The sequence below is a fragment of the Streptomyces sp. NPDC051822 genome, from assembly GCF_044452745.1.
Classification (GTDB): Bacteria; Actinomycetota; Actinomycetes; order Streptomycetales; family Streptomycetaceae; genus Streptomyces.
On sequence record NZ_JBITBZ010000004.1, the window covers coordinates 456,870 to 514,540 of the forward strand.

General features: G+C 71.2%; 39 protein-coding genes (2 of these 39 cut by a window edge). 11 read left to right on the plus strand and 28 right to left on the minus strand.

What is annotated here, in order from left to right:
* Nucleotides 1-1,652 carry the 3' portion of a sensor histidine kinase gene (locus tag ACIA8N_RS16855; RefSeq protein ID WP_365779420.1) on the plus strand. Its footprint begins 37 nt before the window's first position, so 1,652 of the gene's 1,689 nt are visible here — the last part of the coding sequence; its start codon lies beyond the left edge, outside the window; the stop codon is at nucleotides 1,650-1,652.
* Nucleotides 1,649-2,329: a response regulator gene (locus tag ACIA8N_RS16860; protein ID WP_365779418.1), complete on the plus strand. Its 681-nt coding sequence runs from the start codon at nucleotides 1,649-1,651 to the stop codon at nucleotides 2,327-2,329. The genes ACIA8N_RS16855 and ACIA8N_RS16860 overlap by 4 nt, the downstream gene beginning before the upstream one ends.
* A gap of 32 nt (nucleotides 2,330-2,361) precedes the next feature.
* On the opposite strand, the gene ACIA8N_RS16865 is transcribed toward ACIA8N_RS16860, so the two are convergent.
* The 5 genes from ACIA8N_RS16865 to ACIA8N_RS16885 form a co-directional block, all read right to left on the minus strand.
* Entirely contained in the window at nucleotides 2,362-3,954 is a 1,593-nt protein-coding gene (locus ACIA8N_RS16865) for a cation acetate symporter (RefSeq protein WP_365779416.1), read from the minus strand.
* Nucleotides 3,951-4,436, minus strand: coding sequence for a DUF485 domain-containing protein (locus ACIA8N_RS16870; RefSeq protein WP_399416550.1), 486 nt, complete (start codon nucleotides 4,434-4,436; stop codon nucleotides 3,951-3,953). Before ACIA8N_RS16870 ends, ACIA8N_RS16865 begins: the two co-directional genes overlap by 4 nt.
* A 96-nt stretch (nucleotides 4,437-4,532) precedes the next feature.
* Nucleotides 4,533-5,285 (minus strand): response regulator transcription factor, encoded by a 753-nt coding sequence (locus ACIA8N_RS16875; protein WP_365779414.1) that lies wholly within the window; start codon nucleotides 5,283-5,285, stop codon nucleotides 4,533-4,535.
* Between the two features lie 29 nt (nucleotides 5,286-5,314).
* Entirely contained in the window at nucleotides 5,315-6,535 is a 1,221-nt protein-coding gene (locus ACIA8N_RS16880; protein ID WP_365779412.1) for a histidine kinase, read from the minus strand.
* Nucleotides 6,536-6,632: 97 nt separating this feature from the next.
* Nucleotides 6,633-8,750: a DNA topoisomerase IV subunit B gene (locus ACIA8N_RS16885; RefSeq protein WP_030211730.1), complete on the minus strand. Its 2,118-nt coding sequence runs from the start codon at nucleotides 8,748-8,750 to the stop codon at nucleotides 6,633-6,635.
* A 433-nt stretch (nucleotides 8,751-9,183) separates the two neighbouring features.
* Here ACIA8N_RS16885 and ACIA8N_RS16890 point away from each other — a divergent pair, with 433 nt between their 5' ends.
* On the plus strand, nucleotides 9,184-9,414 hold the full coding sequence (locus ACIA8N_RS16890) for a hypothetical protein (RefSeq protein ID WP_030211728.1): 231 nt from the start codon (nucleotides 9,184-9,186) through the stop codon (nucleotides 9,412-9,414).
* Nucleotides 9,415-9,529: 115 nt separating this feature from the next.
* Here the strand turns inward: ACIA8N_RS16890 and ACIA8N_RS16895 are convergent, their stop codons facing one another.
* From ACIA8N_RS16895 to ACIA8N_RS16930, 8 genes are all read right to left on the minus strand, one after another.
* Nucleotides 9,530-10,348 carry a serine protease gene (locus tag ACIA8N_RS16895; protein WP_365779409.1) on the minus strand — a complete coding sequence of 273 codons (819 nt, stop codon included), beginning with the start codon at nucleotides 10,346-10,348 and terminating at the stop codon, nucleotides 9,530-9,532.
* 154 nt (nucleotides 10,349-10,502) lie between these two features.
* Nucleotides 10,503-12,050 (minus strand): RNA polymerase sigma factor, encoded by a 1,548-nt coding sequence (locus ACIA8N_RS16900; protein WP_365779407.1) that lies wholly within the window; start codon nucleotides 12,048-12,050, stop codon nucleotides 10,503-10,505.
* Nucleotides 12,051-12,420: 370 nt separating this feature from the next.
* A complete protein-coding gene (locus ACIA8N_RS16905; protein WP_365779405.1) occupies nucleotides 12,421-13,311 on the minus strand; it encodes a FadR/GntR family transcriptional regulator in 891 nt (296 codons plus the stop codon).
* 160 nt (nucleotides 13,312-13,471) lie between these two features.
* Nucleotides 13,472-15,271, minus strand: a complete 1,800-nt coding sequence (locus tag ACIA8N_RS16910) for an ABC transporter ATP-binding protein (RefSeq protein ID WP_365779403.1) — start codon at nucleotides 15,269-15,271, stop codon at nucleotides 13,472-13,474.
* A gap of 121 nt (nucleotides 15,272-15,392) precedes the next feature.
* Entirely contained in the window at nucleotides 15,393-16,277 is an 885-nt protein-coding gene (locus ACIA8N_RS16915; protein WP_365779401.1) for an NUDIX domain-containing protein, read from the minus strand.
* 109 nt (nucleotides 16,278-16,386) lie between these two features.
* On the minus strand, nucleotides 16,387-18,471 hold the full coding sequence (locus ACIA8N_RS16920) for a glycogen debranching N-terminal domain-containing protein (protein WP_365779399.1): 2,085 nt from the start codon (nucleotides 18,469-18,471) through the stop codon (nucleotides 16,387-16,389).
* Between the two features lie 124 nt (nucleotides 18,472-18,595).
* Nucleotides 18,596-20,002, minus strand: a complete 1,407-nt coding sequence (locus ACIA8N_RS16925) for a DUF4192 domain-containing protein (RefSeq protein WP_365779397.1) — start codon at nucleotides 20,000-20,002, stop codon at nucleotides 18,596-18,598.
* A 196-nt stretch (nucleotides 20,003-20,198) separates the two neighbouring features.
* Nucleotides 20,199-20,645 (minus strand): hypothetical protein, encoded by a 447-nt coding sequence (locus ACIA8N_RS16930; RefSeq protein WP_365779395.1) that lies wholly within the window; start codon nucleotides 20,643-20,645, stop codon nucleotides 20,199-20,201.
* A 1,416-nt stretch (nucleotides 20,646-22,061) separates the two neighbouring features.
* Between ACIA8N_RS16930 and ACIA8N_RS16935 the strand changes: the two genes are divergently transcribed.
* Both ACIA8N_RS16935 and ACIA8N_RS16940 read left to right on the plus strand, forming a co-directional pair.
* The gene (locus ACIA8N_RS16935) at nucleotides 22,062-29,708 is read left to right on the plus strand and encodes a DNRLRE domain-containing protein (protein WP_399416594.1); all 7,647 of its coding nucleotides are present in this window, start codon (nucleotides 22,062-22,064) and stop codon (nucleotides 29,706-29,708) included.
* Nucleotides 29,709-29,753: 45 nt separating this feature from the next.
* A complete protein-coding gene (locus tag ACIA8N_RS16940; protein ID WP_365779391.1) occupies nucleotides 29,754-30,296 on the plus strand; it encodes a hypothetical protein in 543 nt (180 codons plus the stop codon).
* A gap of 124 nt (nucleotides 30,297-30,420) precedes the next feature.
* Here the strand turns inward: ACIA8N_RS16940 and ACIA8N_RS16945 are convergent, their stop codons facing one another.
* Complete coding sequence (locus ACIA8N_RS16945) at nucleotides 30,421-32,580, minus strand: RecQ family ATP-dependent DNA helicase (RefSeq protein WP_365779389.1); 2,160 nt, start codon at nucleotides 32,578-32,580, stop codon at nucleotides 30,421-30,423.
* 368 nt (nucleotides 32,581-32,948) lie between these two features.
* Here ACIA8N_RS16945 and ACIA8N_RS16950 point away from each other — a divergent pair, with 368 nt between their 5' ends.
* Nucleotides 32,949-33,578 carry a hypothetical protein gene (locus tag ACIA8N_RS16950; protein ID WP_365779387.1) on the plus strand — a complete coding sequence of 210 codons (630 nt, stop codon included), beginning with the start codon at nucleotides 32,949-32,951 and terminating at the stop codon, nucleotides 33,576-33,578.
* Nucleotides 33,579-33,650: 72 nt separating this feature from the next.
* Here the strand turns inward: ACIA8N_RS16950 and ACIA8N_RS16955 are convergent, their stop codons facing one another.
* The 3 genes from ACIA8N_RS16955 to ACIA8N_RS16965 form a co-directional block, all read right to left on the minus strand.
* A complete protein-coding gene (locus ACIA8N_RS16955) occupies nucleotides 33,651-34,307 on the minus strand; it encodes a hypothetical protein (protein WP_365779385.1) in 657 nt (218 codons plus the stop codon).
* Between the two features lie 106 nt (nucleotides 34,308-34,413).
* Nucleotides 34,414-35,124, minus strand: coding sequence for a ribonuclease HII (locus tag ACIA8N_RS16960; RefSeq protein ID WP_365779383.1), 711 nt, complete (start codon nucleotides 35,122-35,124; stop codon nucleotides 34,414-34,416).
* A 126-nt stretch (nucleotides 35,125-35,250) separates the two neighbouring features.
* Nucleotides 35,251-35,868 (minus strand): TetR/AcrR family transcriptional regulator, encoded by a 618-nt coding sequence (locus ACIA8N_RS16965; RefSeq protein WP_365779381.1) that lies wholly within the window; start codon nucleotides 35,866-35,868, stop codon nucleotides 35,251-35,253.
* Between the two features lie 132 nt (nucleotides 35,869-36,000).
* On the opposite strand from ACIA8N_RS16965, the gene ACIA8N_RS16970 reads away from it, so the two are divergent.
* The gene (locus ACIA8N_RS16970; protein WP_365779379.1) at nucleotides 36,001-37,554 is read left to right on the plus strand and encodes an MFS transporter; all 1,554 of its coding nucleotides are present in this window, start codon (nucleotides 36,001-36,003) and stop codon (nucleotides 37,552-37,554) included.
* 126 nt (nucleotides 37,555-37,680) lie between these two features.
* Here ACIA8N_RS16970 and ACIA8N_RS16975 read toward each other — a convergent pair whose 3' ends face one another.
* The 4 genes from ACIA8N_RS16975 to ACIA8N_RS16990 all read right to left on the minus strand — a co-directional run bounded on the left by ACIA8N_RS16975 (nucleotide 37,681) and on the right by ACIA8N_RS16990 (nucleotide 40,864).
* Nucleotides 37,681-38,592: an ADP-ribosylglycohydrolase family protein gene (locus ACIA8N_RS16975; RefSeq protein ID WP_365779377.1), complete on the minus strand. Its 912-nt coding sequence runs from the start codon at nucleotides 38,590-38,592 to the stop codon at nucleotides 37,681-37,683.
* 12 nt (nucleotides 38,593-38,604) lie between these two features.
* Nucleotides 38,605-39,264, minus strand: coding sequence for a histidine phosphatase family protein (locus ACIA8N_RS16980; protein ID WP_365779375.1), 660 nt, complete (start codon nucleotides 39,262-39,264; stop codon nucleotides 38,605-38,607).
* 111 nt (nucleotides 39,265-39,375) lie between these two features.
* Nucleotides 39,376-39,981: a YdbC family protein gene (locus ACIA8N_RS16985; RefSeq protein ID WP_030211696.1), complete on the minus strand. Its 606-nt coding sequence runs from the start codon at nucleotides 39,979-39,981 to the stop codon at nucleotides 39,376-39,378.
* 52 nt (nucleotides 39,982-40,033) lie between these two features.
* On the minus strand, nucleotides 40,034-40,864 hold the full coding sequence (locus tag ACIA8N_RS16990; protein WP_365779372.1) for an arylamine N-acetyltransferase: 831 nt from the start codon (nucleotides 40,862-40,864) through the stop codon (nucleotides 40,034-40,036).
* 142 nt (nucleotides 40,865-41,006) lie between these two features.
* On the opposite strand from ACIA8N_RS16990, the gene ACIA8N_RS16995 reads away from it, so the two are divergent.
* A complete protein-coding gene (locus ACIA8N_RS16995) occupies nucleotides 41,007-41,537 on the plus strand; it encodes a TerD family protein (protein ID WP_365779370.1) in 531 nt (176 codons plus the stop codon).
* A 429-nt stretch (nucleotides 41,538-41,966) separates the two neighbouring features.
* Here the strand turns inward: ACIA8N_RS16995 and ACIA8N_RS17000 are convergent, their stop codons facing one another.
* Nucleotides 41,967-44,861, minus strand: coding sequence for a vitamin B12-dependent ribonucleotide reductase (locus ACIA8N_RS17000; RefSeq protein WP_365779368.1), 2,895 nt, complete (start codon nucleotides 44,859-44,861; stop codon nucleotides 41,967-41,969).
* 171 nt (nucleotides 44,862-45,032) lie between these two features.
* Nucleotides 45,033-45,542, minus strand: a complete 510-nt coding sequence (nrdR, locus tag ACIA8N_RS17005) for a transcriptional regulator NrdR (protein ID WP_030211688.1) — start codon at nucleotides 45,540-45,542, stop codon at nucleotides 45,033-45,035.
* A gap of 446 nt (nucleotides 45,543-45,988) precedes the next feature.
* Here nrdR and lexA point away from each other — a divergent pair, with 446 nt between their 5' ends.
* Nucleotides 45,989-46,777, plus strand: a complete 789-nt coding sequence (gene lexA / locus ACIA8N_RS17010; RefSeq protein ID WP_030211686.1) for a transcriptional repressor LexA — start codon at nucleotides 45,989-45,991, stop codon at nucleotides 46,775-46,777.
* 106 nt (nucleotides 46,778-46,883) lie between these two features.
* On the opposite strand, the gene ACIA8N_RS17015 is transcribed toward lexA, so the two are convergent.
* From ACIA8N_RS17015 to ACIA8N_RS17035, 5 genes are all read right to left on the minus strand, one after another.
* Nucleotides 46,884-48,857, minus strand: coding sequence for an ATP-dependent DNA helicase (locus ACIA8N_RS17015; protein ID WP_365779364.1), 1,974 nt, complete (start codon nucleotides 48,855-48,857; stop codon nucleotides 46,884-46,886).
* A 50-nt stretch (nucleotides 48,858-48,907) separates the two neighbouring features.
* Nucleotides 48,908-50,740: an IucA/IucC family protein gene (locus ACIA8N_RS17020; RefSeq protein ID WP_365779362.1), complete on the minus strand. Its 1,833-nt coding sequence runs from the start codon at nucleotides 50,738-50,740 to the stop codon at nucleotides 48,908-48,910.
* Nucleotides 50,741-50,807: 67 nt separating this feature from the next.
* Complete coding sequence (locus ACIA8N_RS17025; protein WP_399416561.1) at nucleotides 50,808-51,560, minus strand: GNAT family N-acetyltransferase; 753 nt, start codon at nucleotides 51,558-51,560, stop codon at nucleotides 50,808-50,810.
* Between the two features lie 19 nt (nucleotides 51,561-51,579).
* Nucleotides 51,580-53,667, minus strand: a complete 2,088-nt coding sequence (locus ACIA8N_RS17030; RefSeq protein ID WP_365779358.1) for an IucA/IucC family protein — start codon at nucleotides 53,665-53,667, stop codon at nucleotides 51,580-51,582.
* Nucleotides 53,668-53,704: 37 nt separating this feature from the next.
* Nucleotides 53,705-55,066: a diaminobutyrate--2-oxoglutarate transaminase family protein gene (locus ACIA8N_RS17035; protein WP_399416596.1), complete on the minus strand. Its 1,362-nt coding sequence runs from the start codon at nucleotides 55,064-55,066 to the stop codon at nucleotides 53,705-53,707.
* Nucleotides 55,067-55,552: 486 nt separating this feature from the next.
* Between ACIA8N_RS17035 and ACIA8N_RS17040 the strand changes: the two genes are divergently transcribed.
* Nucleotides 55,553-56,728, plus strand: coding sequence for a hypothetical protein (locus ACIA8N_RS17040; protein WP_365779354.1), 1,176 nt, complete (start codon nucleotides 55,553-55,555; stop codon nucleotides 56,726-56,728).
* Nucleotides 56,729-56,957: 229 nt separating this feature from the next.
* A protein-coding gene (locus ACIA8N_RS17045) for a hypothetical protein (RefSeq protein ID WP_365779352.1) crosses the window boundary here: on the plus strand, nucleotides 56,958-57,671 show its 5' portion. It continues 453 nt past the right edge of the window; 714 of the gene's 1,167 nt are visible here — the first part of the coding sequence; it begins with the start codon at nucleotides 56,958-56,960; its stop codon lies off the right edge, out of view.

Below are 57,671 nucleotides of genomic sequence, written 5' to 3' on the forward strand. Positions count from 1 at the left end.
CGCGCCGCCGGCGGTTCGGGTGGCCCCAGCGGGTGTTCTCGCAGGTCCTGCTGATGCAGCTGGCCATCGCGACCGGTGTGACCGTCCTCGCCACCGGGCTCTTCCTCGCCCCGCTCAGCGCCCAGCTCGACGACCAGGCCATGCGGCGGGCCCTGGCCATCGCCGGGACCACGGCGTCACCCCGGCTGGCCGCGGACCTCACCGGAACCCCGCCGTCCGCGAGCGGCCCGGTGCAGCGGGAGGCCGAGCGGATACGTACCTCCACGGGCGCCGAGTACGTGGTCGTCATGGACACCCGCGGAGTGCGCTGGTCGCACACCGACCCCGCCGAGATCGGCAGGCGCGTCTCCACGGACCCGAGCACCGCCCTCTCCGGGCGCGAGGTGATGGAGATCGACAGCGGCACCCTGGGCCGCTCGGCGCGCGGCAAGACGCCGCTGCGGGACGCGGACGGGCGGATCGTCGGCGCCGTCTCGGTCGGCATCGAGTACGACAGCGTCCGCGACCGTCTCCTCGGCGCGATCCCGGGCCTCCTCGCCTACGCGGGCGCCGCACTGGCGGCCGGCGCCCTGGCCGCGTACCTGATCTCCCGGCGCCTGCAACGCCAGACCCATGACCTGGCCTTCTCCGACATCTCCGCGCTGCTCGCCGAACGCGAGGCCATGCTCCACGGCATCCGCGAAGGCGTCGTGGCCCTGGACCGCAACGGCTCCGTGCGGCTGATGAACGACGAGGCGCAGCGACTCCTCGGCCTCGGCCCCGAGGCGGCCGGCCGGCCGCTCGACGAGGTCCTCGGCCGTGGCCGCACCGCCGACGTCCTCGCGGGCCGGGTGACCGGCGAGGATCTGCTCACCGTGCGCGGGCAGCGGGTCCTGATCGCCAACCGGATGCCGACCGACGACGGCGGCGCCGTGGCGACCCTCCGCGACCGCACCGAGCTGGAGCGGCTCGGGCGCGAGCTGGACTCGACCCGGGGCCTGATCGACGCGCTGCGCGCACAGGACCACGAACACGCCAACCGGATGCACACGCTCCTCGGGCTCCTGGAGCTGGAGATGCACGAGGAGGCGGTCGAGTTCGTCACCGAGGTGGTCGGCGTGCACCGGGCGACCGCCGAGCAGGTCACGGAGAAGGTCCACGACCCGCTGCTCGCCGCGCTCCTGGTCGGCAAGGCCACCGTCGCCGCCGAGCGGGGCGTCTCGCTGCGGATCGCCCCTGGCTCGCTGCTCCCCGACCGGCTCGTCGACCCGCGCGAGCTGGTCACCGTCGTCGGCAACCTGGTCGACAACGCCCTGGACGCCGTCGCAGGCACCCCCGGCGCCCGCATCGACGTCTCCTTCCGCACCGAGGGCCGTACGGTCGTGCTGCGGGTCACGGACAGCGGCACGGGGGTTCCGGAGGAGCACCGTGAGCTGATCTTCACCGAGGGATGGTCGACGAAGGCGCTTCCGTCCCACGGCAAGCGGGGGCTCGGTCTCGCGCTCGTACGACGCCTCGCCGAACGCCGCGGCGGCACCGCCCGCGTCGCCGACGGTCCCGAGGAAGGCGCCGAGTTCACCGTCGTCCTGCCGGACGCCCTGACGGAACCGGAACCGGAGCCGGAACCGGACACGGACACGCCCTCGCTGGAGCCCGCGGAGGAGGCCCGATGATCGACGTCCTCGTCGTGGACGACGACGTGCTGGTGGCACGGATCAACGCCGCCTACGTCGCCAAGGTCCCCGGCTTCCGGGTCGTCGCCACCGCCCACTCGACCGCCGAGGCCCTCGCCGCCCTGGACGAGCGGCCGGTGGACCTGATCCTCCTCGACCACTACCTGCCGGACGAGAACGGGCTCGCTGCCGTACGGGAGCTCCGCACGCGCGGCCACCAGTGCGACGTGATCATGGTGACGGCGGCCCGGGACGTGGTTACGGTGCAGGCGGCGATGCGGCACGGCGCCCTGCAGTACCTGGTCAAACCGTTCAACTTCGCCGGTCTGCGCTCCAAGCTGGAGGCGTACGCGACGCTCCGCAGCACCCTGGAGAGCGGGGGCGAGGCGGAGCAGGCCGAGGTGGACCGCATCTTCGGGGTCCTGTCGGCCGGCTCCGTCGCCCCCGACCTGCCCAAGGGACACTCCCCCACCACCGCCGAACTGGTCCGGCAGGTCCTGCTCGCCGCGGACGGTCCGCTGCCCACCCAGGAGATCGCCGAGCGGGCCGGTGTCAGCCGTCAGACGGCGCAGCGCTACCTCAAGCTCCTCGAACGCACCGGCCGGGTAAGTCTCTCGCTCCGGTACGGCGAGACGGGCCGCCCCGAACACCGCTACGCCTGGGCGACCTCACCGTGACATGACCGGCAAGGCGACGCCCGAGTTCTTCGTCAGACGGCTCCCGCGCCGGTCAGCGCCCTGACCTCGGCCTCCGCGTGCCGTGCTTCGTCGGGCGGTTCGGTCGAGGTGACGGTGCCGAACCAGCCCGCGAGGAAGCCGAGCGGAATGGAGACCACCCCCGGGTTCTGCAGCGGGAAGAGGTGGAAGTCGACGCCGGGGAACAGCGACTCGGGACTCCCCGAGACGACCGGCGAGACCAGCACCAGCAGCACCGCGGGGATCAGACCCCCGTACACCGACCAGACCGCCCCCCTGGTGGTGAACTTCCGCCAGAACAGGGAGTAGAGCAGCACCGGCAGGTTCGCGGAGGCCGCGACCGCGAAGGCCAGCCCGACGAGGAAGGCCACATTGAGGTCGCGGGCGAGCAGCCCCAGGCCGATCGCGGCCGCCCCGATGCCCGCCGCGGCGATCCGGGCCACGGTCACCTCGCTGTACTGCTTCGCGTGCCGGCGGCGCAGCGAGGCGTACAGGTCGTGGGCGACCGAGGCCGAGGACGCGAGGGTGATCCCCGCGACGACGGCGAGGATCGTCGCGAAGGCGACGGCGGCGACGATCGCGAAAAGCACGGTGCCGCCGGTGGAGCCCGCTCCCCCGCCGAGGTCGAGGGCGAGCAGCGGTACCGCGGTGTTGCCTGAGGCGTTGGACGCGCGGACCTCGTCCGGACCGATCAGGGCCGCCGCGCCGAACCCGAGCACGATGGTCATCAGGTAGAAGCTCCCGATGAGCCCGATGGACCAGACGACGGAGCGACGGGCGGCCCTGGCGGTCGGGACGGTGTAGAAGCGCGACAGGATGTGGGGCAGTCCCGCCGTGCCCAGGACCAGGGCGATCCCGAGGCTGATGAAGTCGAGGCGGGCCGTCCAGTCCCCGCCGTAGCGGAGCCCGGGGGCGAGGAAGTCCAGGCCGTGGCCGCTGCGCTCGGCCGCGGCGGAGAGCAGGTCGTTCACGTCGCCGTGGAACCGGAGCAGTACGAGAACGGTGAGCGTGACCGTCCCCGCCATGAGCAGGACCGCTTTGACGATCTGGATCCAGGTGGTGGCCCGCATGCCGCCGAGCGACACGTAGATCACCATCAGCGCGCCCACACCGATGACCGTCCACGAACGGGCCGCCTCGCTGGTGCCCCCGAGGAGCAACGCGACCAGGCTTCCGGCGCCGACCATCTGGGCCACGAGGTACAGCACGGAGACGGCCACCGAGGACGTGCCGGCGGCGATGCGCACGGGACGCTCCGCCATGCGCGCGGCGACGACGTCGGCGAGGGTGAACCGGCCGCAGTTGCGGACCAGTTCGGCCACGAGCAGCAGCACGACCAGCCAGGCGACGAGGAACCCGACGGAGTACAGCATGCCGTCGTAGCCGTAGAGCGCGATCAGTCCGGAGATGCCGAGGAAGGAAGCCGCGGACATGTAGTCGCCCGCGATGGCGAAACCGTTCTCCATGGGCGAGAACAGCCTGCCCCCGGCGTAGAACTCCTCCGCCGAGCCGCGCCGGTTGCGGCTCACCCAGGTGGTGATCCCCAGGGTGACGGCGACGAAGACGCTGAACAGCACCAGCGCCAGGGTCTGGTGGTCTTCTGTCACGGCTGCACCACCCCTCGGGTCATCTCCTGGGTGTCCCAGCGCAGTTCCAGCGCGGCACGGTCCCTGCGCAGCCGCGCGTGGCGTGCGTAGGCCCAGGTCAGCAGGAAGGTGGTGAGGAACTGCCCGAGTCCCGCGACCATCGCCACGTTCACCACTCCGGCGACGGGCCTGGCCATGAGTCCGGGCGCGGCGGTGGCCGCCACGACGTAGGCCAGGTACCAGAGGAGAAACGCGAGCGCGGCCGGGAAGACGAACCTTCGGTAGCGGCTGCGCACTTCCTGGAAGGCGGGGCTCCGCTGCACTTCCAGGTAGATGTCCGCCGCGCTGTGGACCCGCTGCCGCACCACCGCGTCGGAGCGGCCGTCGCCTGGCGCGCCGACCTCCGTCCGCTCTCCCCGACCGGAGTCCGTCGCCTCGTACCAGGGGTCGTCGACCGGCATCGCCGAAGCGTCGAGCCCCTCCTGCTTGTCCACCTTCTCCACCGGCCAACTCCTTGTCAGCGAACCGTTTCGGCCGCGTGCCCAAGGATGGACAGAGCGGGAAGATCCCGGACTCTTCTCCCCTCTCTGTTCACCCCATCAGGTGACGCTTCTCCCAGGAGCCCTGACCAGTCCGTGCTGATATGCGTACCGCACGGCCTGCGCGCGGTCCCGCACCCCCGTCTTGGCGAAGAGGTTGTTGATATGCGTCTTCACCGTGGCCGTGGAGATCCGCAGCCGGCCGGCGATCTCCTGGTTGGAGAGCCCGTCCGCGACGAGCACGAGCACCTCCGTCTCCCGCTCCGTGAGCCCGTCGGCCTGTGGTGCGGCGGGTGCACCGGGAGCGTCCGTGCCCTCCGGCCCCGCCCCCAGCAGCTGCTCCAGCAGTCGTCGCTGCACGGACGGCGACAGCCCCGCTCGTCCGTCCCTCACGTCCCGCAGGGCCCGTACGATCTCCTCCCCGCCGGCGTCCTTGGTCAGGTACCCCCGCGCTCCGGCCCGCAGCGCCGGGAACAGCGAGTCGTCGTCGGCATACGTGGTCAGTACGACGACCTCCGTCCCGGGATGCCGCTCGCGGATCCGGCGGGTGGCCTCGGCGCCGTCGCACCGGGGCATCCGCAGATCCATCAGGACCACGTCGGGCGCGAGTTCCGCGGTGAGCGCCACCGCCTCCTCCCCGTCCCGTGCCGCCCCGACGACCTCGACCCCGGGAAGGAGCCCGAGCAGCATCACGATCCCCTCGCGCACCGCGGCCTGGTCGTCGGCGACCACCACCCTCAGGTCCCGGACCCCCTCAGTCGCGCGACCACCCTCCTGACCGCCGGTCTCGCCCGTGCCGCTCACGCCACTCATGCCGTCGCTCACGCCACTCGCCCCGTCGCTCATGCCGGCACCCGCAGCCGCACCGCGAACCCCCGTCCCTCGGGCCCCGCCTCCAGGCTGCCGCCGAGCAGTTCGGCCCGTTCCTTCATGCCGAGCAGCCCGTACCCGGCGCCGGAGGAACCGAGCCCGTCCCCCTCTCGGGCGTCCTCGGCCGTCGGAGGCGGCCCGGCGTCGCGTATCTCCAGGGAGATCCCGTCCTTCTCGTAGGCGAAGTTGATCCGCGTCCGGGCACCCGGGGCGTGCTTGCGCACGTTCGTCAGGGCTTCCTGCGCGACCCGCCGCACCGCCTGGGAAGCTTCGGCGGGGAGCTGCCGACGCTCGCCGGTGACGTCGACCTCGGCGCGGCCCTCCCGCGCCAGGTCCTTCAGGTAGTCCTCGACCGGCACCATGTCACCGCGCAGCGCCGACAGCGCGTGACGGGTCTCGGCGAGTCCCTCCCGAGCCATGGAGCGGGCCGAGGTCACGAGCCTGAGGATCTCCGCCCGGTCCGCCCCCGCCTCGATCTGGAGCCGCGCGACCTCCAGGTGCACCATCTGGGCGGAGAGGCTGTGGGCGAGCACGTCGTGTATCTCCCGGGCGATCCTGGCCCGCTCGGCGAGCGCCGCCGACGCGGCCTCCGCCTCCCGGGCGAGCCGCTCCTGGGCGAGCAGCCGGAACCCCGCACCGCGCGCCTGGGCGTCCAGCCTGAGCGAGTAACCCGCGAGCAGCACGGCCGCCGTGGTCAGGGCGGCCCCGAGCATCCCGGTCTCATCGGCCTCCGCGAACCCCGGGACGAGTACCGCCACGGTGGCCAGGCCTGCGGAAAGCGGCAGCCGCTCCATCGCCATGATCGCGATGACTATCCACATCACCGTGGCGGGCGTGGGGGCTCCGGCCGCGTAGGCCCCGAGTCCACAGAGTGCCATCACGCCGAGCAGCCCGAGCGACGCCGCCGCCCGGTGGTCGAGCGTCGTGTGGTGGTAGCCGAGGGCCGCCGCCACACAGATCCCGAATCCGAGCGGGGGCAGCGCCGCGTACCACCCGGCGAACGCCCCCGAGGTGTAGCAGCCGGCCACCACCCAGACGCTCAGGGCGATGATCATGCTGTAGTCGATGACGACCCTGCCCCGCGGCACTCCCAGGCGGGTGAGCGCCTCCCGCGAGGGCCAGGCGCCCCAGGACGAACCCTCCTGGGGCGCCCACCTCCCCGTCGTACGCGCCCGGTCGCACTTCTCTCCCATGCCCGTCCCCCTCCGTCATCTCGATGCTACGGAGAGTCCGGGGCCGTGTGATCGGCCCGTGGGTGGAGCAGATGGCTCCACCCACGGGTGGAGCGCCTCAGGCGTCGATGCGCGAGCGGTCGAGAGTGGCGGCGGAGCCGGTGATGAACTCCTTGCGGGGAGCCACGTCGTTGCCCATGAGGAGGTCGAAGACCTGCTCGGCCGCGTCCAGGTCGCCGATGTTGATCCGGCGCAGGGTGCGGTGGCGCGGGTCCATCGTGGTCTCCGCGAGCTGGTCGGCGTCCATCTCGCCCAGGCCCTTGTACCGCTGGATGGCGTCCTTGTAGCGGACACCCTTGCGCTGGTACTCCAGCAGGGTCTGCCGCAGCTCGTTGTCCGAGTACGTGTAGACGTACTTGTCCTGGCCCTTCTTGGGCTGGACGAGCTCGATCCGGTGCAGCGGGGGCACGGCGGCGAAGACCCGCCCCGCCTCCACCATCGGCCTCATGTAGCGCTGGAACAGCGTCAGCAGCAGGCAGCGGATGTGGGCGCCGTCGACGTCGGCGTCGACCAGGAGGACGATCTTCCCGTAACGGGCCGCGTCGATGTCGAAGGTGCGGCCCGAGCCCGCTCCTATGACCTGGATGATCGCCCCGCACTCGGCGTTCTTCAGCATGTCCGAGACGGACGACTTCTGAACGTTGAGGATCTTGCCCCGGATGGGCAGCAGGGCCTGGAACTCGCTGTTGCGGGCGAGCTTGGCCGTGCCGAGGGCCGAGTCGCCCTCGACGATGAACAGCTCGCTGCGCTCCACGTCGTCGCTGCGGCAGTCGGCGAGCTTGGCCGGCAGCGAGGAGGACTCGAGGGCGGTCTTCCGCCGCTGGGCCTCCTTGTGCTGCCTGGCGGCGATCCGGGTACGGGCCGCGGCGACGGCCTTGTCCAGGACGGCTCGCGCCTGCGCCTTGGCGTCCCGCTTGGTGGACGTGAGGAAGGCCTTGAGCTCCTTGGCGACCACGGTCGCCACGATCCGGCGGGCCGCGGAGGTGCCGAGGACCTCCTTGGTCTGCCCCTCGAACTGCGGCTCGGCGAGGCGGACCGTCACGACGGCCGTGAGCCCTTCGAGGGCGTCGTCCTTGACGACGTCGTCCTCGGCGACGCGCAGCATCTTCGTGGAACGGAGGACCTCGTTCACCGTCTTGGTGATGGCCTGCTCGAAGCCCGAGACGTGAGTGCCGCCCTTCGGGGTGGCGATGATGTTGACGAAGGACTTGACCGTGGTGTCGTAGCCGGTGCCCCAGCGCAGGGCGACGTCGACGACGAGCTCGCGGGTGACCTCGGTCGGGGTCATGTGACCGCGCTCGTCGAGGACGGGGACGGTCTCCTTGAAGGTGCCCTGCCCGGTGAGGCGCTGGATGTCGCAGACGGCCTTGTCCTGGGCGAGGTACTCGCAGAACTCGCTGATGCCGCCGTCGAAGCGGAACGTCTCCTCGCTCTTGCCGATCCCCTCCAGGTCCCGCTCGTCGCGGACGACGATGGTGAGGCCGGGCACGAGGAAGGCTGTCTGCCGGGCGCGCTGGTGCAGCGTCTCCAGGGAGAGCTTGGCGTCCTTGAGGAAGATCTGGCGGTCCGCCCAGTAGCGGACGCGGGTGCCGGTGCGGTTCTTGGGGACGCGCTTGCCCTTGAGCAGGCCGTTGGCCGGATCGAAGGGGCTGTCGGGGCCCTGCTCGGTGAAGATGCCGGGGACGCCCCGGCGGAAGCTGATCGAGTGCGTGGCACTGTTCCGGTCGACCTCGACGTCGAGACGGGCCGACAGGGCGTTGACCACGGAGGCGCCGACGCCGTGCAGACCGCCGGAGGCCGCGTACGAGCCGCCGCCGAACTTTCCGCCGGCGTGCAGCTTCGTCATGACGACCTCGACTCCGGAGAGTCCGGTCTTCGGCTCGACGTCGACCGGGATGCCCCGGCCGTTGTCCCGCACTTCCACGGAACCGTCGTGGTGGAGGATGACCTCGATGTGGTCGCAGTAGCCACCGAGGGCCTCGTCGACCGAGTTGTCGATGATTTCCCAGATGCAGTGCATCAGGCCGCGGCTGTCGGTGGACCCGATGTACATACCGGGGCGCTTGCGGACCGCTTCGAGCCCTTCGAGTACGAGCAGGTGCCGCGCGGTGTAGTTGGAAGCGTCACGGTCTGCGGTCAGCAGCGCACTGGACGGCACGGACGTTTCGGCGGTCACGCGGTTCGCTCCTCGCTGAATTTGAAAACTGGCCCGGTGGGGTAAGGCCCGGCGTCGGTCACCGGTCAGAGGGTACCGATGCCTGGTAGAGCCGTTGTAACGCCACCCTCCCCGATTCCTCATGCTAGTCCAGGGTCGTATGGATGTTCGATCCCTCGATGGGGTGACGCGAACATCACGTTCCCTTCCAGGCATGAACCATTTAGGCTCCGGGCACGTCCTCATGAACAACCGGCAACCACGCCGGGAGGGCCGACCGAGACAAGCAACGCGAAATCCGTAGAGCGAAGCAATACGGCTCATTCGCCGCCAACCGGCAGCAGACAGCCACCTTGGGAAGAAGTTTCAAGGAAAAGCCACGAGCGGGAACGTTTTCGGCCTGGTTGGATGTTGACCCTGGTACGACAGCTCGTCGAGCTAGAGAAGAGGCGACGTGACTACTGTTCTGACCCCTGCGAGCCCCCTGACGGCCGCTGACCGCTGCGACCGCTGCGGCGCCCAGGCGTACCTGCGCGTCGTCCTGACCAGCGGAGGTGACTTGCTCTTCTGCGCCCACCACGGACGTAAGTTCGAGCCGGAACTCAAGAAGATCGCCGTTGAGATACAGGATGAGACGGACCGGCTGACGGACGTGCCGGCGCGCACGGTGGGCGACGAGCACTGACGCTTCGCATCCACGACGAGCCCAGATCCGGCCAATGACCGGACGGCGGGCGGTCACCCCCGCGTTCAAAGGGGGGTGACCGCCCGCACTCGTATCCGCAGCGACCGCGCCGGCTTCAGAAGCGGGCCGGCAGCACGGCCGAGACACGGGTGTAGACACCCGGGTTCTCGGCCTGCCCGCAGCCACTGCCCCAGGACACCAGCCCGACAAGAAGCCCCTTTGCCACGAGCGGTCCCCCGCTGTCGCCCTGGCACGCGTCCTTGCCGCCCTGCGGGTCTCCCGCGCACAGCATCGTGTCGCCCCGGTACGGGGCGCCGACGCCGCCGGGATAGGCCCGCTCGCACGTGCTGTCCGGCAGTACCTGCACGGGCGCCGTCCGCAGCGTGGACGCGTAGGTCCCGTTGCCGGTCGTGTCACCCCAGCCGTACACGTCCGCCTCCGTGCCCGGCGTGAGCGCCTCGTCGCCTTCCCGGACGACGCCGATCACGTACGACTGCGGCAGCGGGCTCACCAGCGTCAGCACCGCGAGATCGCCCGAGTTGGTCGTCGGGTCGTAGTCGGGGTTCACCCAGGTGTCCGAGATGCGCACCTCCTGCCCTCCCTGGCCGCGCAGCGCGGCGCGGCCCGCGATGACCAGGAAGTCGCGCACCTCCCACGGCTCGCCGCCCAGCACCTCCCGCCCCAGGCAGTGGGCCGCCGTGAGCACCTTGGTCGGCGCCACGACCACTCCCCCGCAGAACTGCCCCGCGCGCGTACCCCCGAACCGGTCACGGCTGGACAGCGCCACGACCCACGGCGCGTCCGCGATCTGGGCCGGACGCCCACCCACCACGACGCTGTCGGCGGCTACAGGAGCGGCGGTGACGGCCTGCCCCGCCGCTGCGGCGATCAAGCCCAGAGCACCCGTCAATGCTCGGGTGAGGGAACCACGCATGGAGCCTCCTGACTCTCCGGTGTTGTCGGTTCACCCAGCGTCCAGCACGCGCACGCGCCGTGCACCCGCGCACAGCCGGAGGGCCCGGCTCCCCTGGGGGGAACCGGGCCCTTCCGCGTACTGCTCCGGGCCGCGTCTCCGCGGCTCGTACGGATCAGTCGAGGTAGTCGCGCAGCACCTGGGAACGCGACGGGTGGCGCAGCTTCGACATCGTCTTCGACTCGATCTGGCGGATCCGCTCCCGGGTCACGCCGTAGACCTTGCCGATCTCGTCCAGCGTCTTCGGCTGGCCGTCGGTGAGACCGAAGCGCATCGAGACGACGCCGGCCTCACGCTCGGAGAGCGTGTCGAGCACCGAGTGCAGCTGCTCCTGGAGGAGCGTGAAGCTCACCGCGTCGGCCGGAACGACCGCCTCGGAGTCCTCGATCAGGTCGCCGAACTCGCTGTCGCCGTCCTCACCCAGCGGGGTGTGGAGGGAGATCGGCTCACGGCCGTACTTCTGGACCTCGATGACCTTCTCAGGGGTCATGTCGAGTTCCTTGGCCAGCTCCTCCGGGGTGGGCTCACGGCCCAGGTCCTGGAGCATCTGACGCTGCACACGCGCGAGCTTGTTGATGACCTCGACCATGTGCACCGGGATACGGATGGTGCGGGCCTGGTCGGCCATGGCGCGGGTGATCGCCTGACGGATCCACCAGGTGGCGTACGTGGAGAACTTGTAGCCCTTGGTGTAGTCGAACTTCTCGACGGCACGGATCAGACCCAGGTTGCCCTCCTGGATCAGGTCCAGGAAGAGCATGCCGCGGCCGGTGTAGCGCTTGGCCAGGGAGACCACCAGGCGGAGGTTGGCCTCCAGGAGGTGGTTCTTGGCCCGGCGGCCGTCCTCGGCGATGATCTCCAGCTCGCGCTTGAGCTTCGGCGCGAGCTTGTCCGAGTTCGCGAGCTTGTCCTCGGCGAACAGACCGGCCTCGATGCGCTTGGCGAGCTCGACCTCCTGCTCGGCGTTGAGGAGGGGGACCTTGCCGATCTGCTTCAGGTAGTCCTTGACCGGGTCGGCGGTGGCACCGGCGACGGCGACCTGCTGCGCCGGAGCGTCGTCCTCGTCCTCGTCCGACAGGACGAAGCCCTTGCTCTCGCCCTCGGTCTCTTCTTCCTCGCCCTTGCCGGGCGCGACGTCCTCGAGCAGCTCTTCGCCCTCGGCGAGGTCGTCGGCGTCCTTCTTGGACGTGGTCTTCTTGGCCGCCGTCTTCTTGGCGACGGTCTTCTTCGCCACCGCCTTCTTGGCGACGGTCTTCTTCGCAGCCGCCTTCTTGGCAGCGGATCCGGCCTCGTCGGCCGGGTCTGCGTCCTCGGCCGCGGAGGCCGTGGCAGCCGTGACACTGCTCTTCGTCACGGTCGACCTGGCGGTGACGGTCTTGGTGGCGGTGCGCTTGGCCGGGCTCTTCGCTGCGACGCTCTTGCGGGCGCGCTTCGGCGACTCCGCTGCACTGACCATCAGCGTCACACCCTCTTCCTCGAGGATCTGATTGAGGCTGCGCAGAACATTCTTCCACTGGGTTGGCGGAATCTGGTCAGCCTCGAAGGCCCGACGCACGTCATCGCCGGCGATCTGCCCATCAGCCTTTCCCCGCTCGATGAGCGCCATCACAGACTCGGACTCGGCGATCTCCGGCGGGAGCGTACGGGATGTGCTGGCCGACACGAACAACCTCTCGGAACGATGGAAACGGCTTCCGGCCCCGCCCTGGATCGGGCTGGAGCCGACGACCGTCGACGGGGAATGTGCCGACGGCGCGGGCTGGACCGGGGAACTGGACAGCGCCTCCATCGGCTGCTGTATTCCTTCCTCGGCGGTCACCTCTTAAGTCATCGCACGGCTCGGAGGAGTGTTACGCCCAATCTTCGTGGCCCGAGTCACACCTCATGTGCGACGAATCAACCCAGAGGGATAGGTAAGGGTACATTCGCGCCGCCGGAACCCTGGAGCCACCCGGGGAACCCAGCCCCGGGTGCCGCTCGGATCCGGCGGCGCGCGATGCCCGCGCCTCCGCGCTGCCGTCCACGCCCGCGGGTCAGTGTTCGCGCGGGGCGGGGACGACGCGCTCCACCTCGGGGTGGACCGTCAGCAGCTGCCGCATGGCGGTCTCGGCGCCGTGCGCGTCCCCCGCGGCGAGCGCGTCCGCGATCCGGGCGTGGTGACCGACGCAGGTCTCGCTCGGCCGGTCACAGTTCGTGACGGGGCCGCCGGACACCTGGAGCGCCGCGCCGACGATGCCGGAGAGGTGCTCCAGCATCCGGTTGCCGGCGAGCTGGATGAGGAGCGAGTGGAACTCGGTGTCGGCGCGGGAGAAGGTGATGCCGTCGCCCTGGGCGAACGCGTGTCCCATGATCTCGACCATGTCCGCGAGACGCTGCTGGACCTCCTCCCGACCGTGCCCCGCGGCGAGGCGGGCGGCCAGGGGCTCGATCGTCCAGCGCAGTTCGTTCAGTTCGCGGCGCTGGTCGTCGCGCTGCGGGCCGAAGGCGCGCCACTCGATGATGTCGGGATCGAGGAGGTTCCAGTCGCTGACGGGCCTGACGCGGGTGCCGACGTTCGGGCGGGCACTGACCAACCCCTTGGCCTCCAGCACGCGCAGCGACTCGCGAACGACGGTGCGCGAGACCTCGAACCGCTGGCCGATCTCCTCGGGGACGAGCGGGCGGTCTGCGCCGAGATCGCCGGAGACGATCATCTGGCCGAGCTGCTGGACGAGCTGCCCGTGCAGACCGCGCCCCCGGTTGCCGGTGCTCCGGCGGCCGACGCGGCCCAGGTCGGTCTCCACACCGTCCCAGGAGGGCGGCGGCCCCACGCGGCCGGCAGGGGGCGCCTCCGCGTAGGGGTAGCGGTCGAGATCGCCCGGGGTGCCGAGGCCGGAGTCGACGGAGCGGGCGGCGGTCATCATGGTGTGCGCAAGGGTACTCACGCATCATTTGTCGGCGTTGCTTCCGTGACCCTTGAGGTCTTTGGTGAAAAGCACACGAAAGGGTGATCGGCACCCCCTACACAATTGACGATTAATCGGACATTCTGGGCGGTTTTCAAGGAAGTTGGCGAGGAAACGGAAGGATCTTGTCCACAAGTGATCACCAACGGGCCTTACGACGAAGGCCGGTGAACACATAGGCGCAGAGCAACCCGGTCAACGTCAGCGAGAGAGCCACTCCCGCGGGCTGCCCGATCACCCGCAGCCCTCCTGTCAGCCAACGGTCCACCGCCGGGGACCACTGCGGGCCGGCGAACTCGCGCAGCCGCGCGGGAAGTCCGGCGGCCGAACGCACCGACGGTCCGGACAGCACCTTCTGCAGCAGCGGGACGAAGGCGACCGGCACCGCGAGGACCGCCGCCACCCCGGCCGCCGCGGCCCGGAAGACCCCGGCGCCGAGCACCCCGGCCCAGGCGCATCCGACGAGCAGGCCGAGCCAACTCCCGCATAGCGAGGGCCAGTTCTTCGGCAGGCTGATCAACTCGCTGCCGTACACGAACCGCAGGGCCTCCAGGTCGATCACGACGACGACCGCGCCGAGCAGCAGGGCGACGGCCGCGGCCACGACCAGCTTCGCGAGAAGCAGGCCGGGCCTGCGCGGCACGGCTCCCCGGCCGGTGGTGAGCGCGGGATAGCGGTACTCCTCACCGAAGGAGAAGGCCCCGAGCAGTCCCGCCCCGAGCGCCGCGGGCGGCAGCGGGGAGAGCGCCGGCCAGCCCGCCAGCACGGCGGGCAGCGCGGCCCGGCCGCCCCGGCCGAGCAGCAGGGCGAGCGTCACGGAACCGAGCAGGACGGCCGCCACGACGAGCGGGGTGGACGGCACCCCCAGGAGCCGATGGATCTCGTACCGCAGCGGCCGCAGGGGCGAGCGGGCCGGCCTCCGGGCACCACCCGTCGGCCCCACCGGGGCCTCACGCGCCCCGTCGGCGGACGGCAGCCCGTCGGCAGACGGCGGCACGCTGCCGGGAGGGGTCGAGTCGGACGGGCACTCCCCGAGTACCCCGTTCTCCGGAGTACGCGGCACGGGCCCGCTGTCCCCGGTCTCCGCCGCGAGCTTGTGGATCGGGACGCCGTGACGGAACGCCGTGTCACCGACGGCGGCGCAGTCGCTCCCGTAGACGGACAGCCGGTTCCCCTCCTCGGCGACCACCTCGACCGGGCGGCGGGCGGCCCTCGCCTCCTGGGTCACGGCCGCGGCGAGCCTCGCGGCCTGGGGCGTGCGGACGGCGACCCGGGGGCGCAGCCGGGTGCGGGCGAACTCGGTGACGTCCTGGTCGGCCACGAGCCGGCCGCCGTCGAGCGTGACGACCCGGTCCGCGTTGCGGGCCGCGTCCTTCGGGTCCTCCGTGGCGTAGAGCACGGTTCCCCCGTCGGCCGCGTGCGCGCGGAGGAGGTCGTACAGCCACGCGCTCCCGGGTACGGAGAGTCCGGCGCCCGGCTCGTCGAGGAGCAGGGTGTGGGGGGAGCCCAACAGGGCGGAGGCGACGCCGAGTCTGCGGTCCGCCCCGATCGGCAGGGTGCCGATGCGCCTACGCTCCAGGCCGGCGAGGCCCACGGCCCTCGTCAGCTCCTCGGCCCGTGAGGCGGGAACCCCGGTGGCGGCGCAGAGCATCCGCAGCTGCCCCCGGAGCGTACGGGAGGGATGTCCGGGGATGTCGCCGAGGAGCACGCCCACCTCGCGGGGAGGGTGGGCGATGCGGTGCAGCGGCCGGCCCCGGAAGTAGGTGATCCCGCGGCCCGGTTCGAGTTCGAGCATGAGCCGGAGTGCGGTGGTCTTGCCGGAGCCTCGGGAGCCGAGGAGCGCGGTCACGGCGCCCGGCGGGGCCTCGAAGGTCAGATCGTCCACGGCGGGCGGGCGATTACGACGGGGAGTGCTGGTCAGTCCGATTGCCTGGAGCATCGCTTCTCTCGCGGTAGGTGACACCGCTCCGCGGCAGGGCGGCGCTATCGCAGCAAGATAACGCTACATTTCGGACTTTCAGCGCAGGGTCGGCGTCCTGGAGGCCGGATGTACCGACCCGTCAGACCTCGGGGCGCAGCATCGGCGGGTTGAGGAGAGTGGCCCCACCTGCCCTGAAGAGCTGGGCCGGGCGGCCGCCCTGACGGGTCGTGGTCCCGCCGGCCGGGACGAGGAAGCCGGGCGTGCCGGTCACCTTCCGGTGGAAGTTGCGCGGGTCCAGGGTCACACCCCAGACGGCCTCGTAGACGCGCCGCAGTTCTCCGACCGTGAACTCCGGCGGGCAGAAGGCCGTGGCGAGCGAGGAGTACTCGATCTTCGAGCGGGCGCGCTCCACCCCGTCGGCGAGGATCCGGGCGTGGTCGAAGGCGAGCGCCCCCGGCCCCCCGTCCTTCTCCTCACCGCCGTCGTCATCGGCTGCTGCGGCGGCCAGGCCGGCTCCGGGCGTCTCCGCGGCCCCGACGGTCGACGCGGTCCCGACGGTCGACGCCGTCCCAGCGGTCGACGCCGCCCCGGCGATCGCGTCCTCCGCGAGCAGTTCCTCCACCGGGGCCCAGCGGGCGCTGTTCGCGTCGCCACCGGCCCTCGGCGCCGGAAGGTCCGGGGCCAGCGCCAGGTGCGCGACGCTGACCACCCGCATGCGCGGGTCCCGGTCGGGAGCACCGTAGGTCGCCAGCTGCTCCAGGTGTGCGCCGTTGCTGGGTACGGGCGACGGGGCGGCCGGATCGTGGGCACAGAGCCCGGTCTCCTCGACCAGCTCGCGCGCCGCCGCGGCACCGAGGTCCTCCTCGGCGCGCACGAAGCCACCGGGCAGCGCCCAGCGCCCCTGGTACGGCGCTTCTCCCCGCCGTACGACCAGGGTGCAGAGTGCGTGTCTGCGCACGGTGAGCACGACCAGATCGACGGTGACGGCGAAGGGCGGGAAGGCCGACGGGTCGTAGGGAGGCATGCCGCGATCATAGTCGTCTTCCTGACGATAAACACGCCCCTCCGGCGCATCCGCGACGACTTCCTCAGCTCGCCACGGCGCTTCCCCCGTGTTCGTGCCCGGCATCGCGTCACACCCCCAGTTGAAGGCCTTCCGCAGCCTCCTCGACCATACCGAGACCGAGCCTGCCGACCCGCACGGCGAACGGCTCGCCCGCGACCACGAGTCCCGAGAACCGGATCGCGCCGAGCGGTGCCGACCGCAGGGGGTGCGCCGACACGGAGCGGCCGGGTGCGTCGGGCCGGACTCCGGCGAGAGCGAGCAGTGCGTGCACGGCTCCGGCGGCGGCGACGGCCGCCGGCCGGCACGCGGCCGGGTGCGGCACCGGGCGTCCGCCGGCCGTGCGCTGTTCCCCCGCGTACATCTCGGGCAGCCGGTGGTGGAAGGCCTCCGCCGCGTCGAGCAGTCCGCGCAGCAGCGCCGAGGCCTCCTTCTCGTGCCCCGCGGCCGAGAGGCCGGCCACCGCGACCGCCGTCTCGTGCACGCGCACCGCGCCCGACCGGTGGCCGAAGGGGTTGTGCCCGGGCTCCTTGGCGCCGAGGCCGCGCAGCCCCCAGCCGGAGTCGAGGGCCGGGGCCCCGAGCAGCCTCGCCACCTGTTCGGTCTCCGCCCTCTCCAGCAGGCCCTGAGCGTGGCGGCCCCCACCCAGCAGCCCGGTGTCGAGCAGGTGCGCGGCCCAGCCGCCGAGGTGGGGCCAGGTCCGTCCGTCCTGTCCGCGAGCGACGGCGGGGCGGCCGCCCGCACGGTCGTCGAGCCAGAACTCCCGCCGGAAGCGCTCGCGCAGGGTCCGTGCGGTGTCCCGCAGCGCGTCTGACCCCGGCCGTCCGCAGGCGTCGAGCAGATCCGCTCCGAGCAGCGCCGCGCGATGCGCGTGTGCCTGTGTCTCGGCCCGCCAGGGTCCGGCGGGCCCCGGGTCCGGCACGAGGCCGTCCCCGTTCGCTGCGGCCGCCCGGCGGAGCCAGCCGAGGCTGCGTTCCGCCACGGGGAGCAGTCCCTCCAGGTCCGCCGCCGGCAGTCCCCAGCGGCGGGCCTCCGCGAGCACGACCGGAAAGGCGAGGGTGGCCTCGATACCGGTGCAGCGGGGCGGGAGGTGCGGGCCCGCGTCCCTGAGGGGCCCGGGGATGCGTCCGGACTCGGGCCCCGGCCCGGAGAGTTGGGTACGGCCGAGGGCGCGCAGGGTGGTGACGGCGAGGCGGGTGCCGAGGGGAAGGACCATGCGGGCCGCCCAGAGTGCCTCGGCGGTGACCGGTCCGCAGCGCCAGGGGACGCCTGCCGCGAGGTGTACGTCGGCGGCGTGCGCCGGGTCTCTTCGGAGCAGGGCCCGGAGGTCCTCGACGGACGTGCGGAGCAGTTCGCCCGGGCGCGGGTCGTCGCCCTCGGCGTGGGCGTCGGCGAGGAGATGGCCACCGGGGCGGCCTGTGCCCGTGCTGGAGACGGCGGTGGGACGGGCGGCCGGGCCGTCGTGGACCCGGAGCCGGACGGTGAAGGTGCCTCCGGGCGGGAGTTCCGCCTCCCAGCGCAGGACTCCGGCCGCAGCGAGGGAGTCCGTGGGCGGCGGGTCGGCCGTGACGGCGACGGACCGCCCGTCGCCGGTCCAGCGCAGGCCGGTGCCGTGGACGCTCGCGGTGAGTTCGGGTCCTGCCCGGCCGGACGCCACCGCGCCCAGGTCCGCGAGATCCGTGCCCAGAGCGATTTCCACGGGGAGCCGGAGGGGGCGGGCGACGGCGCTGCGCAGGGTGATCCGTTCGCTTCCGTCGGCGCTCCGCGTGCGTTCGACGGTGAGGCCGGGATCGGGCCCGGAGTCTCCCGGGACGCGGAGGGCGCCGAGGAACACCGCGCGGTCGGCGGCCGCCATGCGGCCCTGGAGGGGGACGGGCTCGCGCCCCGCCACCCGGAGGACGCAGCGGGACAGGAGGCGCCGCCCCGCCGCGTACACGCCCTCGGGTCCCTCGCCGGTGAGCTGGCCGTGGTCGGCGCAGACGGCGAGTGCGGGCAGGGCCACGCAGAGGAGCGCGCCGTGCACCGAGGGGAGTTCCGCGGGGCGGGCCGCGCGCGGCGGCGCGACGGCGGCGCCGGTGCCCGCCGCCCGCCCGGAGGAGGGACCGAGCGGATGTCCGGTGGGGCGGTCGGGGGCCGGGACGGGGCTGAGGGCCATGGTGGGTACGGGGTGCTCTCTGTGCGAACCGGGTGGCCGGCGATGTGTCGGCGGGACGGCTCCGACGACTCCGACGACTCCGCCAGAGAGCTGAACGCGTTCGCGGGCGGCCGGGTCACGGTCGTCATCGGCCACTCCTGGTGCCGCGCTGTCCACCGGGCCGCGGGGTCTTGCTCCCCGGCTTGGCGGCGGCGGGCCCTCCGGGCCGCACCCCGGCCGTCGGCCGGCTCGCCCCGCCGCGGGTCTGGCGGCCGGGCTTCCGGAGGGTCTGCCGGGTGCTCTGCGGGCGTGCGGTGCGCATGCGGACCCGGCGGGACGCGGAGGTGGCGGCCTGCTCCGAGGCGGTCCGGCCGTCCCGCTCCGTCCTCAGACAGGAGCGGAGCGACTCGGGGTCGAGTCCTTCGTTGCAGGCCTGGTGGAGCAGTCGCGCGAAGACGTACTCGGGGTCGGCGTCGAGGGCGAGACCGAGGGCGACCCGGGCGGTCGGCTCGTCGCCGGTGGACCAGGCCGTCCAGCCCGCGAGGGTGAGGGGTGCGGCGGCGTGCTCCTGGTAGGGGGTGACACAGCGCCGGGCGAGGACGCGCCAGAGCCGAAGGGCCGCGGTGCCCTCCCATCCCTCCATCCACTCGGCGGCGCGGTCCCTGGTGACCCGGTCCTGGAGACCGAGGATCAGCGCGGCCGCCTCGTCGATGCCGACCACGGCGTCGTCGGCCGCGTCGTCGGCGGCCGTCCCCACGGCGGTCCGTCCGGCATCCGGCGGGCCCTGCGGGCTCTTCCGGCTCGGCCGCTCCGGGGCGGCGAACCGGCGGAGCACCTCACGGGCGAGGCCCAGAGTCGTCTCCCGCACCTCCTCCCGCTCCTTGCCTTCGGCGTCTTCGAGGATCCGGGGGACGAGCTGGGCCGCCGTCGCGTCGAGTGCGGCGCGCTGCCGTTCCTCGTCGGGGCCACCGGACGGCTTGAACCTGCCTTCCATGTCCCGCAGTGAGCCCCGCACCCGGACGCCCGCGTACGCCGCGGTCGCCGCCATGACCGACGTACCGCTGAGGGCGAGGGGGGTGCCGTCGGGCGGGCAGCAGCGTGCGTCGGGGCAGCAGTAGGAGAAGTAGAGCCCGTCGGAGATGCACAGGGCCTCGTAGACGGGGATGTCGAGGGCTCCGCAGGCGGTACGAAGCCGCTGGGCGAAGGGCCGCAGCCGCTCCATGACCCTGCGGCCCGTCTCGCCCGCCTCAGGGTCCTGGCAGAGGAAGACGACGATGCCGTCCGGCCGGGTGCCGTTCCTGGCGCCGCCCTCGACGAGGCATTCGGCGAGGTGGTCGGCGGTGGAGGCCCATTCGCCCGGCGACCGGGGAATTCCGAGCCTGACCCGGCCTCCGAAGCGGCCGCGCTCGCCGTGGAGGGCGACCAGGACGACGGAGTCGGTGGGGTGGAAGCCCAGCATGAACGGGAGGGCGTCGGCCAGTTCCGCCGGGCCGCGCAGGGTGATCTGCTGGGTACGGGAGGGTCCGCTGGTTTCGTGGTGATTCGCGTTCATGGTCAGAACGGTCTCGTGATCCGCCCACATGCGAAACCCCTGTGGATAACCCCCGGAACGGGGCATCTCCGGCCCGCCGAGTTGTCCACAGATTCGGCGACTCGCTCGCACACCGGGCCGCCCAGGGCCGTAGAGTACGGCGCTCCGTCAGCGTGTGAGGCTCCGCCTGCGTGCGGCGCTCCGTCCCCGCCCGGGATCAGCGGCCGCGATCGTCAGCCGGCCCAATGGGCTCGCCTCCGCACGTGGTCCGCCCGAAGGCACCGGTGGCGGTGGCCCGTTGGACGTGCTTGCCGCGGACCGCCAGGGTGCAGCTGGCGGTGCCGCCCTTCTCCCCGAGGGTGACGTTGACGATCGGGGAGGCCCCGATCGGGACACTCACCGTCTTGCGCCACGGCAGGCCGACCTGCGTGGCGACGTCCGCCTTGTCGCCGCCGGTCCCCCGGTAGGAGATGTCGGCGGTGCCCTCGCCGAGCACCTCGTAGGTCACGTCGTAGGTCGCCACGGCGGTGGGCGTCGCCGTCGTGCCCTTGCCGGTGTCCTTGTCCCCACCGTCGAGGACTCCGTAGGCCACGAACGCGCCGCACGCGAGCAGCAGAGCCGCGGCGACGGCCACACCGCTGCGGTCGATGCGGCGATCCTTCACGGCCGGGGAATCCTCTGCGGTGTCCGGAATTTCGGTCTCATCCGGTTCCGCCGGCTGTTCGGTCATCGGCATGGCGGCGCTTTCTGTCGCAGGTGAAGGGGCCTGGGTTATACACCATTCGACGAGACCGGCGCCAGGCCACGGAAAAGTCGGACAAGGCGTCCTCAATCATCGTGGAGCTGTCAGCGAAATGCCCTGAATGGCCGACTGGTTGACGGCGCATCAATTCCATGGTGAAGAATCCCTCCGCCACGATCGGAGCACCTCCGGCAAGGCCGCTTCCGCACTCGGAAGTGGCCTGGTTCCGCGCGCCTTGAGGCACTCCGATCGAGGTCAGGTCCACCGCGACCGGCCACGGAGCAGCCCACGCCGGCGCGTCGGCGCACTTTTCCGCACAGCGCGGAAGGTGCCGGAGGAGGGAATGGCGTGAAAGCGAGATACGGGCGGGCAATAGCCTGCCTCGTGGTTTCGGCTGTCGTCGGAACCATGCTTCCACAAGTCGCTTACGCGGCTCCGGTTTCGAACGATAGCAGTGAGGGTATCTTCGATTCCCTTACCGGATGGCTCTCCGATGACGAGGGCCGGTCGGACAGGCCGGAGGAGCCGTCGACCGGCGGGACTCCGATGCTGCCGAGTCGGGAGAAACTGCCGCAAGGAAAGGCGGCCGCGAAACCGAAGCGTGTCGCGGAACTGACGGCCAGTCGTACGCCGAATGCCCGGTACTGGCAGCTGTCCGACGGGCGCGTGCAGGCCGAGGTCTCGACCGTCCCGACGGCGTACCGGTCGGGGACGTCGTGGAAGGACATCGACCCGAGGGTCACACCCGCCGGCTCCGGCGGCTTCGCCTTCACCAACACGACGAACATCAGCCGTAGTTCGTTCGGCTCGGACGCCGCGAGGCTGCTCCGGTTCGAGGCCGGTGGCGGTCACGCGGTGACCCTCGGCCTGGAAGGCGCGGGGAGGCTCGCCCCCGTCGCCAAGGGCGACACGGTCACGTACAAGGACGCCGTGGCCGGCTCGGACCTGACGTACCAAGTGGGTCCGGGGCAGGTCAAGGAGAACATCGTCCTGGACACGCGGCCGTCCGGTCCGGTGTCGTTCACGTTCACGCTCGACGCGGGCGGGCTGACGCCGAAGGCGGGCAGGGACGGCTCGGTCCGGTTCTACGACGAGGGTGCCGATCCGGTCCTCGTCATCCCGGCCGCGTTCATGACGGACGCGAAGAAGGACGCCGGGTCCCCGTACGGCACCGGTTACAGCTCCGCCGTCGAGCAGAAGCTCACCCGGGCGGGCAAGACCTGGAAGCTGACGGTCACGCCGGACGCGAAGTGGCTCGCGGCGCCCGAGCGGCAGTATCCGGTCACGATCGATCCGACGATCGCCATCGCTCCGACGCCGTCGACGGCGCAGGACGTGATGATCTCCTCGGACGGTCCGACGGCGAACTACAAGGACAACTGGCGGCTGTCGGTCGGCAACACGAGCACCGGCGCCTCTCGTGCCCTGCTGCGGTTCCCCGTCGGCAGCATTCCGGCCGGCACCAAGCTCGACTCGGCCGATCTGAAGCTGTACTACGACCAGACGCACACCACCGGCGACACCGAGGTGCAGCTGGAGGCGCACCGCGCCACCCAGGCGTGGACCGAGGAGACGGCCACCTGGAACAGCGCGAACACGTTCACCGGTGAGCTGTCGGGCACGGCGGTCGTCGTGGACGACGGCGACGCGGGACGGACGGCCGCTGTCGGCGCCTGGCCCGCGTCGGGGAACACGGCGTTCACGCAGTACGCGGTGAACCAGGACTACCTGTACAACAAGGACTCGGTGGCGGGTGACACGTACACCTGGCAGCCGAATCTTCCCGAGGACGGTACGTACCAGGTCGAGGCGCACTACGTGCCGGCCTCGGACCGCGCCACCAGTGCGCCGTACACCGTCACGTACGACGGCGGATCGAAGGCGTACACGGTCAACCAGCAGGCCGGCACGGCCGGGGTCTGGAAGACGCTGGGCTCCCACCCGTTCAAGGCCGGCACCCTGGGCAAGATCGCCCTCGGGGACGGTCCGGCCTCGACCAGCACCTCGGTGATCGCGGACGCGGTCCGGTTCACCAAGGGCGGTGTGGTCACCAAGCAGCCCGGCGAGCTGAACACCTGGCACAGCTTCCCTGTCACGAAGACGGTCCAGCAGTGGATCGACGGCACACACGCCAACAACGGCTTCGTCATCAAAGCCGGTGACGAGTCGGCCAACGGCCCCAAGGGCGGACCGCGCTACGAGGGCAGCGAGTACGCGTACAACGGCGAGACCGTCAACTACCCTCGGCTCGTCCTCACCTTCGGCCGTCAGGGCGTCGAGCTCGGGGCACCGACCACGATCCACGCCACCGGCGCGGAGCTCAACTGGTCCGCGTACCAGGACAAGGACCCGATCGGGACCGGCGACGACCTCGTCGAGTACCAGGTCCACCGCTCGATCAGCCAGACCTTCACCCCCTCGGCCGCCACGCTGGTGGCGCCGGTCGCGTCCACGGTGACCTCGTTCACGGACACGACGGCCGTACCGACGAGGGCGGACGACCCGGACCCGCTCGGCCGCGCCTACTACTACATGGTCGCGGTCAAGACGAAGGACGGCCAGGTCGTCGCCGCCCCCACCCAGCTCGTACGCCTGCCCAAGGCCGGCCGTACGACGAAGCTGTTCAACGCGACGCAGGACACCACCCTGTCGTCCGTCCGCACCACCTCCACGCACGACACGATCGACGAGATCGGCCCGAAGAACTGGCTCAGCGTCGGCAACAACTCCGCCACCTACGGCGACACCCGCGCGCTGCTGAAGTTCCCCGCCCTCGGCATCCCCGCCACGGCCCGGGTCCTGGACGCGAACGTGCGCCTGTGGTCGACGCAGACCGCGACGGACAACGCCGGCGCGCGCTACGAAATCCGGCCGCTGTCTCGTGACTTCGACGAGTCCACCGCCACCTGGGCCAAGGCGAACGCGACCACGGACTGGACGTCGGCGGGCGGCGACTTCGGCGCGGTCGCGGGTGACACCGCGGGCATGACGAACGACCCCGAGCGTCACGACTGGAACGTCACGTCCCTCGCGCAGTCCTGGGTGAGCGCCCCCGCCTCCCAGCAGGGCGTGCTCCTCAAGATGGCCGACGAGGCCGCCTCCCAGGAACGCACCCTGTTCCTGTCCTCCGAGGCCACCGAGCAGCGCCTCCGCCCCCGGATCGTGGTCACCTACATCGACTCCACCACCGAGTCGACGTACTACGCGCCGCAGACCCCGGCGCGGATCACCCCGAACAGCGACCACACCGTCGAGTTCACCCTCACCAACACCACCACGTCCGTCTGGAAGGCGGGCACCCACGCCCTGAGCTACCGGTGGGCGCTGCCGGACGGCACGGACGTCACGACCGGCGGCAACCAGCTCCAGACCGCCCTGGCCGCCGATCTGCTGCCCGGCGACTCGGTCACCGTCCAGGCGGCGCTGCGCGCCCCCATCAACTCCGGCTCCGGCAACAAGCGCACCGAGTACGTCCTGACCTGGGACGTCAGGGACACGGCCGCGGGCACCTGGCTGTCCGGCACGGGCGGCATCCCCGGGCTCCGGCAGAACGTCACCGTCGAGGACCCCACCTCGGACCAGCTCGGCCTGGAGAAGTACTACTCGTACAACGGCAAGAACACCGGCGCGGGTTCCTCGCTGATGAACAACACGGCGGCGGGCAACAGCGTCTGGCAGTACAACGCGCTCAGCAACCCGGGCCGGGGGCTGAACACCTTCGTCCGGTTCGCCTACAACACCCAGGACACCTCGGACACCGTCGCAGGTCACGGCTGGTCCGCGCAGGCCGCGGGGCCGATCCGGCTCGGCGCCCCGCTGGACTTCCACCCGAACCCGAACCCGCGTGAGATCCGGCTGCCCGACGGGGACGGCACCACCCACGTCTTCCGGCTGCAGGACGACGGCACGTGGAAGGCGCCGGCCGGCGTCCACTTCAGGCTGACGGCCAAGCCCGGCCTCGACTGCACCCCGCTGAAGGACCCGGTACCGGACGCCTGGACGCTGACCCGCCCGGACGGCACCAGGTTCGTGTTCGGCTGCGACGGCTACCAGACGTCCGTCGTCGACAAGAACGGCAACACCCAGACGTTCACCTACGAGGAACGCAAGTCCAACAACAAGCCGACGAAGTTCCTCTCGTACATCACCGACCCCACCGGGCGGCAGACGCTCACCGCCACGTACTACACCAAGGCGGACACCAGCAGCCCGAAGATCGTCGACCACCTCAAGTCGATGACCGACATCTCGGGCCGCAAGCTGACCTTCGAGTACTCCGACAAGGGGCTGCTCACCAGACTGACCGACGGCGCGGGCTCGTCCCAGCCGAAGGTCTTCGGCTTCACGTACGACGCCGAGCAGGGCAACAAGAACGTCAAGCTGGTCGCGATCACCGACCCGCGCGGCAACACCACCCGTCTCGACTACTACTACCCGAGCGAGGGCGACGACCCGAAGTACCACTGGTGGACCCAGACGATCACCGACCGCATCGGTGGCACGACCGGTTTCGCCTACGCCCCCGACACGGGTGACACGCGCTTCACGTCCACGGTGGTCACGGACGCCGAGGGCCACGGCACCACGTACGTCACCGACGACTTCGGGCGTCCCGTGCGGTCCGTCAACGCCAAGTCGCAGCAGACCGAGCTGGCGTGGGACGCGGACAACAACGTCACCTACATGGAGGAGAACAACGGCGCCGTCACCGCGTACTGCTACGACGCACTGACCGGCTACCCGCTGTGGAAGCGCACCGCCGAGCGCAACACCGGCGGAGTCCCGCCGCAGAGCGACTGCGCCCCCGGCAGGTACCCGGTCGACTCCCAGAAGTTCGAGTACGTCAAGCGGCTGGACGGCTACTCCTCCGACCTGTACCGCAAGACGTCGCCGGAGGGCCGCACCTGGCAGTTCGGGCATGACTCCTTCGGCAACCTCAAGACGGTCACCGACCCGAAGGGCGTCTCGACGCCCACCGAGGGCGACTACACGACCCGGTACGAGTACGACGCGCACGGTCAGCTGACCAGGGCCACCGACGCCAACGGCCGCTCCACGGTGAACAGCGAGTTCGCCCCGACCGGTTCCCCGGCGAGGATCACGGACGCGCTGAACAACAGCTCGACGTACGAGTACGACGTGCGCGGCAAGGTCACGAAGGCCACCGACCCGCTGGGCCACCGGACCACGCAGACGTACGACACGTACGGCCGGCCGCAGGTCAGGACGGTGCCGAGGGACCAGGCCGCGAACGACCTCATCACCGTTCCGGCACCGGACTACGACGCCAACGACAACGTCACCAGGGCGGTCGCGCCGACCGGGGCGGTCTCCACGGCGGTCTACGACCCGGCCGACCAGATCACCGAGGCCACCTCGCCGCAGGACTCGCCGACCGCGCCCCTGCGCCGGACCACCTACACCTACGACAAGACCGGCCACCTGCGGACGACGACCGAGCCGAAGGGCGTGGCCACGCCCGACGTCCCGGACGACTACACCACCACCCAGAACTACGACGAGATCTACCAGCTCGCCTCGGTGGTCAACGCCGCCGGCGAGAAGGTCTCGTACACGTACGACTCGGTGGGCAACAGCGTCAAGGTCGTCGACCCGAAGAAGAACCGGACGGCGGACCCCGACGACTTCTCGTCGAAGATGACCTACGACCTGGAGCACCGGGTCACCTCGGTCACCGACCCGCTGGGCAACACGACCCACCGTGCGTACGACAAGGACGCGCTGGTCGTCGTCGACACCGACCCCCACGGCAACAAGACCCTGTCGAGCTACGACGAGCGGGGCCGCAAGACCGAGGTCAAGGTCCCGCACTCCGGCTCCGGCGGCGACATCACGTACCGGACGACCCGGTACGAGTACGACCAGGTCGGCAACGCCACCCGGGTGATCACCCCGCGCGGCACGGAGACCGCGACCGCCGACGACTTCACCAAGCGCACCGAGTACGACGAGCTGAACCGGCCGGTCAAGCAGTACCTGCCGTACAGCCCGACGGACGCCCGCTACAACGACCCGAACGTCTACACGCAGACGTTCTACGACGCGGCCGGCCGCGTCTCCCGGACCTCGCTGCCGCCCTCGGAGGGCCAGACGGTCCGCAACGACACCGAGTTCACCTACTACGACAACGGATGGACCAAGAGCTCCACCGACCCGTGGGACATCCGGACCCGCTACGAGTACAACGACCTGGGGCTGCAGACCTCCAGGACGCTGAGCTCCGCGGGTGAGTCCGTCAGCCGGACGATGGGCTGGAGCTACTACCCGAACGGCAAGCTGAAGGAGAAGACCGACGACGGCGTGCCCGTCGGCACCGCGGTGCCGCTCGTCGACAACTCCGACGTCCAGCACACCGGCTCGACGGGGACCTGGACCACGGCCAGCCTCACCGGTCAGCAGGGCTTCGACCACCGCGTGCACGCCGCCGGCAGCGGGACGGACGCGTACTCCTGGACGCTGAACATCCCCAAGAACGGCAAGTACACCGCGTATGTGAAGTTCCCGCAGGTCGCGGGCGCCAGCAAGACCGCCAGGTACAAGGTCACCCACACCGGCGGAAGCGCCGAGAAGACCGTCGACCAGTCCACCGCGGCGGGCACCTGGGTCGGCCTCGGCACGTTCGACTTCACCCAGGGCAACACGGCGAAGCTGGAGCTGTTCCAGGCCGCCGACGGCAAGGTCGTGGCCGACGGCGTCAAGCTGGTGCGCGACCTGAGCGGCGACATCGACGCGGAGAAGCACCACTTCCGCTACGCGTACGACCTCAACGACAACCTCTCGCTGATCGACGACCTGTCGTCCGGCGCCGAGGTCGACACGTACACGATCTCGTACAACGGCCTGAACCGGGTGTCCCAGGTCACCGAGACCCTGGCCGGCCAGACGAAGACGAGCACGGCCTACACCTACGACCCCAACGACCAGCCCGAGACGATCACCCACCCCGACCAGTTCTCCAAGTACACCTACGACCTGAGGGAGAAGGTCAAGTCGGTCTCGGTGGGCAAGTCGCCCACGGACACCGATCCCAAGGTCACCGCCTACACCTACACCGACCGCGGTGAGGTTCTGCGGGAGACGAAGGACAACGGCAACACCGTCGACCACACCTACTTCCTCGACGGCACGGTGAACACCAGCGCCGAGAAGAAGGCCGACGGCACACTGGTCGCCTCGCACACCTACGCCTACGACGCCAACGGCAACAAGGCGAAGGACACGGCGAAGAAGATGAACGCCGACAACCACTCGGCGTACCTGGAGTCCACCACCGAGTACACCTACGACCCGGTCGACCGGATCGCCAAGTCGGTGAAGACCGGCAACGGCGCCGCCACGGAGACGTACGTCCACGACGACAACGCCAACGTCGTCCAGCAGTCCGTCGGCGGCACCGCCACGGACTTCCGCTACGACCGCAACCGGCTGCAGACGTCGACCACCGCCGGGTCCGTCACCTCCTTCGCCTACGACCCGCTGGGCCGTCAGGAGTCGACGTCCCGGGACGGGCAGGTCGTCTCGCGCAACGTCTACGACGGCTTCGACCACGTCGTCGAGTCCCAGCAGCGGGACGCGTCCGGCGCGATGAAGTCCACGACGTACGCCTTCGACCCGCTCGACCGTACGTCGTCCAAGACGGCCGACGGCAAGACCACCGACTACCGCTACCTCGGCCTCTCCAAGGAGGTGCTGACCGAGGAGGTGGCCGGCCGGCTCACCAAGTCCTACCAGTACAGCCCGTGGGGCCAGCGCCTGTCGCAGGTCAAGCACAACGAGAACGGGACGACCGAGGACGCGTACTACGGCTACAACAGCCACACCGACGTCGAGACCCTGACCGACGGCAGCGGCAACACCAAGGCCACCTACGGCTACACGGCGTACGGCAACGCGGACACCTCGGAGTTCACCGGCATCGACAAGCCGGACGCCGCCGATCCGACCAAGGAGGAGTACAACTCCTACCGCTACAACGCCAAGCGCTGGGACGCCGGTTCCGGCACGTACGACATGGGCTTCCGCGACTACGACCCGGGGCTGAACCGCTTCACCAGCCGCGACATGTACAACGGGGCCCTGGCCGACATGGGTCTGGGCAGCGACCCCTTCACCGGCAACCGCTACGCCTTCACCGGCGGCAACCCGATCAGCAACGTCGAGATCGACGGCCACTGGTTCGCGCTCGCGATCCCCGTGGTCGCCGTGGCCTTCGTCGCCGCCGTCGTGGTCACGGTCGCCATCATCGCCGTCGCCGCCGCCGTCGAGTACGTCGTCAACGAGGTACGGGACCGCATCGACGAGGCTTCCCGGGACGACGCCGACGACAGCCCCGCACCCGCACCCTCCCCGCGGCCCGTCCCGCGCCCCCAGCCGGATCCCGACAGCGACGACGACCGGTCCGGCTGCGGCGACGGCTGGATCAAGTACGGCGACCGGGACGCGTCCAACGGCAACCGGGCCACGGCCGCGGAGGCCTGCCTGACGAAGGAGTACCTGAGCAAGAACAAGGGCACCGCCGTGGGTTCGAACCCGCCGGGATACGAGTGGGCGCAGAACTTCGCCGACAGCAAGGGGCTGGACAAGCAGAAGAACGTCAACGCCTGTCACCTCATCGGCAACAAGCTGGCGGGCAAGGGCGTCCTGGCGAACCTCTCCCCGTGCGCCCGCGGCGCCAACGCCAAGCAGATCGGCTCCACGCAGGGCGACGAGCACATGCGGGCTTACGAGAGCATGGTCTACACGGCCGTGATGGCCGGCCAGGACGTCATGTACACCGTGTCGCCGCGCTACGAGGGCAGCAGGACGGTGCCGACCGGGTACGACATGTCGGCGTACGGCATCAACCCCGACGGCTCGGTCGGGATCGACTTCGACGTGTTCATACCGAACGAACTGAGCACCGGGGACAATCTCGGCACACAGAGCAGCGGCGGTGTGCCGGCGCCCACGGGGAGCACCCCATGACGCGGGCCGACGGACACCCCCGAACGGAGACGGAGCGAGATACCGATGAGTGAGCCGACCGGCCTGGACGACCTGCGACGGCTCATGCCGCCGCCGAAGGACGGGGGCGCGACGGTCGACTGGACCGCCCTCGCCGCGACGTGGGGCAAGCCGTTCCCGCCCGACTACCGGCGCTACATGGAGGTCTACGGCGCCGGCGCGCTGCAGAACTACCTGTCGATCGGCAGTCCGGAGCCCAAGGTGCCGCTGGATCAGGCACCGCGGGACGGCATGGTGATCGAGACGGCGAACGCCGAGGCCGACTGGGAGACGGAGGAGAAGACACCCGAACTGGAGGGCACTTCTCCGGTCCTGATCACCTGGGGCGTCGACGCCACCGCCGACATGCTGTGCTGGGACGCGTCGAACGACGATCCCGCCACGTGGCCGGTCGTCGTCTACCAGCGCAACGGCTCCCTGTGGAGCCGCTACGACTGCGGGATGGTGGAGTTCCTCGTCCGGAACTTCCGCGCCGAATGGCCGGAGAACCCGCTGGGCGGCGAGTTCCTCTGGGACGTGAGCGAGGTGACGTTCCAGGCCCGGGGCTGACGTCCCGGCAGTCCGCGGCGCGCCCGGCCGGGTCTTCCCGGCCGGGCGTGCCGCATGCGCGGCCGCGCTTCCGGCGGTCCGGCGGCGCCCGGCGGACCCGATCGCGCGGGCCCGCCCCGGACGCTCAGCCCGCCGCCGCGAGGACCAGCGGAAGAACCGGGCCGCTGCCTGCCCTGCGGAGCAGACGGGCAGCGACCGCGAGGGTCCAGCCGGAGTCGGTGCAGTCGTCCACGAGCAGCACGGGGCCTGAGGACTCGGCCAGGGCGGCGGCCAGCTCCTCCGAGACGGCGAAGGCACCGGACAGTGCTCTGAGGCGTTGTGCGGAGTTGCTGCGGCGTGCCGCGTGGGCCCCGTCCGGCCCGGTGTAGGTCAGAGTGCCCAGGTACGGGAGACGCCCGATGCTCGCGATCCCCTGGGCGAGGGAGCCGACCAGCTGCGGTCGGGACAGGGACGGTACGGCGACGATCCCGACCGGGCGGGCGGAGGCGTCAGCGGTGTCCCGCGCCCAGCCGCCCGGTGAGCGGGCCCAGTCCGCGAGGACGGCCACCGCCGCCTTCAGCACGTCGTCGGGGACCGGTCCGTCGGGAGCGGTGTCCGCGAGGAGGGGGCGCAGCCGGTTGCCCCAGCCGATGTCCGAGAGCCGCCCCAGGGCACGCCCGGTGGAGCACTGCTCGCCGGCCGGGATACGCCCCTTGAGGTCGATGCCCAGGGCGGGCATCCCCGTCGGCCACATGCGGCGCGGCTCGACCTCCACGCCGGGGCGGTCCAGTTCCTTCGCCGCCCCCGTCAGCGTCTCGGCCGACACGGACGTGTCGGCCCAGGCGCCCGCGCAGTTGTCGCAGCGACCGCATGGGGTCGCGCCCTCGTCGTCCAGCTGCTGCCGCAGGAACTCCATCCGGCACCGGGTCGTGCTCACGTAGTCGCGCATGGCCTGCTGCTCGGCGGCCCGCTGGCGGGCCACCCAGGCGTAGCGCTCGGAGTCGTACGCCCACGGCGCGCCGGTCGACGTCCAGCCGCCCTTGACCCGCTTCACCGCCCCGTCCACGTCGAGGACCTTGAGCATGGTCTCCAGCCGGGTGCGGCGGAGGTCCACCGCGGCCTCCAGGGCGGGCACGGACAGCGGCCGCCCCGCGTCGGCGAGGGCGGTGAGGGTCTGGCGGACCTGTGCCTCGGGCGGGAAGGCGGTGTCGGCGAAGTACCGCCAGATGGCCTCGTCCTCCTGCCCGGGCAGCAGCAGGACGTCGGCGTGCTCGACGCCGCGCCCGGCGCGCCCCACCTGCTGGTAGTACGCGATCGGCGAGGACGGGGAGCCGAGATGGATCACGAAGCCGAGGTCCGGCTTGTCGAATCCCATGCCCAGCGCGGAGGTCGCGACCAGCGCCTTGACCCGGTTCTGCTGGAGGTCGATCTCGGCCTGCAGCCGGTCGGCGTTCTCCGTACGGCCCGTGTACGAGGCCACGTTGAAGCCGCGCTGCCGCAGGAAGGCGGTGGCCTCCTCGGCCGCGGCGACGGTCAGGGCGTAGATGATCCCGGAGCCCTGCAGCTCGTCGAGGTGCTCGGCGAGCCAGGCCAGGCGGTGCGCCGCGTCCGGCAGCCGGACCACGCCCAGCCGGAGGCTCTCCCGCTCCAGGGAGCCGCGCAGCACCAGGGCCTCCCCCGCGCCGGTGCCGAGCTGCTCGGCCACGTCCGCCGTGACGCGCGCGTTGGCGGTCGCGGTGGTGGCGAGGACCGGCACGCCGGGTGCGAGCTCGGCGAGCATGGCCCGCAGGCGGCGGTAGTCGGGACGGAAGTCGTGTCCCCAGTCGGAGATGCAGTGCGCCTCGTCCACGACGAGGAGACCGGTCGTGACCGCGAGCTTGGGAAGCACCTGCTCACGGAAGTCCACCGAGTTGAGGCGCTCAGGACTGACGAGGAGGACGTCGGTCTCGCCGCGCTCGACCTCCTCGTAGATCGTGTCCCACTCCTCGGGGTTGGCCGAGTTGATGGTGCGTGCCCGGATGCCGGCCCGCTCCGCCGCCTCGACCTGGTTGCGCATCAGCGCGAGGAGCGGCGAGATGATCACCGTCGGCCCGGAGCCACGACGGCGCAGCAGGGCGGTGGCGACGAAGTAGACCGCCGACTTGCCCCAGCCGGTACGCTGCACCACCAGCGCACGGCGTCGCTCCTCCACCAGGGCGGCCACGGCCTGCCACTGGTCCTCCCGCAGCCGCGCCGAGCCCGCCGGGGCGCCGACGAGTTCAGCGAGGATGGCATCGGCTTCCGCACGGAGCTCCAGGTTGTCCATACCCCCATGCAACCCGATGGGACTGACAATCGGCGAATCCACCCGTCGTGCCGCCGTCCCCGCGGTGGGCGGTCGCCGCGCGCCGCCCCGGTGGCGGAGCGGAAGGGACGTTTCCGCTGGTGCTCCCCGTCCGGAGGTGAAACAGGAGGGGAAACGGGGAGTGAACAATGGGCAACTGGGCAGGGATATGAGTGGCATACCAACGCATTCCCGTCAGCGGACCCAATTGCTCGTTGCCGCCCGCGCACAGGCCCGCAAGAATTGGGAAACCGCCCCGCACGGCCCGTCAGCGGCCCTGAAGGACTGTGCCGTGGTGCGCCCTCGCCCGACCTTGCCCGCCTCGCGGGCGCGTATCCGAAGGGAGGACCGTGACCCTCGGATTCGCTCCGTCCACAGCCGCCTCGCTCAGATCGTCGTCCGAGTCCGCCAGCCGCCTCGCTCGGGTACTCGAACCGGCCGAGTGGTCCGCGGCGGGGGTCCCGCTGCTGCGCAATCCGCGTGAGGTCGTCAGCGGACTGCACTCGCGCCACACGCCCACGCCCTCGACGGCGGTTCTGGCGGTCCTGGACCACGAGGACCGCCTCGCCGCCAGCGCCTCGTTCGTGCGGCGGCCCGTCCCGGCGGACGGCTGGGAGTTCCGCAACGCGCTGCTCGCGCATCTGCGGCGGGTCATTCCGCACGACCTCCGCAGGCGTACGCCGGTGCGGACCGCTGTCCTGCTGTACTGCCGTGAGGGCGACGAGCGCTGGACGGAGGAGGACGGTGCGTGGATGTGGGGGCTGCGGGACGCCTGCACCCTGCACGGTCTTCGCTGCGGCGCGTACATCACGCTGACCCGTGGGGGCTGGCAGGTGCTCGGCGAGGGCCGGGGCGGGCGGCGCCCCAGCTCCGACTCGCTCCCGCTGCCGCTCGGCGACGGACCGGCCGAGCTCGGCCGGCTCACGCCGAGACCCGCGAGCGGCTCGGCGGAACCGCTGCGCCGGGCCGCCGCGCGCTGATCGCGCGGGCGACGCCGGCCTCCGCCGAGCCGGGTCCGGTCCGGCGGAGGGACGGCAGGTGGGCGCGGCCGGTCAGACGCCGGCGCCCGCTCCGAGGAGCGTCGTGACGCGCTGCTGGTCGCCGCAGACGATGAGCAGCGCGCCGGCGCGGGCCATCGCCGACGGCAGGGCCTTGGCGGTCGTCTCGTCGTCTCCGCCGTTGACGGCCACGATCACCACGGGCCGGGTGGCCGCCCGCTCGACGGAGGCGGCGGGCGCGAAGAACACGTCGTCCCCGGCGTCCTGCTGCGCCCAGTAGGCCGCCTCGCCGAAGGACAGCTCGTGCGTGGTCCACGGGTGCGGGTCGCCGGTGGTGAGGACGAGGATCTCGCCGGGCGCCCGGCCGCTCTCCAGGAGCATGTCCAGGGCCTCTTCGGCGGCGTCGAGCGCGCCGTCGACGGGGGCCGGGATCAGCTGGAGCTGCGGCGTGGACCGCTGGTCGGAACGATTCTCCGGCGTGTTCGCCGGAGTCGGGGTGTTCGCCGGGGTGGAGCCGGCGACGGGGGCCGGCCGCGGGGCCGGCGGCGCGGGCCTGGCAGGACCGGGGACGGGGCGTCCGGGCCGCGGAGCGGCCGCGGAACGCGGGCCGGGTACGGGACGGGGGGTCGACGCGGGGCGGCCGGTGGCCGCGGTGGCGCGGGGACCCTGGGCGCTCTCGTGAATCTGAGGCTCCTCGGGGATGAGAGGCATGAGTGGATGTCTATCAAACGCCGCTGCGGGAAGCACCGGCGGGTGGGCACGCATGTGCACCCCGGTCGTACGGGAGGCCCTTCGACAGGGTCCCGCGACCGGAAGATCAGAAGTCGAAGCCGAGTTGGCCCCCGCTTTCCAGCGCGACCGCCTCGGCCGAGAGGCGGACCTTTTTGAGGTGGCGCCACCTGGGCATGGCGTCCATGTACGACCAGGAGAGACGGTGGTGAGGGGTGGGCCCCAGCTCTTCGAGCGCCGCTTTGTGGACCGGCGAAGGGTAGCCCGCGTTGGCTCCGAAGGCGTACGCCGCGTACTCCTGTGACCCGGTGGCCAGCTCGGCCATGACGGCGTCCCGCCGGACCTTGGCGATCACGGAGGCGGCGGCCACGGCGATGCAGGACTGGTCGCCCTTGATCACCGTACGGACGTGCCAGGGGCTGCCGAGGTAGTCGTGCTTGCCGTCGAGGATCACCGCGTCGGGCCGTACGGGGAGCCCTTCGAGGGCCCGGACCGCGGCCAGGCGCAGGGCCGCGGTCATGCCGAGCTCGTCGATCTCCTGCGGGGTGGCGTCGCCGAGCGCGTACGCCGTGACCCAGCGTTCCAGTTCCACGGCGAGCGCGGTACGGCGCTTGAGGGTGAGCAGCTTGGAGTCGGTGAGCCCTTCGGGCGCCCGGCGCAGACCGGTGACGGCCGCGCACACCGTGACGGGGCCGGCCCAGGCGCCGCGTCCGACCTCGTCCACTCCGGCGACGATCCTGGCGCCGGTGGTGGCTCGGAGCGACCGCTCGACGGTGTGGGTGGGTGGTTCGTAGGGCATGGCGCCTGACAGGTTACGCCGCTCGGTGCCGCCCGCGATACCCGGATTCCCCCCAGGGGCCCGAGGGGCGTGCGCGCGGGGGCGCGAGGCCTCGGCGGGCCACCCCTCGGAGGCGCTCCTTCCGGGTCACACCCGTAGCAGCGGCAGCATGATCCGGTCGATCAGATCGGCGATCTCGGCGTCCGGCCATTCGCTCGCGCACACTTTCGAGCGGTACATCAGCATGGCCGGGATGACGTCGAGAACCAGGTCGTCGTTCGCGTCCGCACGCACCTCCCCCCTTGAGATTCCGCGCTGCAACACCTCGCTGAAGAGTCGGGCCGAGGGCTCGACGACTCCCGTGACGATCAGGCCATGGAACCTCTCGGCGGACTCGACATCGCATTCGTGAAGCACAGCGCGCAGCGCGAAGCCCGGCTTGGAGTACATGACGTCCCGGACCCGGCGGCACAGCTCGTACAGGTCCTCGCGCACCTCTCCGAGGTCCGGCGCCTCGTCGAGCACCGGCAGTCCGGCCTGGAGCGCGTCCGCGACGAGGTCCTCCTTCGACGGCCAGCGCCGGTACACCGCGGCTTTGCCCGTCTGCGCGCCGACGGCGACACCCTCCATCGTCAGACCGTTCCAGCCGACGCTGCCCAGTTGTTCGAGCGTGGCCTCCAGGATGGCCTTCTCGAGCACGGGACCGCGGCGGCGCAGGGACACCCCTTCCGGCCGGGCGGCGGCCGTGGAGCGTGAAGTAACCATCAGGATCTCTCCGTTGAGGCGATGTCCGTCCTCGGCAGTGCCCAGTGAACGGTTGCGTTCACTGAGGGGGACTCACTACCGTGATGGACAGTGAACGGGTGCGTTCACTAATTCTTCCGTGGGGGATCCATAGTGACAACTTCTCCGGTGGACACACAGACCAAGGACGGACCCGCTCGCGCCGGAGGTCGGCCGGGTATCGCCTTGACCGTCATCGCCGCCTGCCAGCTGATGGTCGTCCTCGACGCCACCATCGTGAACATCGCGCTGCCGCACATCCAGGACGCGCTCTCCTTCTCGACCACCGACCTGTCGTGGGTGCTCAGCGCCTACACGCTCACCTTCGGCGGACTGCTGCTCCTCGGCGGACGGGCCGGGGACATCCTGGGGCGCCGCCGGGTGTTCATGGCCGGCATCCTGCTCTTCACCTTCGCCTCGCTGCTCGGAGGCTTCGCCCAGGAGCCCTGGCATCTGCTCGCCGCACGGGCCCTGCAGGGCGTGGGCGGCGCCATCGCCTCGCCCACCTCGCTCGCCCTGATCACCACGACGTTCCCCGAAGGGCCTGAGCGCAACCGGGCGTTCGGCGTGTTCGCCGCCGTCTCCGCCGGTGGCGGCGCGATCGGTCTGCTCGCCGGCGGCATGCTCACGGAGTGGCTGGACTGGCGGTGGGTCCTCTTCGTCAACGTGCCGATCGGCCTGCTGATCGCCTTCCTCGCCCCGCGCTACATCGCCGAGTCCGAGCGTCACCCCGGCCGGTTCGACATCGCGGGCGCCGCGACCTCGACACTCGGCATGGCCGCGCTGGTCTACGGGTTCATCCGAGCCTCGGAGAAGGGCTGGAAGGACGAGCTGACCATCGGCTCCTTCGTCTCCGCGGTGATCCTGCTCGTGGCCTTCGCGGTCGTGGAGTCACGCGCCAAGGAGCCGATCACCCCGCTCCGGATGTTCGCGGACCGCAACCGGTCGGGCACGTACGTCATCATGCTCAGCCTGGCAGCCGCCATGTTCGGCATGTTCTTCTTCATCGTGCTGTGGGTCCAGGGCGTCCTCGGATACAGCCCGATCCAGTCCGGTCTCGCCTTCCTGCCGGTGACGGTCGCGATCGTGACCGGCGCGGGGCTCGCCCAGCGGCTGCTGCCGACACTCGGGCCCAAGCCGTTCATGGTGAGCGGTTCGGCGATCACCGGTGCGGGCCTCTTCTGGCTGACGTTCATCAGCCCGGACAGCAGTTACGCGAGCGGGGTCCTCGGCCCGATGGTTCTGTTCGGCTTCGGCATGGGCCTCAACTTCGTGACGCTCACGCTCACGGCCGTCTCCGGAGTGGCCCAGCACGAGGCGGGCGCCGCGTCGGGCCTGCTCAACGCGACCCAGCAGGTCGGCGGTTCGCTCGGCCTGTCCATCCTGGTCACGGTCTTCGGCACCGCCAGCCGCGAGGAGGCCGAGAAGCAGATGCCCGGCTTCCTCAAGGCCGCGACGCCCGAGCAGCAGGCTGAGGCCCTGAAGACGAAGGAGCTGCCCGCGCCCTGGGGCCACGAAGTGCTGACCTCGGGCATCGCCTCGGCGTTCACGGCGGCCGTCGCGATGGTGCTGATCGCGCTGCTCACGGCGGTCCTGGTGATCCGGGTCCGCAAGAGTGACCTGGAGGCGCTCAGCGGCCGCGCGGAGGCCGCGGGGCCGACGGCCTGAGAACACCACGATGCCCCCCTGGGCCCGCAGAGGGCTCAGGGGGGCATCGCGCCGCCTCAGGCGCCTCGTACCGCGTCAAGCGCGTGGTGCCGCCCCTGTCGTGCCGCCTCAGGCCATCACGCGATTTCAGGCCCCCGCGCCGCCCAGGACCCACTCCGGCAGGGCCTCGGTCTGTCGCAGCCAGTCCGCCGGCGGTGCACCGTCCGCCGCGGCGGCCACCACACCCCCCGCGATGGCACAGGTCGTGTCGACGTCGCCGCCGACCTGCGCGGTCGTCCAGAACACCCGCTCGAAATCGCCGAGGCCCCGGGCCGCCGACCAGAGGGCGAACGGAACCGTGTCGTGCGCGCTCGTCCGCCGGCCGCTGCCGAGCACCGCGGCGACGGTGCCCGCGTCGCCGTAGTCGAGCATGTCCCGGGCCCGGCGCAGCCCCGCCCCGACCGCGCTGCGCGGCACGAGGGCGATGACGCCGTCGAGCAGCTTCTCGGCGGTGGGCGGCCCGGCGGGGTCGGCGGCCAGCGCGGCGGCGGCGGCCACGGCCATGGCGCCGACCACGGCCTCGCGGTGCTGGTGGGTCGTGTACGCGGAGATCTCCGCCTGGTGGGTCGCCTGCTCCGGGTCGTCCGCGTACCAGGCTCCGAGCGGGGCGATCCGCATCGCGGCGCCGTTGCCCCAGGACCCCTGTCCCTGGAAGAGCGCGGCGGCCAGTTCCCGCCAGTCGCCGCCTTCCCGGATCAGCCGGAGCATCCGGTTGACGGCCGGGCCGTAGCCGCGGTCGAAGTCGTGGTGCTGGGCGAAGGACATCGCCAGGGCGTCCTGGTCGATCCGCTCGTGGCGGGCGAGGACGGCCAGGACGGAGCAGGCCATCTCGGTGTCGTCGGTCCACTGCCAGGGGCCGTCGGGCAGCTCGCGCCGCTTCAGCAGGGGGTAGTGGGCGGGTACGAAGAACTGGGAGCCCAGGGCGTCTCCCACGGACAGCCCGCGCAGGCTGGCCAGGGCGCGGTCGAAGCGCCGGTCGAATGAGGAGTCAGCGGTCATCGGTCTGCCACTCTATCCGGTATGGCCGTACGGTTCCGGGGTACGCCAGCGCTCGAACGGCCGGTCAAGACGGTATCTCCCGTCCTCGCCGAGCAGGAGCACGCGGGTCTCGGCGTTGCCGGGATTGGAGAGCGACTCGAAGTCCGCCACCGTCCAGTGGAACCAGCGCATGCAGAACAGGCGCATGGTCAGCCCATGGGTGACGAGCAGGACGTTGGGCGGATGGTCGGGCGCCTCGAAACTGCGGTACAGGCTCTCCAGGAACGCCCCGACGCGGTCGTAGACGTCCGCACCGGACTCACCCTGGGCGAAGCGGTAGAAGAAGTGCCCGTACGCGTCCCGGTAGGCCTTCTGCAGACGGACGTCCTCGCGCTCCTGCCAGTTGCCCCAGTCCTGCTCCCGGAGGCGCGGCTCCTCCCGTACCCGCACCTGTCCCGGTGGCAGCCGGAAGGCGCGGAGGGTCTCATGGGTGCGGCGGTACGGCGAGACGTAGACGCTGACGGACTCCTCACCGAACAGCTCCCGAAGCCGCTCCCCCGTCTCCCCGGCCTGGCGCAGCCCGGTCGCGGTGAGCCGCAGCGCGTGGTCGGGCTCACGTTCGTACACCGTGTCATCGACATTGCCCTCGGACTCTCCGTGCCGTACGAGAACGATGCGCCGCGGTCGTGCCATACCCCGACCCTAGATCGCCGGTTCCGGACCGGCGCAGCCGAGGTGGTGTCCGGAGTCCATCCGGCGTACGCGGGCGCACGCGGGGCGGCGTGTTCGTACCGGATCCGGCCTTCACACCGTCCAGGTCGGCTCGAGCTGCACCACGTCCCCGGTCAGCGCCGCCACGTCGGCCGCGGTCCTGGCCCGCAGCCCGAGCCGCTCGATGCGCTCCACCCGGTACTTCCCGTGCTCCGCCGCCGAGTGCCACATGGACAGCACCAGGAACTCGCTGCCGGGCGCCTCGCCGAACATGCCCCGCAGCATGCCGGGAGAGCCGGCCATCGCCGGGTTCCACACCTTCTCCTGCATGAGCGCGAAGTGCTCGGCACGGTCCTCGTGGACACGGCAGTGCGCCACCCGCGCCACGTCGGCGTCGGAGAACCGCGGCTCGAAGCCCATCTTCACGTCGAAGCGGTGGTCGAACAGCTTGGCCTGGGCGTCCTTGAACGTGCCCGCCTGCGCGGCCGCGAGCCGATCGTGCGAGCGCGCCATGAACGAGTCGTAGAAGGCCCGGCTCTCCCAGAACGCGAAGACATGGGCGACGTCCGGCCGAGCCCGGCTCCACCCGCCGCCCTGGCCCCGGAATCCCGGCTCACCGAGCAGCCCCGCCCATTTCCGCTGCCCCCGCTCGAACCCTCGACGGTCCATCACGGTGCAGCGAATCCACTTGACCAGCACCGCGCCATCGTACGGGGCCGACGAGCGCCCCGGCAGACCCTCGCGGACCCCGTCAGACGCCCTCCGGGTGCATGCGCTCCAGGCCCGCGCGCTCCTCCTCGTCCAGTTCGATACCGAATTCGGACCGGAGCGTCGCGATCAACTCCGCGGCAGTGACCACCCGTTTCTCGGCGGTACCGTCCGGCCGCACCACCGAGAGCGTCTCGCGGACCAGCGCCCTGCGCGCCTCCTCGCCGGGCCGCTGGGCCACGACCTGGCCGAGGAAGCGCGATTGCGGATGACTGGAGCTGTAGTGGTTCATCACGAGGAAGTCGCCGGGATAGAGGGTCTGGGGAGCGAAAGCGTACAGATCGGTCCAGCCCTGCGGTCGCAGGGAGCGGAGTACGAGAATGCCCTCACCCTCGGCCTTGATCCCGAACGTCCAGCCACTCTGCTCGACCCTGACCCCGTCCCGCAGGGGCACCGGTTCCAGCGGCCCCTGCCAGCCGAACCCGACGTCACAGAGCCAGTGTTCGCCGTCGACCGTCACCACGAGCAAAGCGTGCGTGACGGGTGGCAGCGTCGCGCCGCGAGAACGGTTGCGGGCGCCGCGCGCCGCGACCGTGAAGCCGATCCGTTCGAGGACCGCCGCGAACAGGGAGTTCTGCTCGTAGCAGTACCCTCCGCGACGCCGTCCGACGAGCTTGTCCTGAAGGCTCTTCAGGTCCAGGGAAACCGGCTTCCCGAGGGCGACGTCGAGATTCTCGAACGGCACGGCACGCACATGCGCCCGATGAAGACGCCTCAACGTCCCCATATCAGGCGCGACTTCTGCTTCCCTTCCCGCCTGCCATCCGATTCGAGCCAGATATGCGTCGAGATCCAGCTCGTCACCGCTCCACAAACCGCTCTCCCCCCTCCACCTCGGGTCCTCTGTCGTAGCCACATGACACCATGGGCGATCTGCCCACGACCACGGGCTTTCGAACGGGTCAGCGGTACGGAGCGAGGCGTGCGCGGGGGCGTACGCGGAGAGGGGAAGCACCATGAGCGGACTCAACAAGGGAGTGGGACGCGTCGAGGTGACGCTCAAGTGGGACCCCGCCCCGATCGGCGCGCCCGCCCACGACCTCGACATCGTCGCCGGCGTCTTCACGTCGGACGACCCGCACGGAGCGCCGGCCCATCTGGTGCACTTCGGCAGCCGCTCCCCCGACGGCACGATCACGCTCCACCGCGACAGCCGTACGGGGCAGGGTTTCGGCTACGACGAGGCGATGACCCTGGAACTCGACCGGCTGGCACCGCGGTACGCGCGCGTGGTGGTGGGAGTCGCGATACAGCAGGCCGGCGGACGACGGACCTTCGGCGACATAGCGAACACGGGCATCCGGGTCCGCGAGGGCTACACGGACCTGCTGGTCCACGACTTCGCGGACGTGCCGGACGCCCTGTCGGCGACGGTCGTGGAGTTCACCAGGGACGGCACCGACGGCTGGGCGTACCGCGCCCTCAGCCACGGCTTCGACGCCACCCCCCAGGCCTTCGCCACCTTGCTGGGCTCAGCCCGCCCCTGACCCCGACCCGGCCACACGAATGGGGACCGCCCGGAGGCCGGTCCCCTTCATGAAGCGCTGATCAGCATGCGCTGATCAGCCACCTGCGCGGACGAGCGTCACTCAGGAGAGCGTGCGCCAATTCACCGGCGAGGCCAGAGGGCCGTGCGAAGTGGTGCGTCGAGGACGATCATCCTGCCGGCCAGTCGCCGGTCCTCGGATGCCCGCGGCCCTTGCCGCCGACGGTGCGATCCCTCATCGGGGTACGGCTCACCGTCGCGATGAAGCGGCTCCTGTCACGCCGGCCGTCACCGGAGCGAGCCCCCGCCCCTGCCCTGCAGCAGGCACGACGAAGGGGATCGACCTGTGGTCGATCCCCTTCGTGAGCTGCTGGTTCAGCTATGCGCGCGGCCTACGCCGGACGTGCGTCCGACGCGATTCCACCCGGTGTCAGCTGCAGCCGCTGGTCGAGCCGCAGCCCTCGCAGATGTAGCAGGAGCCGGCGCGCTGCATCTTCGTACCGCAGGAGAAGCAGAGCGGGGCGTCGGCGCTGATGCCGAGCTGCATCTCGACGAGCTCCGCCGAGGTGTGCGCCTGCTTCGGGGCCGGGACCTCGGCCTTCGGGGCCGGGGCCGCGACGGCCTTCAGCTCCTGGGCGCGGGGCGCGGACTGGGCCAGCGCCTCGACGTCGACCTCGTCCTCCTCGGACTGCTCGTACGAGCCGGTGTCCAGGTGACGCTGACGCTCCTCGGCGGAGTGGATGCCGAGCGCGGAGCGGGTCTCGAAGGGCAGGAAGTCCAGGGCCAGGCGGCGGAAGATGTAGTCGACGATCGACTGCGCCATCCGCACGTCCGGGTCGTCCGTCATGCCGGCCGGCTCGAAGCGCATGTTGGTGAACTTCGAGACGTACGTCTCGAGCGGGACGCCGTACTGCAGGCCCACGGAGACGGCGATGGAGAAGGCGTCCATCATGCCGGCGAGGGTCGAGCCCTGCTTGGACATCTTGAGGAAGACCTCGCCGAGACCGTCGTCCGGGTAGGAGTTGGCGGTCATGTAGCCCTCGGCGCCACCGACGGTGAAGGAGGTGGTGATCCCCGGGCGGCCCTTGGGCAGGCGCTTGCGGACCGGGCGGTACTCGACGACCTTCTCGACGGCCTCGCGGATCGTCGCCTCGGACTTCGCGGTGACCTCGGCCTTCTCCGTCTCCTTCTTCTTCGCGGAGAGCGGCTGGCCGACCTTGCAGTTGTCGCGGTAGATCGCGAGCGCCTTGACGCCCATCTTCCAGGCCTCGAAGTAGACCTCCTCGACGTCCTCGACCGTGGCCGTCTCCGGCAGGTTCACGGTCTTGGAGAGGGCGCCGGAGATCCACGGCTGGATGGCGGCCATCATGCGGACGTGGCCCATCGCGGAGATGGAACGCTCGCCCATGGCGCAGTCGAAGACCTCGTAGTGCTCGGTCTTCAGGCCGGGGGCGTCGATCACATTGCCGTGCTCGGCGATGTGGGCGACGATCGCCTCGATCTGCTCCTCCTGGTAGCCCAGGCGGCGCAGGGCCTGCGGGACGGTGCCGTTGACGATCTGCATCGAGCCGCCGCCGACGAGCTTCTTGAACTTGACCAGGGCGAGGTCGGGCTCGAGGCCGGTGGTGTCGCAGGACATCGCGAGACCGATGGTGCCGGTCGGGGCGATGACCGAGGCCTGGGCGTTGCGGAAGCCGTTCTTGGCGCCGAGGTGGATCACGTCCTGCCAGGCCTCCGTGGCGGCGGCCCAGATCGGCGAGTCCAGGTCGTCCATGCGGACGGCCTTGGTGTTCTCGTCGGCGTGCTGCCGCATGACGCGCTGGTGCGGCTCGGCGTTGCGGGCGTAACCGTCGTACGCGCCGACGACCGCGGCGAGCTCGGCGGAGCGCTTGTACGAGGTGCCGGTCATCAGGGAGGTGATGGCGCCGGCGAGGGCGCGGCCGCCGTCGGAGTCGTACGCGTGGCCGGTCGCCATCAGCAGGGCGCCGAGGTTGGCGTAGCCGATGCCGAGCTGGCGGTAGGCGCGGGTGTTCTCGCCGATCTTCTGGGTGGGGAAGTCGGCGAAGCAGATGGAGATGTCCATCGCGGTGATGACGAGCTCGACGACCTTGGCGAAGCGCTCGACGTCGAAGGACTGGTTGCCCTTGCCGTCGTCCTTGAGGAACTTCATGAGGTTCAGCGAGGCGAGATTGCAGGACGTGTTGTCCAGGTGCATGTACTCGCTGCACGGGTTCGAGCCGTTGATCCGGCCGGACTCGGGGCAGGTGTGCCAGTGGTTGATCGTGTCGTCGTACTGGATGCCCGGGTCGGCGCAGGCCCACGCGGCCTCGGCCATCTTGCGGAAGAGCGACTTGGCGTCGACCTCCTCGATGACCTCGCCGGTCATACGGGAGGTGAGGCCGAACTTGCCACCGGACTCGACGGCCTTCATGAACGTGTCGTTCACGCGGACGGAGTTGTTGGCGTTCTGGTACTGGACGGACGTGATGTCGTCGCCGCCCAGGTCCATGTCGAAGCCCGCGTCACGGAGGGCGCGGATCTTCTCCTCCTCCTTGACCTTGGTCTGGATGAAGTCCTCGATGTCGGGGTGGTCGACGTCGAGGATGACCATCTTGGCCGCGCGACGGGTCGCACCGCCCGACTTGATCGTTCCCGCGGAGGCGTCGGCGCCACGCATGAAGGAGACCGGGCCGGAGGCGTTGCCGCCCGAGGAGAGCAGTTCCTTGGAGGAGCGGATGCGGGAGAGGTTCAGGCCGGCGCCGGAGCCGCCCTTGAAGATCATGCCCTCTTCCTTGTACCAGTCGAGGATGGACTCCATGGAGTCGTCGACGGACAGGATGAAGCAGGCGGAGACCTGCTGGGGCTGGGGCGTGCCGACGTTGAACCAGACCGGCGAGTTGAAGCTGAAGATCTGGTGCAGGAGGGCGTAGGCCAGCTCGTGCTCGAAGATCTCGGCGTCGGCGGGCGAGGTGAAGTAGCCGTACTCCTCGCCGGCCTTCGTGTACGTCTTCACGATCCGGTCGATGAGCTGCTTGAGACCGGTCTCGCGCTGCGGGGTGCCGACGGCCCCGCGGAAGTACTTGCTGGTGACGATGTTGACCGCGTTCACCGACCAGAAGTCGGGGAACTCGACGCCACGCTGCTCGAAGTTGATCGAGCCGTCGCGCCAGTTGGTCATGACGACGTCTCGGCGCTCCCAGGTCACCTCGTCGTACGGATGCACGCCGGGGGTGGTGTGGATGCGCTCGATACGCAGGCCCTTGCTCGCCGCCTTGGTTCCCTTGGAACGAGAACCACGTGCCGGACCGCTCGCCGTCTCTGTCATGCCGCCTCCCATATACGGGCAAAACACACTTTGGCACCCAGAAAGTCCCAGGGCACCGTCTTCTGTACGTCGTTCTGTACTGCTGCCACGAGCGCCACGGGGGTCGCTCGGGGCACGTCTGCCAGGCCGCTCGGCGGCCGGCCGCCGGGCACTGTCGGCCCGGACCGCCGGTCAGTCGGCGGCGGTGGCGGGAACGGGGACCTCAGGGGTCGCACCGGTCCCGCGGTTCTCAGCGGGAGGCCGCACGCGGAGTTCCACGATGGCGGCCTCGAAGTCTTCGAGGCTGTCGAACGCCCGGTACACGGACGCGAAGCGCAGGTACGCGACGAGGTCGAGTTCCTGCAGGGGGCCGAGGATGGCCAGACCCACGTCGTGGGTGGTCAGCTCGGCGCTGCCGGTGGCACGCACCGCCTCCTCGACCCGCTGGCCGAGCTTGGCGAGGGCGTCCTCGGTGACCGGTCGCCCCTGGCACGCCTTGCGTACGCCGGAGATGACCTTGGTACGGCTGAAGGGCTCGGTGACACCGGAACGCTTCACCACCATCAGCGAGCACGTCTCCACCGTCGTGAAACGACGGGAGCAGTCGGGGCACTGGCGACGACGCCTGATCGACGTCCCGTCGTCCGTGGTGCGACTGTCGACGACACGACTGTCGGGGTGCCTGCAGAAGGGGCAGTGCATTGGTTCCGACCCTCCCTCACGGCACGACTGGTGAGCCTCGCCCGACCCGTCAAAGCCTTGCGAAGCGACCACCAGCATAGGCGATGTGGGCACCCCCGGCAGACCGGGGACCACTACCCCTGGGTGGCCGGTGCCATCCAACCACTAGATCTTGGGTTGGGGGCGTTTTGGGGCACTCCGCGTGTCGCGGCGCACCCGGTCCCGAAATTCCGCCCCGCCGGCCCTCAGGATGCGACACTGGGAGGGCGCACGGAAGCTCGCGACCCAGCGGGGAAGGTTACCGTAACGGCTGATTCGGGGCGGCCGCGTGAGAGCGCTCATACACCCGTATGCGAACAGACGTAAGGCAATCTGCGAATTTTCACTCGAACGTGTGTTTGGCGCAACCTTTCGAAAGCCACTACCGTTGTGCCAGCCAGGGAGACCATTCGAGAGGGGCCGACGACGTGACCACCACCGCAGACAGTGCCACCATCACCGCCCAGGACCGCTCCCAGGGCCGACTCGAGCCGGTGCACGCCATGAATGACACAGGCATGAACGGCGAGGACCCCGGGCGACCCGCCCGGGCCCTCCCCGGGCGACCTCCAGGCATCCGAGCCGACAGCTCCGGTCTCACCGACCGGCAGCGCAGGGTCATCGAAGTCATCCGCGACTCGGTCCAGCGTCGCGGCTACCCGCCGTCGATGCGTGAGATCGGGCAGGCGGTCGGCCTCTCCAGCACCTCTTCGGTGGCGCACCAGCTCATGGCGCTGGAGCGTAAGGGCTTCCTCCGCCGCGACCCTCACCGGCCCCGGGCGTACGAGGTACGGGGCTCCGACCAGCCGAGCACCCAGCCGACGGACACCACCGGCAAGCCGGCCGCGTCCTACGTGCCCCTGGTCGGCCGGATCGCGGCCGGCGGCCCGATCCTCGCCGAGGAGTCCGTCGAGGACGTGTTCCCCCTTCCCCGGCAGCTGGTCGGCGACGGAGAGCTGTTCGTCCTCAAGGTCGTCGGCGACTCGATGATCGAGGCCGCGATCTGTGACGGCGACTGGGTCACCGTCCGACGGCAGCCCGTCGCGGAGAACGGCGACATCGTCGCCGCCATGCTGGACGGCGAAGCCACGGTCAAGCGCTTCAAGCGCGAGGACGGTCACGTCTGGCTGCTCCCGCACAACGCGGCGTACCAGCCGATCCCCGGCGACGAGGCCACGATTCTCGGCAAGGTCGTGGCGGTACTGCGGCGGGTGTGACACACCCGCCGGCTCTGACCGGGCCCCGGAACCCTCTGCGCCGGTTCCGGGGCCCTGCCATGTCCCGCACAGCGCGTGACGCCCGCCGCCTCAGACGCCGGCCGCCTCAGACACCTGCCGCCTTCGACGCGGCGTCGATGGCGGCGAGCGACCTCCGCACCTGGTTGCGGTCGGTGGTGTACCAGAAGTCGGGCAGCGAGGCCTTGAGATAGCTGCCGTACCGCGCCGTGGCCAGCCGGGGGTCGAGGACCGCCACGACACCTCGGTCACCCGTGGCACGCACCAGTCGGCCGGCGCCCTGGGCCATCAGCAGGGCCGCGTGGGTCGCCGCGACCGCCATGAAGCCGTTGCCCCCGGCCTCCTCGACGGCCTTCTGCCGGGCGCTCATCAGCGGGTCGTCCGGGCGCGGGAAGGGGATCTTGTCCATCACGACCAGCTGACAGCTGGCCCCCGGGACGTCCACGCCCTGCCAGAGCGAGAGCGTCCCGAACAGACAGGTCTTCGGGTCGGCGGCGAAGTTCTTGATCAACTCGCCCAGGGTGTCCTCGCCCTGGAGCAGGATCGGCAGCTCCGGGACACGGGTCCGCAGCTCCTCCGCCGCCAGCTGTGCCGCGCGCATGGACGAGAAGAGACCGAGCGTCCGCCCGCCGGCCGACTGCATCAGCTCGGTCAGCTCGTCGAGCATGTCGCCTCGGTCCCCGTCACGCGCGGGACGGGAGAGGTGCTTGGCGACGTAGAGAATGCCCTGCTTGGGATAGTCGAACGGGGAGCCGACGTCGATGCCCTTCCAGACCGGCAGGTCGTCGCCCGTGGTGCCCTCGGGCGCGAGACCGAGCGAAGCACCCACGCCGTTGAAGTCGCCGCCCAGCTTGAGCGTCGCAGAGGCGAGGACCACCGAGCGCTCCGTGAACAGCTTCTCCCGCAGCAGCCCCGAGACGGTGAGCGGAGCGACCCGAACCGAGGCCCCGAAACGATCGTGACGCTCGTACCAGACGACGTCGTACTCCGAGCCCTGGGTGATCCGCTCCGCGACACCGTGGACCGTCTCCACGGAGGCCATGGCCTGCTTGCGCACGGCGTCCTCGTCCTGCACGGCCCGGTCCCTGGTCGAGCCCAGGGCCGTGATCACCGCCCGGGCGGCGTCGCGCAGTGCCATCAAGGCGTACCCCAGGTCCTCCGGGATCTCCTCCAGGCGCCCCGGCAGGGCCAGCTCCATGACCCGCTCGAAGCCCTCGGCGGCCGTCTGCAGTTGGTCGGCGACCTTCTCGTCGACGAGCTTGGAGGACCGGCGCACGGCTCGGTTGACCTGGCCGGGCGTGAGCTCGCCGGTGGCGACGCCGGTGACCCGGGAGACCAGCTCATGGGCCTCGTCGACGATCAGCACCTCGTGCTGGGGAAGCACGGGGGCACCCTCGATGGCGTCGATGGCGAGGAGGGCGTGGTTGGTCACGACCACATCGGCGAGCTTGGCACGCTCACGCGCCGCCTCGGCGAAGCACTCCGCCCCGTAGGCGCATTTGCTCGCGCCGAGGCATTCCCGGGACGACACCGAGACCTGCGCCCATGCCTTGTCGGAGACGCCCGGCGTCAGGTCGTCCCGGTCCCCGGTCTCCGTCTCGTCCGACCAGTCCCTGAGCCTCATCAGGTCCTGGCCCAGCTTGCTGGTGGGCGCGGCCGCCTCGAAGGGATCGAAGAGGCCGTCCTCCTCGTCCTGCGGGACCCCTTCGTGGAGCCGGTGCAGACACAGGTAGTTGGACCGGCCCTTGAGCATGGCGAACTGCGGACGGCGACGCAGCTGCGGGTGCAGTGCGTCGACCGTCCGCGGAAGGTCGCGCTCGACGAGCTGGCGCTGCAGCGCCAGGGTGGCCGTGGCCACCACCACCCGCTCGCCCTGGGCCAGTGCCGGGACCAGGTAGCCCAGCGACTTTCCGGTGCCGGTGCCGGCCTGGACCAGGAGGTGGGAATTGTCGTCGATGGCCTCGGCCACGGCCTCGGCCATGGTGACCTGGCCGGGCCGCTCCGTGCCGCCGACGGCGGAGACGGCGGCGTGGAGGAGGTCGGGGAGGGATGGCTTCGTCATAGCCCTTCCAGCCTACGGGGCTCCACTGACAGCCCGGTCACGTGCGAGCGTCACGCGAGCGGGTTGGGGACGGTGCCGTGGACGGCCGCGTGGGGCCGTTCCGGGCGGTCGCGGTATCCGTCCAGGTGCAGACGGTTGCGGTTGAGGCAGAGTCGCTCGATCCGGGGGGTGAGGAGGTCGAACAGCTCGAACCGTTCCTTCAGCTCGGGGAAGCGCTCCTGGTGGCGGAGGATCTCCGTCCGGACGAGGGACCAGAAGGTCGTCTCGGGTACTCCGAGTTGTGCCTCGCAGAGCGGCGCCAGGTAGCGGAAGACGCCGACGAAGAGCCCCGAATGGATGAACTGGACGAGGAAGTCGGGTTCCTCGGTCAGGAGCACGGCACGGACGTCGTCCGGCAGGGTGTCGTGTTCGGGGAGCGGCCGGGCGCTGATGTTCACGTCGTCGACGAAGTCCTTGATCGCCAGGCGCACGGGGACGTCCTGGTCGTCGTAGACGACGATGGCGTTCTCGCCGTGCGGGGAGAAGACCGTGCCGTACCGGTAGAGGAAGTGCAGCAGCGGGGGCAGCAGGGCGGCGAAGAGGTGCCGGAGCCAGACGGCGGGAGCGAGTCCCGAGCGCTCGACGAGTTCGGCGACGAACGCCCGGCCGACGGGGTCCGTGTGGAGCAGGGAGGCCAGCGTGCGGGCCCGCTCGCCCGGGGGCAGCCGCAGCGGTTCGCGCCAGATCGCGCCGAGGAGTTCCTTGTACTGGTAAGGGACTTCGGGCAACCGGTCGTACAGGGGGTGCTCGACCGTGACGGAGGCGACCTCGCCGAGGAGGACCACCCCGCACTCGTCCCGCAGGAACGGGTCGGCGTCACGCAGGCCGTGCACCCAGGCGGTGACGGCGGGCGCGGCGAGCGTCCGCTCGGTGGGCAGGCCGCGCCAGACGAGGGTGTTGAGCACCGACAGGGGGAGCTTGACGGTGTGCCGGTCGGGGTGGCTGGTGTTGAGGAAGGTGCGGACCGACTGCTGCGGAAGCCGGAGGTCGCCGTCGGCGCCGAGGGGGACGACCGTCCCGGCGGCGATGTACGGGGCGTAGAGGGGGAGCAGGATCTCGTCCCACTGCCAGGGGTGGACGGGCAGCAGGAGGTAGCCGTCCGGTTCGTGGCCGCGTGCGGTCAGTTCGGCGCGGAAGGCGGCGCGGACCTCGGGGTCGAGTTCCCGGGCGTAGAGGCGGTCGGGGGTGTCGAGGCCCGGCACGCCGCGGTAGGCGGCGAGGCGTTTGCTGACGGCGATCCACGGCAACCTGGTCGCGCGCCGGGCTTCGGGGGCCCAGCGGGCGGCGTCGGTGGCGGAGAAGCCGATGCGTCCCTTGTTGAGGACGAGCCAGGGGTGGCCGGTCTGGTGGCCTTCGAGTTCCGCGTAGGAGAGGTCGGCGAGCAGCGCGGCGGAGAGAGCCGTGTCGTCGAGGCGAGTGTCGGCGGCGAGGGTGGCGGAGAGTTCGCGGATGAGGTGGCCGAGGGTGGCGCCGTCGAGCCGCAGCAGGCGGCGGGCCCGGACCAGGAACTCGAGGGGGTCGGTCATGGGCCGGCCGTCGTGGGTGATCGAGTCGGCGGCCACGTACCAGCTGCCGTAGGCGCCGCGGCGGGCCCGGAAGGCGAGGGCGGTCCCGTCGTCGAGCCGCAGGACGTGGTCTCCGGGTCCGCCGGCGGCCGCCGGTGCGGGCTCGATGATCTCCTCGTAGGCGAACTCGGCGAGGGCTTTGGCGAGGAGGCGGGCCGAGGCACGGCTCCAGGCGGCGGCGTTCAGCTCGGGGGGCGCGAGCAGCTCGGGGGCCGGTTCGGCGCCGGGGGACGGGGCGGGCGGTGTGGGCTGAGCGGAGTCGTGGGGTGCAGGGGACATCGACACGAGGACTCCTCGGGGTGGGAACCGCTGTGGGACGAGCGGTGTATAGAAGGCAGAGGGTTGTTCACAGAACGTGACGAAGGGCGCGGTCACGGATCATGAGCGCCGCTCGCTTGTCGGGAAGGTCGACTTCCGCCGCGTAGCGGAAGCCGCCGTTGAGGAAGGCCGAGACGGAGGGGGTGTTACGGATGTCGGGTTCGGCGACGACCCGGGTGCATCGGGGACGGTGGTCGAGGACGAGGTCGGCGACGGCGCGCAGAAGCGCGGTGCCGACGCCGCGGCCGCGGTCGGTGACTCCTCCGATCAGCAGATGGATACCGGTGTCGTGGGGGCGAGCCGGGTAGTGCCGGGCGAGCGGGTCGAGGTCGGCGCGGTAGATCTCGAAGTAGCTCATGGGCGTCGCGTCGAGCAGACCGAGGCAGGGGACGCTGCGTCCGTCGCCCTCGAGTTGGGCGCGGAGGTGCTCGGCGGTCACGGCTTCGGGTCCGGAGAGTTCCCAGAAGGCGGCGACGGCGGGGTCGTTCATCCACCCGGCGAGGAGCGACACGTCGCGTTCGAGTCGCACGGGGACGAGGCGGAAGGTGCCGACGGGCGTGACGGCCGGGTCCCAGGAGGCGACGGAGTCCAGCAGGTCGCCGTCGAGGAGCTCGGCGTCGGAGTGATCGCCTTCGAGGTGACCGCCGCCGGGGTGACCGCCTTCTAGGAGGGCGACGAGCTCGTCGAGCCTCAGGTCGAGGGTGTCGTCGCCGGGCGGGTCGGCCGGTGGGCGGGTGGGTGACACGGTGTCGCTCTCCTCTCGGCGGTGCGGTCGGGACATGGGGGCTCGGAGGACGGGCTCAGGTACGGAGGGGGTTGGTGACCGTGACGTAGACGGACTGGGTGTCGACGGGTCCGACGAGTTCGTCCATGCCGTGCAGGCGGGTGAGGAGGTTGGCCTTGCTGCGGAGGGTCGCGGCCTCCAGGAGCCGGTGCGGCAGCGGTGAACCCAGGCTGGTGGCGGAGGTGAGGAAGCTGCGGAAGGCGGCGAGCAGGACGCGTTCGTCGGCGAGGTGCTGGGCGCCGAAGGCGCCGATCAGGCCGAGGACGTTGTTGATGCCGAGGTAGTAGGCGAAACGCTCGTCGGTGACCGGGTCGGAGACGAAGGTGTCGCTCTCGGCGCCGATGCCGGGGAGGCGGCTCTCCAGTTCGCTCCGGCGGGACTCCCGGAAGTAGTAGCCCTGGTTGTCGCGGTAGCGGCCGCCGACCGGCCAGCCGTCGGGGTCGAGGAGTACCAGGGTGTTCTGCTGGTGGGCCTCCAGGGCGATGCCGGCGTGTCCGTCGAGCCAGAGGACGGGGCGGACGACCTGGTCGAGGTAGCGCAGGAACCACTCCGCGGAGACGGCCGTGAGGGGGCGGCCGGTGCGGGCGGCGAGGCGGCCGATGACGTCGGCGAGGCGGGACCGCATGGCGGTGGCCCCGGGCCACGGGCGGGGGGCGGTGAGGGAGGCGATGCAGACGGCGTCGTCGCCGGGCCCGAAGGGGTTGTGGCGGATCATGACGTCGAGTCCGGGGACGGGGACGCCGTCCGGGGCGTCGACGGCGAGCCAGGCGGGGTCGCGGACGATGTCGAAGCCCGGGTGGGCGGCCTGCCACTCGTCGACGAGGCCGGTGCGGAGCAGCCGGTGGACCTCGACGCCGCGGTGGAGTTCCTTGCGCAGGTTCTCCCGGCGGGAGTTGGTGATCCGCAGGCCGAGGGAGAGCTTGAGCATGGCCCGCGCGCCGGGGCGGTGCACGGTACGGACGGAGGATGTGGGGTGCCAGGGGCTCCCGTGAAGACCGAGGTCGTGGAGGAGGCCCGCGTTCAGGAGGGCGCGGATGTCGGGGCGGTGCAGCAGCTCACGGGCCTGCCAGGGGTGTACGGGCAGGGGTGCGGTTCCGGCCGGGAGGGTGAGGCCTTCGGCGAGGCCGAGGGCGAGTTGCTCCGCGGTGACGGGGCGGCCCTGTTCGGTCCAGGCGGAGTCGGAGGCCAGGAGGGAGGAGTCGACGGCGATCCAGTGGAGCGGGAAGGAGCCGTGCAGTTCCGGTGAGTAGAGACGGGCCTCGGCCTCGGAGAGGCCTTCGCGACTCTTGGGGGTGGGGTGGAGGGGGTGGCCGAGCAGCAGGGACTGTTCGGCGGCCAGGAAGAGGTCGGCGTCCGGGTGGGGCAGGGGCCGGCGGCGTCGCTCGGTGAGGAAGTCGGCGGTGCGGCGGGCGGAGTCGGCGACCCTGCCGACGAGATCGGTGCCCTCGGGCCGGCCCGTCTCCCGGCTGAGCAGCGCGGCGACGGTCACGGCGTCGACGGTCGGCGCGGTGACCGGGAGCCCTTCGAGGGTGGGGGCGCCGAAGCGGTGCCATCCCGTGGGCGACCAGTAGATGACGGGGACGAGGAGGGCGGTGCCGCTGGAGGCGAGAGGGATCCGCAGGGTGGGGGAGGCGGGGGCGGGCAGGTTCTTCTCCCGGACCCAGCAGCGGAGCAGGTTCTCGACGGCGGCCGCGTCGGCGGCTCGGTGCGGGTCCGGGTCGTCCAGGGGGTCGGCGACGGTGGCCGGGCGGTGCGGCCTCGGATCGTACGGACCGGTGTGCTGGCGCGGGACGGTGGGTTCGTCGGGACCGGCCGCGGTGGAGAGGGACGCCGGGGCGAGGGACGCCGGAGCGAGGGACGCGGCGGTGCCCGGTGCGGCCGTGCCGGGTGAGGTGGCGGCGGGGGCGCTGCCGGGGGTGCTGGGGTCGGAGGTGCTCGGGCCCAAGGTGGTGGCGCCGGGAGGGGTGGCGGGTTCGGGGCCGAGGGCCGCGGAGGGAGGCGGCTGGGGGGCGAGTGCCTCGGCGGCGAGGATCTGGGAGGCGAGTTCCTTGACGGTGAAGGGGGCCTCGGTCTCGGGCGCCGGGGAGGGGGGCGTGGCGTTCACGGGGGCTTCCTTGGGGGTGGGGCCGGGGGGGGCCGGGTCAGTGGGACGGCCCGGGGGCGGCGGTCGCGGGGGCCGTGGCCCGGCGGGAGGCGGGCGGCTGGGGGGTATGGGCCCGTTCGGCCGCGGCAAGGGCGTCGGCGAAGCGGTCCAGGACGGCGGTGGCCTGCTCGTCGGTGAGGGTGAGCGGGGGCAGCAGCCGGACCACCGCGGAGTGGCGGCCGCCGAGTTCGACGATGAGTCCGCGGGCCAGACACTCCTGCTGGACGGCGACGGCCAGGGCGGGGGAGGCGGGCGGGACGAGGTCGTCCGGCCCGGCCGCGTCGGGGTCGACGAGTTCGACGCCGATCATCAGGCCCCGGCCTCGGACGTCGCCGACGCAGGGGTGGGCGGCTGCCAGGCCCCGGAGTCGGCCGAGGATGCGGTCGCCGAGGACGCCGGCCCGTTCGGCCAGCTTGTTCTCGCGGACGTACGCGAGGGTGGCCGTGCCCGCGGCCATGGCGAGCTGGTTGCCGCGGAAGGTGCCCGCGTGGGCGCCTGGTTCCCAGGCGTCGAGCTCGGACCTGTAGACGATGACGGCGAGGGGAAGGGAGCCGCCGATGGCCTTGGAGAGGACCATCACGTCGGGCACGACGCCGCTGTGCTCGACGGCCCAGAAGGTGCCGGTGCGGCCGACGCCGGTCTGGACCTCGTCGACCACGAGGGGGATGGAGCGGTCGGCCGTGATCCGGCGCATCCGGCGCATCCAGTCGTCGGGCGCGGGGATGACCCCGCCTTCGCCCTGGACGGCCTCGACGATCATCCCGGCGGGGGCGGCGACACCGCTCTTGGGGTCGTCCAGGAGGTTCTGGGTCCAGTGGGCGGCCAGTCGGGCTCCGCGGGCGCCTCCGACGCCGAAGGGGCAGCGGTAGTCCTGCGGGTAGGGCAGCCGGGTGACGCGGACGTCGGTCGCTCCGCCGGAGGCGGCGAGGGCGCCGGCCGTCATGCCGTGATAGGCGCCGGTGAAGGCGAGGAGGCCGTTGCGGCCGGTGGCGGTCCGGACGAGTTTGAGGGCCGCCTCCACGGCGTCCGTTCCCGCCGGACCGCAGAACTGCACGCGGGCGTTGTCGGCGAGTTCACCCGGGAGGGTGGCGAACAACTCGGAGGTGAAGGCGTCCTTCACGGGGGTGGCGAGGTCGAGGACGTGCAGGGGCGCACCCGAGTCGAGGACCTTCTTGATCGCTTCCAGGACCACGGGGTGGTTGTGCCCGAGGGCGAGCGTCCCGGCGCCGGACAGGCAGTCCAGATAGCGGCGGCCGTCGGCGCCCTCGATGGTCAGCCCCCGGGCGCGGACGGGCACGATGGGGAGGGAACGGGCGTAGGTGCGGGCGGCGGACTCGCGCAGGGACTGCCTGCGCAGGATGCCCTCGTATCCGCCACCGCCCTGGTCGGGAGTTCCTCGGTCCGGGGCGCCCCGGACCGCGGGGTCGTGCGCCCCGGTGCCGGGGGCGTCGGGCGTCCCGTCGGGCGTCCGGGTCTGCGTCCGCGCGGCCGGTGGGACGGCCGGAGCTGATTCGGTCACGGCCACGGCTCGGTGTCCTCCCGCTGTAACAGTTGCGTTGCACATCGGGACGTCGTGGAGCCGCCGCAAGGGCCGCCCTGTGCGCCACCGTTGTGTCCCCCGTACGTACCAACGACGCGAACTGCCCGGGATCACGGGCCGGAGGCGAGAACTTGGCGTGTCCCGGATCACGGCACGGCAACGGACCGACGATGGCCGGAACCGGCGACCGGCCGCGTACCGTCCCCTCCGGCACCGGCATAGTGGGGGCCGTCGGCCGCTGTCCACGCCGGGCACGGCCGCTGTTCATCCATGCACCAGTTGACGTAGTCCCAGGGGGATCACGAGATGCGATCGATTCGTCCGCTCCTTACGGCGGCTTCCGCCGTCGCGGCGCTGACGCTCACCGTTACGGCCTGCGGGCCGAGCGAGGAGAACGCGGGAGACAAGCCCAGCGCGCCCGCGAGCCAGAACCCGGCCGACAAGATCAAGATTCCGGAGGACCTGAAGGACCGTCTGAAGGAACACGGGATCGACCTCGACAAGTGGCGCGGCGGTGAGTGGAAGAACTGGGACCGCGACAAGTGGCTGCGTGAGGCCAAGGACTTCGTCAACCCGATCATCGAGGACCTCTGGGACCCGGACCGGATGCGGGACGCCGAGCGTCCCGACAAGCCGGTCGAGGAGGAGGACATCTCGGGTGACGAGGGCGTGACCGACCCGACGCCGGATCCGGTGCGGGCGAAGGCCGTTCCGGCGAAGTACCACGGCAACGCCCCGGAGTCCGGGAAGGTCTTCTTCGACGGCCCCGAGGGTTCGATGGTCTGCTCGGCCACGGTCGTGCAGGACCCTGCGCACCCGGGCAAGTCGAACATGGTGTGGACGGCCGGCCACTGCGTGCACAAGGGCAAGCAGGGCGGCTGGTACCGCAACATCGCCTTCGTGCCGTCGTACAACGACTCCGCGCTGCCGACGTCCGCCCTCGAGAAGGCGACGCGGGAGCAGATCGCTCCGTACGGCGTGTGGTGGGCGGACTGGGTGAAGACCTCCGACCAGTGGATCGCCCAGGGCGCGTCCACCGGCGGTGCGGGCGCCCCCTACGACTTCGCGGTCATCCAGGTGACCCCGGAGAAGGGTGGCTCGGGCAAGTCCCTGGAGGAGACGGTCGGTTCGGCGCTCCCGGTGGACTTCAACGCGCCGGCGGTGCCGAAGATCGCGAGCATGGAGGCGACGGGTTACCCGGCGGCGCCGCCGTTCGACGGCCAGAAGATGTTCCAGTGCGAGGACAAGCCGGGCCGGCTGTCCCTGAAGGCGGAGCAGCCGACGATGTACCGCATCGGCTGCACGATGACCGGTGGTTCGTCCGGCGGCGGCTGGGTCGCCCAGGGCAGTGACGGCAAGCCCGCGCTGGTGTCGAACACCTCGATCGGCCCGTCGACGGCGGGTTGGCTCGCCGGTCCGCGCCTCGGCCCCGAGGCGAAGGCCATCTTCGACGAGGTCAGCAAGAAGTACGCCGCCCAGTAGGCGCGGTGGATCGGGAGGCGGGGCCCTGGGGTCCCGCCTCCCCCATGCCCGCCCGCCGGGCCTGCAGTCCCCGTACCTCCACCAGACCTCCACCACACCTCACCCGCGTCCGGTCCGACCGGCATACTGTTGCACCGCAAGTGACGCGTCCATGGCAACGTCAAGGCGGTATCGCGCCGGAATCGTGGCCGCTCCCGGACGCGGAATCATCACAGGGGGAATTCACCACATGCGTTCCGTACGACTCCTGCCCGCCGCCCTGGGCCTGGTCACCGCGCTCGCGCTGACCGCCACGGCCTGCGGCCCCACCGAGACCCCGGCCTCCGACAAGCCGTCCGCCGAGGCCGGCAGTTCCGCGCCGGCCACCGAAGGCGGTGACACCGACCTCACCAAGGACCTCGCCGACAAGCTCAAGAAGCACGGCGTCGACGTGGACAAGTGGAAGGACGGCGAATGGAAGAACTGGGACACGAAGACCTGGCTCCGTGAGGCCGAGGACTTCGTCAACCCGGTGATCGACGACCTCTGGGACCCGGCGCGCATGCAGTCGGCGAAGAGCCCGGACCCGACGATCACCGCGCAGGCCGGCAGCAGCGGCTCCGACCCGACGCCCCGCCCCGTCCAGGCGCAGCGCGAGAAGACGCCGTACCACCGCAACGCGGCCCCGGTCGGAAAGATCTTCTTCGACTCGCCCCAGGGCCACATGGTCTGCTCCGGCACCATCGTGAAGGACCCGCGCCGGCCCGGGAAGTCCAACCTCGTCTGGACGGCCGGCCACTGCGTCCACGCGGGCAAGAAGGGCGGCTGGTACCGCAACATCACCTTCGTCCCGGCCTTCAACGACCTGGGCAAGTCGCCCTCCGCGCTCAACAACGCGAAGCCGCACGAGGTGTACCCGTACGGCCAGTACTGGGCCGACTGGGCCGTGACCTCGGGCGAGTGG

Excerpts from the sequence above, each read along its gene's own strand:
- ACIA8N_RS16860 (WP_365779418.1), top strand. The coding sequence starts at position 1,649 with ATGATCGACGTCCTCGTCGTGGACGACGACGTGCTGGTGGCACGGATC.
- ACIA8N_RS16875 (WP_365779414.1), bottom strand. The coding sequence starts at position 5,285 with ATGAGTGGCGTGAGCGGCACGGGCGAGACCGGCGGTCAGGAGGGTGGT.
- ACIA8N_RS16880 (WP_365779412.1), bottom strand. The coding sequence starts at position 6,535 with ATGGGAGAGAAGTGCGACCGGGCGCGTACGACGGGGAGGTGGGCGCCC.
- ACIA8N_RS16895 (WP_365779409.1), bottom strand. The coding sequence starts at position 10,348 with ATGCGTGGTTCCCTCACCCGAGCATTGACGGGTGCTCTGGGCTTGATC.
- ACIA8N_RS16910 (WP_365779403.1), bottom strand. The coding sequence starts at position 15,271 with ATGCTCCAGGCAATCGGACTGACCAGCACTCCCCGTCGTAATCGCCCG.
- ACIA8N_RS16915 (WP_365779401.1), bottom strand. The coding sequence starts at position 16,277 with ATGCCTCCCTACGACCCGTCGGCCTTCCCGCCCTTCGCCGTCACCGTC.
- ACIA8N_RS16920 (WP_365779399.1), bottom strand. The coding sequence starts at position 18,471 with ATGGCCCTCAGCCCCGTCCCGGCCCCCGACCGCCCCACCGGACATCCG.
- ACIA8N_RS16925 (WP_365779397.1), bottom strand. The coding sequence starts at position 20,002 with ATGAACGCGAATCACCACGAAACCAGCGGACCCTCCCGTACCCAGCAG.
- ACIA8N_RS16935 (WP_399416594.1), top strand. The coding sequence starts at position 22,062 with ATGATCTCCTCGGACGGTCCGACGGCGAACTACAAGGACAACTGGCGG.
- ACIA8N_RS16940 (WP_365779391.1), top strand. The coding sequence starts at position 29,754 with ATGAGTGAGCCGACCGGCCTGGACGACCTGCGACGGCTCATGCCGCCG.
- ACIA8N_RS16945 (WP_365779389.1), bottom strand. The coding sequence starts at position 32,580 with ATGGACAACCTGGAGCTCCGTGCGGAAGCCGATGCCATCCTCGCTGAA.
- ACIA8N_RS16955 (WP_365779385.1), bottom strand. The coding sequence starts at position 34,307 with ATGCCTCTCATCCCCGAGGAGCCTCAGATTCACGAGAGCGCCCAGGGT.
- ACIA8N_RS16960 (WP_365779383.1), bottom strand. The coding sequence starts at position 35,124 with ATGCCCTACGAACCACCCACCCACACCGTCGAGCGGTCGCTCCGAGCC.
- ACIA8N_RS16965 (WP_365779381.1), bottom strand. The coding sequence starts at position 35,868 with ATGGTTACTTCACGCTCCACGGCCGCCGCCCGGCCGGAAGGGGTGTCC.
- ACIA8N_RS16975 (WP_365779377.1), bottom strand. The coding sequence starts at position 38,592 with ATGACCGCTGACTCCTCATTCGACCGGCGCTTCGACCGCGCCCTGGCC.
- ACIA8N_RS16980 (WP_365779375.1), bottom strand. The coding sequence starts at position 39,264 with ATGGCACGACCGCGGCGCATCGTTCTCGTACGGCACGGAGAGTCCGAG.
- ACIA8N_RS16995 (WP_365779370.1), top strand. The coding sequence starts at position 41,007 with ATGAGCGGACTCAACAAGGGAGTGGGACGCGTCGAGGTGACGCTCAAG.
- ACIA8N_RS17000 (WP_365779368.1), bottom strand. The coding sequence starts at position 44,861 with ATGACAGAGACGGCGAGCGGTCCGGCACGTGGTTCTCGTTCCAAGGGA.
- nrdR (WP_030211688.1), bottom strand. The coding sequence starts at position 45,542 with ATGCACTGCCCCTTCTGCAGGCACCCCGACAGTCGTGTCGTCGACAGT.
- ACIA8N_RS17015 (WP_365779364.1), bottom strand. The coding sequence starts at position 48,857 with ATGACGAAGCCATCCCTCCCCGACCTCCTCCACGCCGCCGTCTCCGCC.
- ACIA8N_RS17020 (WP_365779362.1), bottom strand. The coding sequence starts at position 50,740 with ATGTCCCCTGCACCCCACGACTCCGCTCAGCCCACACCGCCCGCCCCG.
- ACIA8N_RS17025 (WP_399416561.1), bottom strand. The coding sequence starts at position 51,560 with ATGTCCCGACCGCACCGCCGAGAGGAGAGCGACACCGTGTCACCCACC.
- ACIA8N_RS17040 (WP_365779354.1), top strand. The coding sequence starts at position 55,553 with ATGCGATCGATTCGTCCGCTCCTTACGGCGGCTTCCGCCGTCGCGGCG.